The organism is Halorubrum aidingense JCM 13560, assembly GCF_000336995.1.
Lineage (GTDB): Archaea > Halobacteriota > Halobacteria > Halobacteriales > Haloferacaceae > Halorubrum > Halorubrum aidingense.
Genome location: NZ_AOJI01000035.1, coordinates 1 through 54,823, shown reverse-complemented (window position 1 = coordinate 54,823; position 54,823 = coordinate 1). Strand labels below are relative to the sequence as shown.

Sequence of the window (54,823 nt, the reverse complement as noted above, 5' to 3'; positions counted from 1 at the left end):
GTACGCGTCGTGAAACGGAGTGCGGTCGACCGCCGAGACGAGCGCGCTCGCGGTCTCGACGTCGTGACAGGGGACGAGATCGACGTCGAACCCCTCGTAGGTCCCCTTCACGTACGGGTGTTCGGCGTACTCCTCGTGGCCGTCCGGGAGGACCGCGTGGCCGACCGCGAGCCCGTACTCCTCCAACTGCTCTCTGTCGAGGTCGGCGTCGAAGCGGACGAACAGATCGATGTCGCGATCGCCGGCGACCCACGTGCCGCGGGCGGTCGACCCCACCTGCACCACGTCGGCCTCGACGGGTAGGTCGGCGATCGCCTCGCGGGTTCGCTCCGTGAGCGCCGCCGCGACCGTCCGCAGGCGCTCGCGCTCCGCGGGGTCGGGGATGACCCGGTCGCGGACGCGCGACAGCACCGCCTCGAGATCGTTCATGGCCGAGATTCACCCGGTCCGGCCGAAAACGTGTCGGTGCCGGCGCGGATCCGACGCGCCGAAGATCACCGAGAGACGATATCGAGGGGGCCCGGAGACTGTCCGGGAGCGATCCGGGGACGCCGCGGGGGCGATCGCGACATGCGTGAACTGATCGCACTCGGGGCGGGCGGAAACGAAAGCCCTATCAAAACGAATCGAGTACGCTGAATCGAGCCGAAGTAGCTCAGTTGGTAGAGCGCCTCGCTGTTAACGAGGCGGTCCCAGGTTCGAGTCCTGGCTTCGGCGCCTCTCTGTTTCCTACCTTCGTAGCTTCGGCCTTGCTGTTGATCGTCTCGATCACCGCCCAGCGATCGGGCGAATTCGGTACGCTAAAGGGTTCGTCGCGAGTACGCCGGAACACGGGCCTTTAGCTTAGTCTGGCTTAAAGCCCTCCGCTCATAACGGAGTGATCGCCGGTTCAAATCCGGCAAGGCCCATGTTGTACCTCTGGTTGGTGACGTGGCGCAGGATCTATTAAAAAGGAAATTAGCGACGTCGACTACGCGAAGTTCGGGTCAGTCTCGTACTGGAATCCGTCAGCAATCTCGATAGTTCGATCGAGGAGGATCGAGTCGCTCGGCTGGTGGATGACGCGGATGCGCACTTCTTCGCCGCTGCCGATTTCGTTCGTATCGCTCGTTGACTGGTTTGCTACTGAGTCACCGACAGAGAGCCGATCTCCGATCGTTGCCTCACCGCGGACCGTACTGCTACTGTCGCTCGTGAAGACCACTCTAAGCGAGTCCGAGTCGATCGAGTCGCCGCCGTTGTGCTCGATCGTCGTGGTGTTCGTCGACTCGTCGATGTCGACGCTCAGCTGTGCCGTCGGCTGATTGTCCCCGAGCGAGTCGCCGAGACCGAGCACGAACGTGCCGATGACGGCCGCGAGGATGACTGTGATCGCGACCATGAGGATGACCCCGATAACGGGGCTCACCGCACGGTCGTCCGTGTTGAAGAGAGAGTCTGTGTTCATGAGTATCGTCCACCACCGTCCGGAACCGATGCGAACCCACCCGCACGCGCGCCGCACAGGCCACCGTTCGCCGCCGCGTTCCGGAGCGTGGTTGGGTGCAGATATCTCGTTATGCCTTATGTACCTGCTGGGACAGTTATCAGTTGTAGGAATTCCTCGTCCCGGTCGACCGGCGGGCGCGTGCGCTCCAAACGCCGCTTACGCCAACAGCTCGACGAGTTCGTTCACGTCGTCGACGACGACGTCGGCGCCGGCGTCGACGAAGGACCGACGACCGTCCTCGCCGGTCAGCCCTCCGGTGAGCACGCCGACCCCGTAGTACACGCGAGCCTCGTCAGCGGCGTCCGCGTTGCGGGCGGTCCGCACGTCGTCGAGGGTGTCACCGACGAAGGCGACGGTCTCGGCGTCGAAGCGCTCCGCGAGCGTCACGAGCGCCCGCGGGTGCGGCTTGCCCTCCTCCCAGTCGTCCATCGTGAAGCGGTGCGCGTCCGGGACGTCGAGACCGACGCGCGCTAAGGCGATCTCCGCCTCCGCCGCGGGCCGCCCCGTCAACACACCGACGTCGAACCGCTCGGTCAGGTCAGCGATCGTCTCGGGGTCAACGAGCGTCGGCTCGTCGTGGATGTACCCCGGGGCATCGAACGGCGGCGTACCGCCCTCAAGCTCGCGGTACAGCTCCGCGCCGAGGTACAGCGCCTGAAAGGTGTCTCGGAGCCGGTCGGTGTCCCACTGGTCGCGGACGCGGGCCTGTGCGACGCGCGGAAGGTCGCTGACCACGGCCTTCGCGGCTTCGAGCCCGCCGCCGCCGTCGGCGACGCGGTCGGTGAACTCCGACACGTTCATCCGGAGGCCCTCGCGGCGCGCTAACACGAAGAGGGCGGCCGCGTCGGTCAGCTCCCAGTCGTTGTTGAATCCGCCGGCGTCTTTGAACGCCTGGATCGCGTCCCGGTCGATCGTCTTGCCACACACTCGGTCGACGGACTCGATGATCGCCCGCCGGTAGGAGTCCGCGACGTCGACCAACACGCCGTCGATGTCGAGAACGACTGCGTCGACCTGCATACCCGTAGGCCGACGGCGGTGGGAAAGAACGTTCGGGTTCGCGGGCGATGCCGCCGGAGCGCAGCGGTCACCGCGAGCCGGGCCCGCGACCCTTCCGGTCGCGGACGACGTACAACGTGGCCCCCGACAGCGACCGTCGGTCGACGGGGACGACCGGCTCCTCGAACCCGAGCGTGGTGAACAGGCAGTCGGCGTCGAGCCGCGCTGCGAGCGCCGCCGTCGGCCGTTGCAGCTCGGCCGGGAGGTTGAGGGCGTACACCGCGTCGACTCTCGCGTCGGCTCCGGCGTTGATTCCCGCGTCGTCCGCTTCGTCGAGCGCGAACACATCGGCCTCGATCGCACGGAGCGATCCCTCGTCAGCGTCCGCGGACACCGAGTGCGCCCGCGCCGCGCGCCGCGTCCGCTCGCCGACATCGACGTCGATCGCGACGACGTCCGCTCCGCGCTCGGCGAGCGCGCTCGCGACGCCCGGGCGGTTCCCGACGCCGACTTCGAGCAGTCGATCGTGGCTGGCAAGTTCCGGGACGAGGACACGACGGGACGATGAAACCACGGCGCGGGCTTTATGACCGCGGCGGTCAAAAGCCGTTCCATGCTCGTGGACATCGTCCCAGTCGGAGAAGTTCCCCCACGCGTGAAACGGGAGGCCTCCGCCGCGCTCCGTTCGGTCTACGACTGCGACGTCACGGTCCACGACGACCAGCCGATCCCCGAAACCGCCTACGACGAGGGGCGCGATCAGTACCGCGCCGAGGACCTCATCGAGACCGTCAGTCGCGTGGGCGGCGGCGAGAAGAACATCGGCATCACGCCGCGGGACCTGTACTACCGCCGCCGGAACTACGTGTTCGGGCTCGCGTACCTGAACGGCAACGGCTCCGTCATCTCGACGCATCGGCTCCGGACCTCGTCGGACGGCGGCGTCTCGACGAAGCCCGCCGTCGACGTGTTCGCGGACCGAGTCCGCAAAGAGGTCGTCCATGAGATCGGTCACACGCTCGGGTTAGAACACTGCGACAACAGCAAGTGCGTCATGTCCTTTTCGCCCACCGTCCGCGAGGTCGACGTGAAAGAGGAGAACCTCTGTGGCTCCTGTTCGCGGCTCGTTCGCTGAGTCCGGTCTGTAGCAGCCTCCTTCGTCGATTCCGATCGCCGGTAGAAGTAAACCCCGTCCTCTCCAAGTGGTGAGTATGGCCGCAAAGCCGGAATACCGCGACCGGCCCGACGTCGAGGTCGCGCTGTTGGACGCACTCGTCGACCGCGGCGACGAGGGCATGACGGTACTGGAGCTGCGGGCGGCCGTCGACGCCGACATCGACGCCATCGAGGAGGCCCTCTCGGCGTTGAAAGCCGACTCGCTCATCACCGTCGAGAGCCAAGAGCGCGTCCGCGTCTACCCGCACGACCGGGTCGTCCCCGACCCCGACGAGCAGACCGACGCGGCCCCCGGGGGGCTCGTCGACGCCGTCCGCGATCGGCTCGGACTGTAGCGCCGCCGAAGCCAGCGACCTTTTGGCGCTCCCGGGATTCCGTACGAGTATGACTCTGGTCTCCGGCACCCACGGCGCCCACGGCGCGGTGTACCGCGACCGCGGCGGCCGTCGGGTGGTCGATCACTACGGGAAGCCCGAGCGCGTCGGGAAGGCGGTCCGTAACGTCGTCGGCACGATCGAGATGGGCTACGGCGTGCTCGCCGTGACGGGCGAGGACCGCGTCGAGTTCGTCGACAACGCCGTCTCGAACCGCGTCCCGAGCGAAGACGGACAGGGCGTGTACGCCCTGCTGCTCGATCCACAGGGTGCCATCGAGACGGATATGTACGTGTACAACGCCGCCGAGAGGCTGCTCGTCTTCCTCCCGCCGGAGCGGACTGAAGCGGTCGCCGAAGACTGGGCGAGCAAGGTGTTCATCCAAGACGTCGAAATCGAGGACGTATCGAGCGATTTCGGCGTGTTCGGCGTTCACGGCCCCAAATCGACCGAGAAGGTCGCGTCGGTGCTCGGCGGTCCGGGCGCCCCGGAGGCGCCCCTCTCGTTCGTCCGCGGGTCGATGGTCGACGCCGGCGTCACCGTCATCGCCAGCGACGCGCCCCTCGGCGAGGAGGGGTACGAGGTCGTCTGCGCGGCCGACGACGCCGAGCAGGTGTTCGACACGCTGATCAACCGCGGGCTCAACGCGGCCCCGTTCGGCTACCGGACGTGGGACGCGCTCTCGCTCGAGGCGGGCACGCCCCTCTTCGAGTACGAGTTGGCGGGAACGGTGCCGAACGTCCTCGGACTGCGCAACGCCCTCGACTTCGAGAAGGGGTGTTACGTCGGTCAAGAGGTCGTCTCCCGCGTCGAGAACCGGGGACGGCCGAGCCGCCGACTGGTCGGGCTCGAACTCACCGGGCTCGCGGACGCCGTCGCGGAAATCGACGGTGACGCCGACCCGGAGGGCTACGACGAGATCCTGCCGACGCCCGGTGCGGCGGTCTTCGCCGGCGACGAGGCGATCGGCGAGGTGACGCGCGCCGCGGTCGGTCCCGCATCAGGCGATCCGATCGCACTGGCGCTCGTCCGATTCGACGCCGCTCTCGACGGGCTCTCCGTGCGCGTTGACGGCGACGAGACCGCAGCGATCCCCGCCGACCTCCCCTTCGTCGACGGGAGCGCGCGCTCCGGTCGACTCCCGACGTATCCCGAGGAGTAACGGCGATCGTCACGGCTGTCGCGACTGTCGCGACCGGTGGGGCCGCCATGGCCGCCACGACTGGTGCGGCCGAGGGTTACAAGACCAGTCGAATCACACGACCAGCTGAACCGCCGAGTAGATGCCGAACCCGAGCACGAAGGATCCGACGAGCGACGCGACCCACGCGAACACGGTGTATCCCATCTTCGCCCGGCTCACGCCGGCGTCGCCCGCAGCGTAGCCGGCGCCGACGATCGCCGAGACGATGATCTCGTTGAACGAGACCGGGATCCCGAAGGCGACGGCGATCTGCGCGATCGCGAACGAGGGGATGAGCGCGGCGATCGAGCGCCGCGGGCCCATCGAGGCGTAGTCCTGCGCGATCGCTTTGATCATCCGAGGGGCGCCGGTCCACGAGCCCGCCAGCAGGCCGGCGCCGCCACCGACGAGCAGCGCCCAGAGCGGGACGCCGACGTCGCTGAAGATCGGGACCAGCGGGCCGATGGCGAGACCGACCTGCGAGCCGCCGGCCGAGAAGGCGACGAGCCCGCCCATCGCGAGGAGGAAACGTCGCTGTGCGCCCGCGCGGTCGCGTCCGAGGTCGGCGTACACCGCGATCGCGACGAGCGCCGCGATCGCGACCGTGACCGCGAGTGCGCCGGCCTCGCCGACGCCGAGCCCGGGGCCGAGCGCCGTCGAGATCGAGGCCTGTTCGCCCTCGGGGCCGAGCAGCGCGAACCCGACGTTCGCGACGATCGCGCCCACGATGCCGGCCAGTCCGGCGGTGAGTGCGCGTTCCGGGAGCCGATCACCGAGCAGGCTCCGAGCGACCGCGTAAGCGACGCCGCCGCCGACGAACGGGGTGAGCACCCACAGCGTCATGATCTCGACGTACTTCGGCCAGGCGGGGTCGCCGCCCATCGCGAGTCCGACGCCGACGACCGCGCCGGTGACCGTGAACGCGGTCGCGATCGGATAGCCGGCGAAGACGCCGATCGCGACGAGGACGGCCGCGGTGATCAGCGCGACGATGGCCGCGCCGGCCGTGAGCGTCACGCCGCCGATCAGCTCCGTGCCGACGGCCTCCGTCACGTTCGCGCCCTGTAAGATCGCACCGAGCAGCCCGAGCACCCCGACGACGAGCCCCGCGCGCATCACGGAGATGGCGTTCGCGCCGACGGCCGGCGCGAACGGAGTCGATCCCGAGGAGCCGGCCCCGATCGACCACGCCATAAAGAGACTCGCGACGCCGGCGACGACGAGGGTGGCGACCGTAGCGACGACCATGTTACTGTTGCCCGTCTTCGTACCCTTCGCGCAGTCCGGTGAGCGTACGCCGGACGAGCAAGAACCCGAAGAAGAAGAGTCCGAGCAAACCGACGAGAAGGACGACGAACAACGGTTGGACCGGGAGCATACACTCGAATCCGTCGGAACGGGGTTATGCGTTTCGGCAGCGCGGTCGTCCCACCGTCTCACCCTCCGGTCTGCCCGCAATTCGACGCGGCAGCGGCGATAACTAAAACGCGCGTTTGTGCGTAAGCCGGGTATAAGCTCCCGCCGACGCAAGCGTTCAATGCTCCCGCTTCGGCCCTCCGCCCGGCGGCCGCCGGCCGCCCCATTTTCGAACGCTCCCCGCGCGTCGGCGACGTACTCAGTGGCACCGCCGTCCCGACCCCCCGCGTCAGGGCCGGATCCGGAACTCCTCGAAGACTTCGCCGGCGGGCGTGACGAGTCGGCCGTCGAGCCCCGCATCGGGGTTCGAGTCCGCTTGCTCGCTCTCGTCGCCGGCGCCCGACGCCGGTTCCAGTTCGGCGTGCGCCGGGCGGTTCCCGCGCGGTTCCGCGTGGCTCCCCGGATTCAGGATGGGGAGGCCGGTCGAGTCGTCGAACCGCGGTCGGTGAGTGTGCCCGCAGATCACGGCGTCGGCGTCGCGACCGCGGCCGAGCATCACCAGCCCGGTGTCGCCGCTGCGGTGACGGTGGGTGACCGCGAAGCGGACGCCGGCGTACTCGACGGTCCGAACCTCGGGCAGCCGCTCGCGGATCATCGCGTCGTCGTTGTTGCCGTACACGCCTCGGAGGGCCCGCGAAGCCGACTCGAAGGCGTCGAGGACTGGTTCCCGGTAGAAGTCGCCCACGTGAACGACCAGTTCGGCCTCACGGACCGCCTCGGCGGTCCGTCCCTGAAGCTTCGACTCTTCGCGCGAATGGGTGTCGGAGACGACGACGAGCATACGTACTCGCCGTCGGCACGCACCGGGCTTAAAAACCGTGCCCCGCGACGGCGGTCGGTCCCGACGTTACAGCGAGCAGCACGGCCGGCGGCGGTGAAGGGAATAGACAGACGATAAGCTATAAATTGATCCGCGGTGGCGCGCTCCTCGCTCGCCGGCGCGAAGCGACGGCGGCGAGAGCGCGAGGGAGCCGCTGGCGCTTATAAGCGCCAGCGGCGAGGCTGGGGAGGCGTGAGGCGCGGTCCCGCGAGCGGCGCGAGCGGGAGCACGGAAGTCGCAGCCCGCGCAGCGAACGAAGTGAGCGAGCAGGACCGTCTTCCGGCGGTGCGGGGCGGTGCGGGATAGTGCGAGGCGGTGCGAGAGGGGACGAGAAAACGGGTACCACGCCGGCGACTGTTTATAAAGGGCTGCCGGCAGACCGAGTGGCGCAAGATTGAGGCCGCACGTCGCGGCCCCAATACCGACCGACGCGCCGGCTACTCGTCGTCCGGCGCGCCGAACCGCTCGTCGAAGAGCGCGATCACGCGCCGTTCGATCTCGTCGCGGATCGGACGGACCTCCTCGATCGGGCGCTCGCCCGGATCGTCGAGGTCCCAGTCGTCGGTGTCGACGCCGTCGAGCTCCAAGGTCGAACAGCCCATCGTGGCGACGAAGTCGGAGTCGGCGAGCGTCTCCTCGGAGACGTGCTGCGGCTCGCGGCCGTTCACGTCGAGGTCGACCTCCGCGAGCGCCTCGACGACCACGTCGTGGACGCTATCTGCGGGCATGGTGCCACCGGTCACGATCGTGACGCGGTCGCCGAGGCCGCGCCGGTCGCGCTCGCGCTCCGCGAACGCCGTCGCCATCTGGCTCCGGCCGGCGTTGCGGACGCACATGAACGTGAGCGTGATCTTCTCATCAGTCGCCGTCTCGTCAGCCGCGTCGGTTGGTGTCGTCATTGGTGAATCGTGGTTTCGGCCGCCGGATCAGTAGATCAGCTCGTCGTCGCTCTCGATCATGTACAGCGTTCGGGCGGCGATGTTGACCCCGTGGTCCCCGACGCGTTCGAGGTCGCGGACCGCCAGCAGGGCGCGCGAGACGTCGTCGAGCGCGTCGGCCAGATGGTCCGGCTCCGGCTCTGCCGTCCCGTTCGTCGCGGCGCGAGCGCGGTCGGCTTCGAGCAGACTCCGGATGACCGCCTCGCTGGCTCGTCGACATCGCTCGTCGAGGTCGTCGTCGCGGACGTCGATCCCTCGACAGGCGTCCGGGTCGGACGCCTCGTAGGCGGCGACTGCGTCCGCAACCATCTCGCCGGCCGCGTCGCCGAGTCCGCGGAAGTCGACGGCCGGATGGATCCCGCCGTCCTCGCCGCCGTACTCGGCGATGTTCGTCGCGAGGTCGGCGACGCGTTCGAGGTCGGTGATGATCTTGAACGAGGCCGTCACCAGCCGGAGATCCCCGGCCACGGGCTGTTGGAGCGCGAGCAGTTCCGTGCACGCCTCTTCTAGTTCGAGGTACCGGTCGTTGACGACGTGGTCGCCGCCGATCACTTCGTCGGCGAGGTCGTCGTCGCCCGTCTCGGCCGCGCGGAGCGCGGTCTCGTAGCGATCGAGGACCAGATCGCCCATCGCGACCACGTCGGCCCGCAGCTCGTCGAGCTGCTCCTGGTAGTTCTCCCGAGGCATCTATCCGAACTTCCCCGTGATGTAGTCCTCGACGCGCTGTTCTTCCGGGTCCTCGAAGATCTTCGTCGTGTCGTCGTACTCGACGAGCTGCCCGCCGGTGAGGAACACCGCCGTGCGGTCGGAGATCCGCGCCGCCTGCTGCATGTTGTGCGTGACGATGATGACGGTGTACTCCTCGGCGAGGTCGTCGATGAGGTCCTCGATCTTCGAGGCCGCGACGGGGTCGAGCGCCGAGGTCGGCTCGTCCATCAGGATGACCTCCGGGTCGGGCGCGATCGCCCGAGCGATACAGAGGCGCTGTTGTTGCCCTCCGGAGAGATCGAGCCCCGAAGAGTCGAGCTGGTCTTTGACTTCGTCCCACAGCGCGGCGCCCTTCAGCGACTCCTCGACGCGGGCGTCGACGTCCCCGTCGAATCCCTGGATCTTCAGCCCGTACGCGACGTTGTCGCGGATCGATTTCGGGAACGGGTTCGGCTTCTGGAACACCATCCCGATCTTCCGTCGCAGCGCGACGGGGTCGACGTCGGCGTCGTACACGTTCTTCCCGCCGAAGGTGACGTCGCCCTCGACGCGACAGACGTCGATCATGTCGTTCATCCGGTTGATACACCGGAGGAACGTCGATTTGCCACAGCCGGACGGGCCGATGAGGGCCGTCACCCGCTTTTCCGGGATCTCGATCGACACGTCGTCGATCGCCTGTTCATCGCCGTAGAAGACGTTGAGGTCGCGAGCGGCGACCGCGGTCCGATTCGATGGTGCGGTTCGGTCGTTCGATCCGGTCTCTACGTCCGTCGTGATGAGCGAGTCGCTCGTGTCTGTGTTACTCATGTTAGTGCCCCCGTTCCGCGCGGTTCCGCAGCAGTATCGCCGTTCCGTTCATGCCGACCAGGATAATCAGCAGGGTGATCACGCCGGCCGCGACGACCCCGTACCGGAACTCCGCCTGCGGGAAGCCCGCCCACGCGTAGATCTGCATCGGCATCGCGCTGAACTTGCTGAACAGGCTGCTCGGCGGGCTGAACACCGTCGTCGCCGCGCCGACCATGATGAGCGGCGCGGTCTCGCCGATCGCCCGGCCGAGCGCGAGGATCGTCCCGGTAAGGATTCCGGGGAACGCTTCCGGGAGGACGACGTTCTTCGTCGTCTGCCAGCGGGTCGCACCCATCGCGTCCGACCCCCGGCGCAGGTCGTCCGGGACCGACCGGATCGCCTCCTGTGCGGAGATGATCGTGATCGGGAGAATGAGCAGCGACAGCGTCAGCGACACGGTCACCGCCGTCCCGAAGCCGAGTCCGAGGAGGTTCGCGAACAGCCCCAGTCCGAGCAGCCCGTAGACGACGGACGGGATCGCCGCGAGGTTCGCGATGTTGATCTGGAGCAGCCGCGTCAGGCTCCCGACGGTGCCGCTCCCCGCGGTGTACTCCTCTAAGAAGACCGACGTACCGACGCCGAGCGCGAACGACAGCAGCGCCACCATCGCGATGATGATCACCGAACCGACGATCGCCGGGTACAGGCCGGCGTCTTCGGGGGTGCGCGACGGCGCCTCCGTGACGAACATGCCGTTGAGCCACGGGTCGGGCGCGGGGACGCCCCACGCCTCGACCAGGAGCGCACCGGCGAGCGCGCCGACGGCCAGCAGGACCGGCAGCGCTAGCCCGACCGCTCCCTCTCCGACATCAGCCACGCGGTGGAGGAAGACGGCAGTCGGCACGCCGGCGAGGGTGAGGACCAACAGCGCGTTCGGGCCGCCGATCCCCAGCCCGGCCGCCTCTCCGAAGAGCCCGACAGCCGCCGCCAGTGCGAGCGGAGCACCGCCGACGGCTGCCGCAGCGATCCGACCGCCGCGGTCCGCGGCGACGAGCGCGCCGGCGAGCGCGATCGGGATCGCCAGCGTCCAGAGGTAGATGAGCACCGTCGTGGGGTACGTGTCGACGACGGAGCGCAGGGCCACCGCCGCGACGGTGCCGAGGAGCCCGATCGGGATCGCGGCCGTGATCGCCCGCGGCGCCGACCGCAGTCGGCCGTAGCCGTACGCCGCCGCCGCCGGGACGAATCCGAGCGTGTACGCGAGGAACCACAGCCGCGGGTCGAACACGAGGAACAGTATCCCGAGCGCGAGACCGATCGCGGTGCCGCCGATGAGCCGGCCGAGCAGCCCGAATCCGACCTGCCCGACGCGCCCTCGACTCCCGACGTACGTCACGTATCCCGTCAGGGGGAGCGCGACCACGAAGAGGTACGCGAGCTGCCAGGTGAGCCGCGGGATCGGCCTGACGACCGTTTCGATCGCGGTGAAGACCACGGCGGTGGCGACGAGTCCGCCGCCGAGCACACCGAGCGTTCGGCGGGTCAGCGTCCGGTCGTTCGCGCTGTACAGACAGAACGCGAGGTACGGAACGACGAGCGTAACGAAGTACGTCAGCAGCCACTCCGGGCTGGCGTTGGCCAGATCGAAGGCGTCGATCGTGACGTATACCAAGAGCACCGCGAGCGCGAAGATGCCGAGCACGGAAGCGCCGAGCGAGAGGTATTCGAAGACGATCCCTCGAACCCGACTCACCTCACCGAAGCCGCCGGCGTGTGCGTTGTCGGTCCCCATCAGTACTCCTCCCGGTAGCGTTGCGCGATAATATCACTGAACACGTTCATTACGAGCGTCACCACGAACAGCGTGAGTCCGAGCGCGAACATCGCGTCGTACGGTATCGTTCCGCCGACGAGGTCGCCGCCAGCGATCTGCACCATCGCGACGGTTATCGTCATCCCGGAGTCGAGCAGCACGTCCGCGGGGTTGACGAAGGGGATCCCGAACGCGAGCTCTTGGACCGCCGGCATCCGCGCCTGCGCGCCCATCGCGACGACGACGATCATCGTCTCACCGATCGCGCGCGAGACGGCGAGGATGTACGAGGAGGCGATCCCGGAGACCGACGCCGGGACGACGATCCCCGTCGACACCTCGAATTTCGTCGCGCCGAGCCCGTACCCGGCCTGCCGGAGATCGTCGGGCACCGCGCTCATCGCGTCCTCGGAGATCGACGACACCATCGGGATCGTCATGATCCCGACCATCAACGACGCGGACAGCGCGTTGAACGTACTTATCTCCGGGAACAAGGTCGCTTTCAGCACCGGCGTGATGTACACCAGCGCGAAGTACCCGTACACGACCGTCGGGATGCCCGCGAGGATCTCCAAGAGCGGTTTCAGTATCGAGCGCGCGTTCGACGTCGCGTACTCGCTGAGGTAGATCGCGGTCAGCGTCCCGACCGGCAGCGCGATGAACGCTGCGGTGATGGTGACGGTGAGCGTCCCGATGACGAGCGGAACGATCCCGAACACCTGTCCACCGCCCGCCGGGTTCGGGCTCCAGTTGGTGCTAGTCAGGAACTCCGTGACCGGTATCTGTGAAAAGAACGCCACCGTATCCGACAGCAGCGTCACGAAGATCGCGACCGTCGTGAGTAGGGTGACCATCGCACACGCTGCGAAGAGGCCACCGTAAGTTCCCTCTTTCAGTCGTCTGAGTCCGCTCCGCCGCTGGAGATCGGGACTCTCGGTACTATCTGTCACAACCGGTCGGACATCGCACGCTGTCGTAAATCAATACACCGGTTCATCGCGGGGGTTAGCCCTGGGCCTGCTCGATCCCGTCTTCGAGGATCTGCATCTGCTCCTCTTGGATCTCGTCGGTCGCGGGCACGTACCCGACGTCGCCGGCGACGAGGTCCTCGTTGGTGGTCTGTTCGACGAAGTAACGCGCGAACTCCGCGATGTGCTCCTCACCGAGCGATTCGATCGACGGGTAAGTGAACAGCGGGCGGGAGAGGGGCGTGTACTCACCGTTAGCGGCCGTTTCGAGGCTCGGCTCGACGGGGCCGTCGCCGTCGTCGATCCCCAGTGCCTTCAGCTCGTCGGGGTTCTGGAAGTAGTACGAGAACCCGAAGTAGCCGATCGCGTACTCGCTGCCGGCGACGCCTTGCGCGATCGTGTTGTCCTGCTCGGTCGCCTGGTAATCGCTGGTGTGACCGCTCTCGCCCAGAATGGCCTCGATGAAGTAGTCGTACGTCCCCGAGGTGTCGGCGGCGCCGAAGCGGTCGATCTCCTCGTTGGGGAACTCGTCGCGGACCTCGTCCCACGTCTCGACGGCGTCGGACTCCCAGATCATCGCGAGCTCGTCGGTGGTGAGCGAGTCGATCCAGTCGGCCTCGTTGTTGACGACGACCGTGAGCGCGTCCGTCGCCGCGACCAGTTCGATGTACTCGACGCCGTTCTCGGCGCACAGCTCCTCTTCTTCCTCCTTGATCGGGCGGCTCGCGTTGTTGAAGTCGGTCTCGCCGACACAGAAGAAGTTCGCGAACCCACCACCGGAGCCGGTCGAGCTGATGTCGATGGAGACGTCGGGGTTGTCCGCCGCGAAGTCTTCCGCGACCGCGCTCATCAGCGGGAAGACCGTCGAGGACCCGGCGATGTTGATCGATCCCGACAGGGACCCGTCGGAGCTGCCGTCGTCTCCGGAGCTACCGTCGTCTCCGGAGCTACCGTCGTCTCCGGAGCTGCCGTCGTCTCCAGAGCCGCCGTCGCCACCCTCAGTCTCCGTACACCCAGCGATCGCCAGTGCCCCCGCGCCGGCGATTGCCGCGAGTGATTTCCGCCGAGTGATGCCCTGTGTCTCCGCGTCGTGGCTTGGTGCCATCACCTGTTCATGACCGTGTTTCGGTTAAGTAGTATGCTATGAGCGGTACGAACGAGCCCATACCGTTCGTTTGTGAGACATACCCACCAGTAGGCAATATAGTACTATATAGTTAAGTCACGGTGACGAAGCCGAGGCGTCGGTATCGGAGCGCATTTTTAAGACCCCTCGTACGGAGACCCAGACGATGACCCCCTCGACGAACGCCGATCACCCGCCTCCGACGGCCTCGCGCGAGGAGGCCTGGATCGCCCACGCCGCCCTGCTAGAGGCGGGCGCAGCGGCGGCCGCCGCCGGAGACGAAACGCCGCCGCAGTGTCGGCCCCGCCGTCGCATCGAACGCGGCCGGGCGCTCGACGCCGCCGGCGTCGAACTCCTCCGCGACGCGCTGATCGAGTACCTCGGAGACGCCCCCGTTCGCGATCGCGCGCCCGGCCGTTCGCTGCTGCGGCGCGTCGACGCCGCCGTCGAGTCGCAGTCGCCGTCGCCTCCCTGAAACGCGCGGCGCGACTACGACCCCGCCGCCACCGCCTCGATCAGCAGCTCCGCGACGTCGACGATTTCCACGTCGTCCTCGAAGTCGCCCGTCTTCCGGCCGTCCTCGAACATCGTCGTGCACATCGGGCAGGCGACGACGAACTTCTCGATCGCGTCGCCCGCATCGGTGTCCTCGACGGCCTCCCGGAGCCGCTCCTCGCTCGGCTTGACGTCCTCGTCGTGTTCGGTCCAAAGCCCGCCGCCGCCACCCCCACAACAGAACGAATCCTCGCGGGAGCGGGGCATCTCGTGGAGGTCGGCGCCGGTCGCGCGGATCAGTTCGCGGGGCGCCTCGTACTCGTCGTTGTACCGCCCGAGGTGACACGGGTCGTGGTAGGTGACGGTGTAGTCGAGTTCGTCGCCCGAGAGGCCGAGCCGGCCGTCGGCGACCAACCCCTCGACCACCTGCGTCCAGTGGAACACGTCGATTTCTCCCTCCGAGTTCCACGGCTCCTCGCGGTCGAACGGCATCATCGGGTCGTCGGCGAACTCCGCGAAGTCGACCGCGGGGTACTCGTTTTTGATGGTGTTGTACGAGTGGGGGTCCGTACAGACGATCGAGTCGAACTCGCAGTCGGCGAACGTCTCGACGTGGTGGCCGGCCAGCTCCAAGTAGAGGAACTCCTCGCCGATCCGGCGGATGTCGTTGCCGTCGGTCTTCTCGTCGTCGAACAGGATCCCGAACGACACGTCGGCCTCGTCGAACAGTCGGGCGAGCGCGCGGGCGACCTTCTTGTTCCGGTCGTCGAAGCTCGGGTAGTCGCCGACGTACCAGAGGTACTCCACCTCCGTCTCGCGGGCGTCCGGGACGTCGACGTCGTCGAGGTCGTCGGCCCAGTCGCCGCGGGCCGACGGCGACTCGCCGAAGGTGTTCCCCTTCGACATCACGTCTTGGAACACGCCCTGGAGGTTCGAGTCGACCGCGCCCTCGTCGACGAGCTGGCGGTTCAGCTTCGTGAAGGAGGTGAGGTGCTCGATGTCGACGGGACAGGCGTCCATGCAGGCCATACACGACATGCAGGACTCCATCGACTCGCTGGCGATGACGCCGCCCTCGTCGGCGACGATGGGGACCGTTCCACCATCGGTCGCCACCGCGTCACGGTGTCCCACCACCGGATCGTCGCTCACGGACTCTCGGTACGCCTTTAAATCGAGGATGACGTCCCGCGGGTCGAGGTTCCGACCGACCGTGTCGGCCGGGCAGGCGTCGGTACACCGGCCGCACTTCGTGCAGGCGTCGCCGTCCATGAGCTCCTTCCAGGTGAAGTCCGACAGCGACTCGGCGTTGGTGTGATCGAGGTCGGCGGGGACGTTCGGGAGCCGCGCCCCGGCGTTCTCGTCGCGCGCGACGACGTTCGCGAACGACGAGATCATGTGGAACGGCTTCGCGTAGGGGATCCACGCGATGAACGCGAACGCGAGCAGCGAGTGGCTCCACCAGACGACGCCGTAGACGGCCTCGGCGCCCGCGGGCGTCAGCCCGGCCCACTGGAACCCCGCGGCCATCGCCATCCCGATGAAGCTCACCGTCTCGTCGGCGCGCGCGGGCTGGCCGACGATGCCGAGCGCCTGCACGACGAAGCCGCCGACGCCGAGCAGGAAGAGCGTCCAGACGAACGCGTCGTCCTCCAGCGAGGTGTGTTTGCCCCACAGCCGCCCGTCGCGCTCGCGGTAGCGGCGGGCCATCGCCATGCCGACGCCGACGACGAACAGCAGCCCGAAGGCGTCGACGGTGAACTGGTAGGCCAAGTAGAAGTCGCCCACCCAGAACGACTCGCCCGCGAGCGGGCGGTACACGTCGATGTCGAACCCGAGGATGGTCGTCGCGACGAGCAGGGTGAGGAACCCCCACAGCACGAAGGTGTGCATCACGCCGGCGTAGAGGTCCCGGTCGAACTGGTTCTCGTTCGAGAGAACGGTCTTCGTCGCGGCGAGCGTCCGCGCCGGGAGGTTCGAGAGCCGGTCGCGGGGGTCCGCGCTGCCGCGCGTGTACGCCGCGAACCGGGCGTACACGCCGTACAGGAAGACGAGGATCGCGACCGCGGCGAGCCAGTAGAACGCGGCCTTCCCGACGGGACCGATGGTCCAGAACGTCTCCCGGGTGGCCGCCTGCAGGGGAGTCATGATCGATCAGGCGGATACGGTCCGGTTAAAGGTTGCCACAACCCGGAGCCCGTCGCCGATCGTTTCCGCGGCGGCGACGCCTGGTTTCACGGGGCCACCGCGACCGCCGCCGCCAGCAACAGCCCCCCGCCGACCGCCAGCGCCGGGTAATCGCCCCGCCCGAACGCGAGTCGGGGAAGCGTCGGGTTCCACGCGAAACACCGCGCGTTCAGGGCGGTCCCCAGTCGGTCGGCCCGGGCGAACGCGCGGTTGATCCCGGCGACGGCGACGAGACGCATCCGGTCTCGGACCGGGAGAGCCTCGCCGCCGCGCGCTCGCACCGCCTCCCGCGCCGTCAGCAGGTCGCGTTTGAGGAGGGGGAGAAACCGGAAGACGAGCCCGACGCCGACACCGAGGAATCGTCCGGGCTTGCCCGGTACCGTACGCTGGATCGCCGCGCGCGAATCCCGCACCGGCGTCGATCGGACGTAGCCCGCGGCGACGACAAGGATCAGCAGGATGCGGTAGCTCGCGAGGGCGGTGTCGGCGGCGCGATCGAGTCGGAACCACGGCTCCCCGAGCGTCGCCCCGGCGACGAGCGGCGCGAGGACGAGCACCGGCGCCGCGAACCGATACCCCCACAGGTCCCGCGCCCCGCCGCCGGCGAGTCGGAGGCACCCGACGGCGAGGAGAGTGAGGACGGCGAGCCCGCGCGGCGTCGTGTAGGCGTACGCGGCGGCCGCGAAACCGGCCTGCACGAGGAGCTTCGAGCGCGGGTCGATCCGGTGGGCGAACGAGTCGCCCGGGACGTACGCGAGGGTCACGAGTCGGCGTCGGCGCCGTCCGCGAGGGGACTCGCCGGTACCCGCACGTCCAACCCGGGCAGTTCGGCGAGCGCGTCAGCCGGTGGGGCGTCCACGGCAACGCGTCCGTTCGAGAGCCCGACGACGCGGTCGGCGAGTCCCAACACGTCCCGCAGGTCGTGGGTGACGACGATCACGCTCGTCCCCTCACGGTGGAGCGCGCGGAGCCGATCGACGACGGATCGCCGGGCCGGCTCGTCGAGACCGGTGAAGGGCTCGTCCAAGACGAGGTGGTCGGGGTGCATCGCGAGGGCGCCGGCGATGGCGACGCGCTCGCGCTCGCCGCCGGAGAGCGTCTCGACCCGGTCGTCCTCGCGGCCGGTCATGTTCACGGCCGCGAGCGCGTCCGCGACGCGACGGTCGATCTCGGCGTGCGCGAGCCCGAGATTCTCCGGCCCGAAGGCGACGTCGGCGCCGACGGTCGACGCGACCAGCTGGTCGCGCGGGTCCTGAAACACCATGCCGACCGCGGTCCGCGCGGCGACGAGGTCCGCGGCGACGGGGGTGCCGTTGACGGTCACCGTCCCCGCGTCGGGCGTCGCGAGCCCGTTGAACGTCCGGACGAGCGTCGTCTTTCCGGAGCCGTTCGCGCCCGCGACGACGAGGAACTCGCCGTCCGGAATGGCGAGGGAGACGTCGTCGACGGCGGTGACGCCTCCGGAGCCGTCGCTGCCACCGCTCTCGTACCGACACGTGACGCCGTCAACGTCGATCACGCGGACGCCCTCCGGTCCGCGGTCGGGGAACTCACGCGACCACCTCAGTTCGCCGCGATGGCGTCCGACCGGACGATCCCGACCGCGGCGGCGATCTTCAGCGCCTCGGCGGGGAGGAACGCGGCGGCGCCCACGGTCACGGCCTCGACGGGCCCGAGCGACAGCACGAGCGCGAGGCCGGCGACGCCGAACGCGTAGATGACGACGGTGCCGAGGACCATCGCGCCCACGAGCGTCGGGACCCCGACCGCGTCGAGGTCGCGGGGCGTCGCGCTCCGGTGGACGACCGCGCCGACGACGGCCGCGGCGAGCGGGTACGACCAGAGGTAGCCCGCCGACTGGCCGACGAGCTGGCCGACACCGGCGGAGCCGCCCTGGAACACCGGTGCGCCGAGCGCGCCCGCCGCGAGGTAGAGAACGATCGACGCCGCGCCCCACACCGGACCGAGGAAGATTCCGGCGAGGAACACGCCGAGCACCTGCAGCGTCACCGACACCGGAGAGACCGGGTTCGGGAACGTCACGTACGCGAACGCGCCGACGAGTGCGGCGAACAGCGCCGCGCGGGCGAGGTTCCTCGCGGCCTCGTCGCCGACGAGATCGACCGACTCCGTGCTGGTTGCCATACCCACGACAGGCCCGTAAACCGACTTGAAGATACTGGTTGACGAAGGGAGCGGACGGAGCGAGACCGGGGCGCGGCGCGACAGTTTTGTACCGCGAGCGCGTATTGAGTCGTCCATGGACGAGAAAACCTCGGAACTCCGCGACATCTTCGTCGAGACCACGGGGTCCGACACCGTCACCGAGCGGCAGGCGGAGTCCCGCGGGACGCTCACCGACCGCGACGAGGCGGCGGTCGACGAGCGGCTTCGGGAGCTGGTCGCGGCGATGCGCGAGCGCGGCGCGTTCTCGACCGACCTCGACGACGCGACGTACGTCCGAATCGCTCGCGGGCGGTTCGAACTGGACGACGACGCGGCGATCGCCGAATCGATCGTCGCAGATGAAGACAGGGCGTCAGGCGGAGACGGAACGCCGGACGATATCGACGCCGCGACCGTCCGCGACGCCCGCTTCGACCTCCACCTCGTGCGCGAGGCCGACCGCGAGGTCCCCGCCGACGCCGGCTTCGCGTACGCGGCCCTCAAGCGGTTGACCGCGGAGGGGCGTTCGATCGTGGAGTGCGCGGAGGCGCTCGACGCCGACATCGACACGGTCGCGAAGTACGCCCGCGTCGCGCGCGTCGATCTCACGTCGACGCGGGCGAACGACCGGTTCCGCGACGAGTTCCGCGACCTCCTCACCGACGCGGACATCGAGGGCTCGCACGCGGCGGACGCCAGAGAGGACGGACTCAAAGACGCGACTGAGGACCTCGAAACGGACGTCTTCCTATAAACACGACCGGCGGCGACGCGCTCGGACAGGATCTATTTATAAGCACGTCTAGAGCGCAGAGCGGCCCTTATAAACACGATCCGCGCCGGTAGCGGTCGGTGCCAGTTAGCGGTCGATGCCGGCCGCGCCGTCGACGACGCCATCAACGTCCGCGGGGGTAATGACGGCCACGTCGCCGGCGATGGTGCGTTTCAGGGCGGCGGCCGCGGCGGCCCACTCCAGCGCGGCGGCCACGTCGCCGCCGTCGATCCGCTTCGCGAGGTAGCCCGCGACGAACGCGTCGCCGGTGCCGATCGCGTCGAACGTGTCGGCGTCGAAGACCTCCTGCTCGGTGAGCGTGCCGTTCCGCAGCGCCACCGCGCCCTCCGACCCGCGCGTGACGACCACGGTCTCGAAGCCGAACTCGGCGGCCAGCCCGTTGGCGATCGCCACGGCGTCGCCCTCCCGGCCGAGCACCTCGCGGGCGTCCCGCCGCGGGACGAACAGGGTGTCGACGTGCTCGAACAGCGCCTCGTAGGCGTCGCGGGCCGTCTCCGGGTCCCAGAGCTTCGCCCGGTAGTTCAGATCGAACGACCGGGTGACGCCCGCCTCGCCGGCGGCCCGGAGGAGCGCGGTCGTCGTCTCGGCCGCCCGCTCGGAGAGCGCCGGGGTGATCCCCGTCGTGTGGAAGCGCGAGGCGGACTCCAGCGCCGACGTGGGCAGTTCGTCCGGCTCGACGGTCGTGATCGCCGCGTCGGCGCGGTCGTAGACGACGGTCGTCCCGCGCGGCTCGCCGCCGTGTTCGAGGTAGTACGTGCCGACGCGGCTCCCGTCGGGGTCCGCCCAGGCGACCCCGGTCCGGACGCCGTGGCTGCGGAGTTCGCCGACGATCCGGCGCCCGAGCGGCGACTCCGGAAGTTTCGAGAGCCAGACCGCGTCCGCGCCGAGCCGCGCCGCGCCGGCCGCGACGTTGCTCTCCGCGCCGCCGGCCTGCACGTCGAACGCCTCCGCGGTCTCCAGTCGGTCGCCGCGCGGCGGCGAGAGCCGGAGCATCGTCTCGCCGAACGTCACGAGGTCCGTCACGCCGACCACCCTGTCGGCGCGATCGCTGCCGTGTGCATACCCGACCGTCGATGAGGGAGTACAAAAGGGCCGGCGATCGGTCCGAGTGCGATCTCGAGGGCTACGTGAACGCTACGTGAGCGCCGACGCCAACGCCACCGCGCCGAACAGCAGCAGCGCGAGCGCCGCCACCGGCCGGTTCCCGGCGGCGGCGAGGTACACCCCGTAGACGATCCCGGCCGACAGCGCGCCAGCGAACAGGGTCGCGCCCGCGTGAACCGCCGCGTTTCGCCGGGTTCGGCCCGCTCTGCCGACCTGCTCGCCGAGCGACATCCCGTGGTCGGCGAGGTCCCACGCGAGCACGAGCGCGACTCCCGAGACGAGCAGCGGTTCGGTTGCCCCACCGAGCGCGCCCGCGAGCGCGATGCCGACGGCGCCCGTCCCCGCCGCCCGCGAGAGGGTCCGCGGCGAGCGACGGACCGCCCCCGCGACGAAGCCGGCTCCGGCTAGTCCGACGACGGCGCCCCCGATCGGGGCCGCGACGAGTGCGGCCAGCGCGGCGATCCCGGCCGCGAGGAGGCTCGAAACGACGGTCGCCGTCGGCGGCCGGGGGTCTCGCTCGGCGACGGGGCGGGCGCTCATCGGGACCACCTGCCCGTCGCCCTCGCGACGGCGACCGCGAACGACTCGGCGCCGCCCCGTCCCTCCCGTTCGCCGCTCTCTTGACCGCCCCGTTCGCCGCTCTCCTGACCGCCCCGTTCGCCGCCCCACTCGACCGCGCGGATCCCCGCCGAACGCAGTTCTCGGAGCCGCGCCCGGCGCTCGAACCGGACCAGTCGGTTCCCGGTCGTGGCGGTCGCCGTGGCGTCCGGCGAGAGGACGGTGACGAGGTGGCCGTGCGCGTCGATGCGGCGCGCGAGCGACGCCGCCGCGTCGTCGACGAGCGGTGTGAAAAACAGCACCTGCGCGTCGACCGGGAGCCGCCGCCGGAAGCGCCGGAACCACAGCGACCGATAGAACCGCTCGTCGCTCGGCGTCGGCGCCAGCGCGGGGTCGGTCGCCAGCGTCTCGCGACCCCGGGCCGCGTGGACGCTACCAGCGCCTGGCGGCAGCCAGCAGTCGAGCGGGCCGAGCGTCGCGATCCCCACGCGGTCGCCGCCGCCGAGCAGCGCGGTGAACGCCTGGCCGGCCGCCCCGACGCTCGCTTCGACCGCGGTCTCGGCGTCCGGCTCGGGCGCGACGTACGCCGACTCCCGGGCGTCGACGAGGAGGACGACGGTCGCGGCGCGCTCCTCGCGCAGCTCCAGCGTCGACAGCTCCCCGGTGCGCGCCCGGCGGTTCCAGTCGATCCGCGTTGCCGGGTCCCCGCGCCGGTACTCGCGGGTCGCGTGGAACTCGACGCCGGAGCCGCCGACGGCGGTCGGCACCCGCCCGTGATACGTCGTCGTCAGCCCCCGCAGCGGGAGGTCGCCGCCGGCGGCCAGTTCGGGGGTGCAGACGATCCGCGTCGGCGACGCGCTCTCGATATCGGTCGTTCGCTCCCGCGACCCGGCCGCGTCGCGAGCGACCGCCCGCAGCGGCTCCCACCGATGTTCCCCTCGGCTCGCGCGCACCGCGTACTCGAACGTCGCCGTCGCACCGGGCGCGAGCGCGGTCGCGACCCGCGCCGGTCCGTCGACGGCCTCCAACCCGGGGGGCACCCCGTCGACGAGCCTGAGGTCGGGGAGGACGGCGTCGCCGGCGTTGTGCGCCCGGACGGTGACGGTCACCTCGTCGCCCGGATCCGGGCTCGCGTCGCTCACCGTTCGGGTCACGTCCAGGGTCGCCTCGGGCGCCTCGCCGAGCCGAGCGTGGAGCGCGTAGCCGACGCCGACGGCGCCGACGAGCACGAGCGGCGGCTGGCGGGCGACGACCCCCACCCCGATCAGCGCCAGCGCGACGCCGACGACCCCGTCCCACCGACCGGTCTCGACCTCGCGACGGACCTGCCGGAGCGGCGATTCGGCGTCGCTCTCCGAGTCCACTCGCTCGCTCATCGACCCGCCTCCGTGCCCGACCCGTCCGCCTCGACGCGCCCGATCGCGTCGACGGCGGTCCGCAACCCGAATCCGTACCGCGATTCGCCCGACACGGCGACCCGGAGGCGGACGCGGAGGGGATACGGCGCGTCGTCCGCGAGGAACGCGGCGGCGGTCGGGTCGTCGGTCCACGTCCCCGACTCGACGGCGCGGGCCGCCTCGGCGGTCGAGCAGTTCCGCTCGCGGGCGACGTTCGCGATCGCGACCTCGCGGACCCGGTCGCGGAGTGCAGACCGAGACCGGTACCCGCCCCGGGACGACGACGCCACGCGAGCGATCTCCGCGTCGAGGTCGCTCCCCGGCACGGTCGCCCGAACCCGCCGCTCCGGCTCGCCGAGGTCGGTCGTGCGACGGTCGCGCGACCGGCGGGCGCTCGCGTACCGAAGTCCCTGGACGGCCCCGAACAGCCCGACGAGCGTGACGACCGCGGTCGACGGGTCGAGCGCGGCGGCCAGTCCGCGGTCGAACGCGGCGACGAAGCCGACCGCGACCGCCGCGACGCCGACCGCGACGAGGGGCCGCACTACTCCCCACCCCCGTGTCGCTCCTCGATGCGACGCAGCGCCGCGACGGCTCGCCGTTCCCGGTCCGCAGTCGCGTCCTCACCGCCGTACCTGACGCGCTCGAAGACCGCGGTGAGTTCGTCGACCGGTTCCTCGTCGACGCCGGCCGCGACCGCCGCCGACGCGAACTCGGCGGGCGTCGACGAGGCGGGGCGGTCCACGTCGAGGGCCTCGGTCATGTCGCGCCACGCGCGGTACACCTCGTTTTCGGCGTCCGGCGACCCCTCGATCCGACCCGCCGCGTCGCCGGCCGCCCGGCCGACCGCCGCGAGGTCCGGCGACCGCTCGGTCGCGTCGTCCTCGTCGGCCGCCGAACCGCCCGTCGCCGAGTCGTCGTCGCCGGCCGCCGCGAGGAGGGCGACGGCGCTCGCGAGGAGCGCGACGACCACGACGAGCGCGAAGAGGAGTTCCGGCGCCGAGACCGCGCCTTCCCCGGCCCCACCGAGCCCGGAGCCGCCCTCGCCGCTCTCGGGGAACAGCCCCGAGTCAGCGCCGCCGGCACCGAGCGAGAAGTCGACCTCGGCGTCGAGCGGGCGACACGCCGACAGGAGCCACCACACCGATCCGAGCGGGAAGCCGACCGCCGCGGCGACGGCGCCGCACGCGAACGCCGAGCCGGTGTCCCGGTACGCGAGCGCACCGAATCCGACGACGATACCGACGAAAAGCGCGAGCGCGGGTGGCTCGCGGAGGAACTCGTAGCAGACGACCGGCAGCGAGAAGGCCGCCTCGCCGCTCGGCGAGGGGGAGATTCCGGTGCCGCCCTCGCCGCCCGTGCCGGGGGCCGATCCGGCCCCGCCGAACCCGCCGCCGCCGAGGCTGACGGCCGAGTCGAGCGTCGCGGCGGCGGCACCGAGCGCGACGACGGCGAGGAGGGCGAGGAGGACCGCAGCGAGTGAGTCCCGCTTCACGTCCGTGGATACGCCGGTTCGCGGGAATAGCTTTCGGCGGTCGGTAGCCGTCGGACTCGTCGATTAATCGGACCCGTCGACCGCGTCGTCGAGCCGAGTCGTCGGGAACAGCGCGTCGACGTCCGGGTCCGGATCGACGACCCGGTAAGCGGTCCCGTCGCGCTCGACGACGCCCGCGTCGTCGAGGTGATCGAGGTGCGCGAACGCCTCGCCCGGCCCGTGGAGGATGTGGATCTCGGCGAGGTCGCCGAACAGTTCGGCGGACACCTCCCACGGCGTCGAGGGACCGTCGGCGTCGAGGACCGCGAGCACGCGGCGAGTTCGGTGTCGGTGGTGGTCGAGGATCTCCGCGGCCCGACGGCTCGGGTCGTCGATCCGCCAGCGGTGACCCGGGTGCGCGGCGTCGGCGTCGCGCTCGACGATCCGCGCGAGGCTCCGGGCGTACGCCGCCAGCGGGGCGTCGACCCGGACGTCCGCGCCGCCGACGTTCGGGGTGTACTTCGGGAGGAGCGCGTCGCCGGTGAACAGCTCCTCGGTCGGGGTCGAGCCGTCGCTCTCGGCCACCGGCTCGTGGCCGGCCACCTCGCGCGGGTCGAACGCGAACCCCGTCAGCCCGGCGGTGTGCCCCGGGAGGTGGAGGGCTTCGAGCCGCACGCCGCCGACCGTGAGTTCGTCGCCGTCGACGAGCGTCGTCACGTCGGCCGGACGGCCGCTGAGGCCCGCGCTCACCGACTCGAAGAAGGCGGTCAGACGGTCCTGATCCGCCTGCGGGATACCCCACCGGTCGAAGGTCTCCCGCTGGAGGTCGCGGTCCTCGGTCAGCGGGATCTCGTCGCCGTTCACGAGCGGCGCGTCGGCCTCGTGGACGTAGACGTCGGCACCGCTCTCGGCTTGGATCTCGCCGGCCAGTCCCGCGTGATCGGGGTGCCAGTGCGTCAGAACGATCGCGTCGACGTCGGCGAACGCGACGTCGTAGGCCGCCAGCCCGGCCTCCAGATCCGCGCGGACGTCCGGGAGCGCGACGCCGGTGTCGACCAGCGCCGTCGTCTCCCCGTCGAGCAGGTAGACGTCGTTTTCGCCCTCGAACACGGTGTTACCGAGCTGGATCCGTTTCACACGGCCCCGTCGTCGGGAACCCTTTTTACGGTTGCTACCGCGGAACTCACGGCCGGCTCGTGCGGCCGGTCCGTGCGGTCAACCCGTGCGGCCGGTCCGTGCGGTCAACCCGTACGGCCGGTCCGTGCGGTCAACCCGTGCGGCCGGTCCGTGCGGTCAACTCGTGCGGCCGGCTCAGTTCGGGATCGCTCGGTTGGACGGCCGGTCACTCGATCACGTCGACGCCGGTGAACTCGAACCGGGCGCCGCCCCCGGACGCGTCGGTGACGCGAGCCTCCCAGCCGTGCGCCTCGGCGACGCTCTCGACGATGCTCAGCCCGAATCCGGTCCCGCCGGCGGCCGTCGAGTACCCCGCCTCGAAGACGCGCTCCCGATCGGCCGCGGGGATCCCGGGCCCGTCGTCGGCGACGAAGAAACCGCGGACGAGTCCGTCCGCGTCGATGTCGCCGATCGTGACCGTCGCGCCGTCGCCGGCGTGGTCGACCGCGTTCCGCACGAGGTTCTCGACGAGCTGTTTGAGCCGGCTCCGATCGGCGCGGATCGTCCGGTCCGTCTCGACGTGCACCGTCGCGCCGTCCGTCTCGACGCCGGCCCAGCACTCTCGTACGAACTCGGCGAGATCGACCGGCTCGGCCGCTTCGAGGTCCTTGCCCGTGCGAGCCAGCGTCAGCAGGTCGGCGATGAGCGCCTCCATCCGGTCGTGAGCGCGGGCGACCTCGTCGAGGTGCGCCGAGTCGCACTCCTCGCGGGCGAGTTCGAGCCGACCCACCGCGACGTTCAGCGGGTTCCGCAGGTCGTGTGAGACGATGCTGGCGAACTCGTCGAGACGCTCGTTCTTCCGGCGGAGCGCCTCCTCGCGGTGCCGCTGGTCGCGCACGTCGCGGATGACGCCGACGCGGTCGAGCTCCTCGCCCGCCCCGTCGGTGACGCGGGCGAACCGCATCTCCACGGGGAACCGATCGCCGTCGGCCGTCAGGAACTCGTACTCGACCGCCCCCGCGTCGCGCGTCCCCTCAGCGACCTCTTTGCGGACCCGTCGGGCCTTCTCCGCCGTCTCTTCGGTCACCCAGTCGTAGATGTTCGTCCCGATCAGCTCCTCGCGGGCGACGCCTTTCATCTCGGCGTACCGTTCGTTGACGTACGCGATCGTCCCGTCGGGACGGACGGCGTAGACGGCGTCATCGAGCGACTCGACGATCGTCTCGTACCGCCGCAAGGTCCTGTCGCGGCGCGGGCCGTCCGTCATTGTCTTCTCTCAGTTCTCTCGTCCATCGAACATAAATGGGTCGTCGGAATCCGGGTGGGCTTTTGCTCGTCGACGCTCATCGGATCGATATGGAACCGGAGTACCAACCGGGCGTGTGCAACATCGGACCGACCCAACAGCGGCGGCGACTCCTTCTCGGCGTCGGCTCGCTGCTTTTGGCCGCCCTCCACGTCGCCGCCGTGATCGTCGTCGGTTGGCCGCGCTGGACGCTTCTCGCCGCGACGTTCCCGCTGTACGGGGCCGCGATGGGGTACATCCAGTACCGAGAGCGGTTCTGCGTCGGTTTCGCCGGAATGGGGATCTTCGACGTCGGTGACGGCACCAATCAGGTGCTCGACGAGGCGGCGCTGGCGGCCGACCGGAAGCGCGCGGTACGACTGAACGCCACGTCGCTCGCCGCGGGTGTCGCCGGCGCGCTGCTGATTTATGCTGTCGCACCGATCGCGTTCTGAGCCGCTCCGCGCTCACTCTTCGGCGCGATCGATAACGACGGTCCGTCCGGTGAGCCGATCGGGGGTGAACCGGTAGAGCTCGATGTCGAGGTCGGACTTTCCTTCCGCCCAGATCTCGAAGAGGGGGCGTCGGGTCTCCCCGTACTGTGCGATCGTCTCGGGCGTCAGTTCGTCGAGGTCGACGCGGTGGAGCGTCCCGACCCCGACGACGCTCGCGTACTCGTCGCCGTCCTCCTCGTACACCACGATCCGGGCCTGCGGGTCGGACGCGAGGAACTCGCGCTTCTCGCTGTCCGGCGTCGACACCAAACGGAGGTACGCCTCCCGCGACGCCGGATCGTACCCGTACGAGACGGGAATCGCGTAGGGGGTCTCGTCGCGCGCGAGCGACAACACGCCCGTCTCGTGTCGAGACAGGAGCGCGTCGACCTCCGCGTCGGTCATCTCGACCTCGCTTCTCGTCGCCATACGCAACAGTGCAGCACACGCCGGGATAAAGGATACGAGACCGACCGGTGGAGCGACCGCTGGTCGAGGAAGCGTGAGGGCAGCCGCTTCGGGGACGCGCAGACCGACGTCACGGAGGGGCCGCGACCGCTACGCCGTCTGCGGGTCCGCGATGTCGCCCTCGGTGACCGGCGCCCCGCAGACGACACAGCCCGCGTCGAGCAGCGTCGCCCGCATGGCGCCGTCCACCTCGATCGTGCGACGACACTCCGGGCAGACGAAGGTGTGTGTCCGTGGACTCGTCATGGTTACGGGTACGTGACGGACACTCATGAAGGATGGATCGGATTCCAGTAGTTTCGGAATCCGGTCAATCGAGCAGCGTCGACAGCAGCTTCCGCTGGGCGGCCGCCATGTGCTCGGAGAACGTCGACCGGTCGATGCCGAGCGACTCGGCGACCTCGCCGGCGTTGGCCCCCTTCGGATGGTCGAAGTAGCCGGCCTCGTACGCGGTCGTGAGCACCTCGCGCTGGCGCTCGGTCAGTTCGCTGCGGTCGACCGTGACGAGGTCGGACTCCTCCGGCGTCGACGAGGACTGCAACAGCCGCAACACCTGCATGTCCGGACACGACTCGCGGAAGGCGTCGAGCACGGAGCGCAGCGTCGGGAGGTCCGTCGCGTGGAACGTGACGAGCAGCCGCCCGTCTCGGATCGTCGTCTCGGAGACCGGCACGCCGTGCCGGTCGAGCACGGCGAACGGCGAGTCCTCACAACACGGCACCTCGAACCGGTAGGCGGCCTTCCCGCCGTAGTCGAAGACGACCTCGACGCCGTCGGGAACCGGCAGATCCGCGTCGCCGATGAACTCGAGGACGACCGCGTCCGCATCGCCGTCGGGGGTGCTCCGAGCGACGCTGTAGATCGAGGTCGACCCGTCGACGACGCCGTCGAACGGCGACGGCGCCGACGTCGGCAGCGAAACCTCCGCTCTGATGCCGGATCCCATCCTCATCCAACGGTACCCGCCACCGCCCAAAACGTTGACGGGAGCGACCGCGGCCGCGGCGGGACGGTTCGGACGGGTCGACCGATCGCGGCTCCGCCGATCCGGTCTCCCCGGCGGCACTTATAAAACACCCCACATATGTAGGGACGGTGTTGGGGTAGGCGGAGCCGGTACGATCATCCATGAAGCGAAACGCGGTACGCACGAACGGACCGACGACGGTGACGGAGGGCGACGAGACGCTCGACGCAACGTTCGAAGCGCTCGCGGACCCGGACTGCCGGGCGATACTCAGCGCCGCGGAGACGGCGATGACGACGGGCGAGCTGGCCGACGCGTGCGATCTGGCGCTGTCGACGGCCTACCGCAAGGTCGAACGGCTGAGCGAGACCCCGCTGTTGAACGAGGGCGTTCGGTTCGATCCGAACGGGGACCACGCCGCGGAGTACACGCGCGGCGCCACCGACGCCACCGTCGAGCTCGCGGACGGCGGCGTCACGCTGACCGTTGCGGACGAGACGCCGACGGAATCGCCGGGGATCGCCCTCGAGGCGACCGGCGTGTCGGCCGACTGATCGCCGGAGCGGATCGTCGGCGCCTCTGTGAATACGGCCGTCGAGAGCGCGTGAGAGCGAGGTGCGAGAGACGAGACCGGCGTACCGGAGGAACGAGAGCAGGGCCAACGCTGCCGGGGACAGAACTGCGTGGACCAGACGTGAACAACCCGTTGAGATGTGTGTATGTCTATCTCACATGCCGAGATCAGATCGGTCGTTCATTATTGACTCAGCTACTGAAAACGCTCCCACCGATCTTAAACCGGTGGTTTGCGTAGATACTCGTTGATGGGTACGCTCAATGAGCTGTTCGACCCGGATCGGGTCGCCGTCGTCGGCGCCACGGCCCGCGAGGGGGCCGTCGGTCGCGCCGTCACGTCGAACTTACTCGACGACTTCGACGGTGACACCGTTCCCGTCAACCCGAACTACGACGAGGTGCTCGGGACGCCCTGCGTCGACGAGGTGGCCGACGCGAACGCCGACGTCGCCGTCGTCGTCGTGCCGCCCTCGATCGTCTTAGACGCGATCGAAGCGTGCGGGGCGGCCGGCGTCCGCAACGTCGTCGTGATCACCGCCGGATTCGGCGAGACGGGAGAGGACGGGGCGGCGAGGGAGCGGCGCCTCGCAGAGATAGCCGACGAGTACGATCTCAACCTCGTCGGCCCCAACAGCCTGGGGATCATGTCGACGCCCTCGGGCATGAACGCGACGTTCGGCCCCGAGAACGCGCTCCCGGGCGGGCTCTCGTTTATGAGCCAGTCCGGCGCGTTCGTCACCGCGGTCCTCGACTGGGCCAACGACAACGGGATCGGCTTCAAAGACGTCGTCTCGCTCGGCAACAAGGCGGTCTTAGACGAGACCGACTTCGTCGACCACTGGGGAGACGACGACGAGACGGACGTGATCATCGGCTACCTCGAAGGGATCGAGGACGGCCGGGAGTTCATCGACACCGCCCGCGAGACCTCTCAGGACACCCCGATCGTCGCCGTGAAGTCGGGGCGGACGAGCGCGGGCGCGCAGGCCGCTTCCTCGCACACCGGCACGCTCGCCGGCTCGGATAAGGCGTACGAGGCCGGCCTCGACCAGGCCGGCGTCATCCGCGCGGAGTCGGTCGACGAGCTGTTCGACGCCGCCGGCATCCTCGGCAGCCAGCCGCTGCCCGACACCGACAGCGTCGCGATCGTCACCAACGCCGGCGGCCCCGGCGTGATGGCGACCGACGCGGTGGGCGACGCCGACCTCGACATGGCGTCGTTCACGAGCGAGACGAGCGACGCGCTGCGGGACTCGATGCCGGAGGAGGCGAACATCCACAACCCGGTCGACGTCATCGGCGACGCCGACGTCGAGCGGTTCCGAGAGGCCCTGGAGATCACCGTCGCCGACGACAACGTCGGGGCCGCACTCGTATTGGCCGCGCCGACGGCGACGATCGACTTCGACGACCTCGCGGACGCGATCGAGGCGGTGAGCGAGGAGATGGACGCGCCCGTCGCCGCCTGTCTGATGGGCGGCGACCGGACGCGCGAGCCGAAACAGCAGTTGCAGGCGAGGGGGATCCCCTGTTACTTCGATCCCGCCCGCGGGATCGAGAGCCTCGCGACGCTCGCGCAGTACCGAGACATCAAACAGCGCGAGTACGACGCGCCGATGTCGTTCGACGTCGACCGCGAGCGCGCCCGCGAGATCCTCGGAACGGTCCGCGACCGCGACGACAACCGGCTCGGCGTCGAGGCGATGGAACTGCTCGACGCGTACGGCATTCCGACGCCCGCGGGAGAGATCGTCGACTCCCCCGAGCGCGCCGCCGCGGTCGCCGCCGACATCGACGGCGACGTGGTGATGAAGATCGTCTCTCCGGACATCCTCCACAAGTCCGACATCGGCGGCGTCGCCGTCGGCGTCACGGACGACGACGTGGCGGACACCTACGAGGACCTGATCACCCGAGCGCGGAACTACCAGCCCGACGCGACGGTGCTCGGCGTGCAGGTCCAGGAGATGGTCGATCTCGATAACGGCGTCGAGACGATCGTCGGTATGAACCGGGACCCCCAGTTCGGTCCGCTGCTGATGTTCGGCCTCGGCGGGATCTTCGTGGAGGTGATGGAGGACACCACCTTCCGCGTCGCGCCCGTCTCGGAGTCGGAAGCGCGGACGATGACCGAGGAGATCCAGTCGGCGCCCCTGCTGCGCGGCGCCCGCGGTCGCGACCCGGTCGACGTCGACGCCGTCGTCGAGACGATCGGTCGGCTCTCCCAACTCGTGACGGACTTCCCGGCCATCCTGGAGCTCGACATCAATCCGCTCGTCGCACTGCCCGACGACGACGGGGGCACGAACGCCGCCGCCGTCGACGTGAGACTTACGGTTGACCCCGAGGAACTCGAAGCATGACAGAACCCACCACGACACTCGTCACCGCGACCGGAGAACACACCGGCAAAACAGCGATCACCGTCGCGCTCGCGCGACTGGCCGCCGACCGCGGCCGCAGCGTCGGCTACATGAAACCGAAGGGGACGCGCCTGCAGTCGAACGTCGGCAAGACGCTCGATCAGGACCCCATGCTGGCCCGCGAGGTGCTCGGGCTCGACGCCGAGATGCACCAGATGGAGCCCGTCGTCTACTCGCCGACGTTCGTCGAGGGCGCGATCCGCGGCACCGAGGACGCCGGCGCCCTGCGCGACCGGATCCGCGAGGAGTTCGCCGAACTGGCCGCCGACCGCGACCAGATGTTCGTCGAGGGCGGGGGCCGCTGGACCACCGGCGGCGTCGTCGACCTCACCGACGTCGACGTCGCGGAGGCGCTCGACGCGCGGGTCGTGCTCGTCGCCGAGTACGGCTCCCCGAACGACCTCGACGAGGTGCTCGCGGCGGCCGACGCCTTCGGGGACCGACTCGCGGGCGTCGTGTTCAACAAGGTGTCTGACGACGCCTTCGAGTCGCTCGATCAGGACGGGATCCCGTTCCTCGAGTCGAAGGGCATCACCGTGCTCGGCGCCATCCCGCACGAGAAGGAGCTGGCGGGCGTCACCGTCGGCGAACTCGCCGACGAGCTCGGCGCGGAGCTGCTCACCGACGCGCCGACGGACGCCTTCGTCGAGCGCTTCCTCGTCGGCGCGATGGGCGGCGACGAGGCGCTGCGCTACTTCCGGCGCGCCCGCGACGCCGCTGTCATCACCGGCGGCGACCGCGCGGACGTGCAGACGGCCGCGCTCGACGCCTCCGGCGTCGCGTGTCTCGTCTTGACCGGCGGGCACCGACCCTCCGGCGCCGTGCTCGGGAAGGCCGCCGACGCCGGCAAGCCCGTGCTCGCCGTGAACACCGACACCGTCACCGCCATCGACCGCGCCGAGGGAGTCGTCCGCGGCGGACGGACCCGCGACGCGCGGACCGTCGACCGGATGGCGGAGCTGCTGGAGGCGAACGTCGACATCGACGCGCTCATCTGACCCCGCGGGGACAGATCGGGCCGGTCGAGGCGACCGCCCCGCGACCGTCGTGTCAGCAATCGACGGCGAACGTCTGACATACTGTTTTCAGGGAGGACGACGTAGGCCGCGTATGACCAGTCTCTCGGAGGCGTACGGCGGTCGGGGACGCTCCGAGGTCGATCCGCGTCGCCTCTATCTCGGCGTGGGCTCGTTCGTCGCCGGCACGCTGCTGCTCGTCGGCGGGATTCTCGTGGCCGCGGAGGTGCTGCTCCCGAGCGGGTACGACTCCGGCGCGGCCCGCCGGCTCGGCGGGATCCTCGGCGGCGCAGGCGTCCCCCTGCTGTTGCTCGGCGTGATGACCGTGCTCCCGGCCGATCGCAACACCCGGGCCGCCGCGATCGTCGGGGCGGCCGTCATGGGCCTCGGCGTCGCGCTGTTCGCGCACGCGTACCCGTATCAGTGGGTGGGCGGCCCGCGCCCGGAGCTCACCGACCTCACGCTGCCGACCGCGGGGCTGTACTTCCTCGGGGCCGCGACGATGCTGTGGAGCGTGTTCGTCGGCGTCGCCAACTTCAAAACGCGAAACGACCCCGGCGGGACCGTCACCATGGAGGTGACGCACAAAGGAGAGACGAAGATCATCGAGGTCGAACGCGACCAGATCGACGGGATGGGCGGCGTCGGCCTCTTGGGCGGTACGCCCGACGGCGAGGTCGAGACGCAGACCAATCAGCCGGGAGCATCGGGGTCATCCGCCACGTCCGGCGGAAACGGGTCCGGCAGTCAGTCGTCTCCCGCGGGGACCGACGCCGCGGGCGTGAGCGACGGCGGCGAGACCGCGACGGCGATCCGATCGCCGCTCGATGGCAACGGAGCGAGCGGAGCAGGCGGAGCGGACGTGACGGGGGCCCCGAACGAGTCCGCGACACCGACCGGACCGTCGCCGGGAGCCGGAGCCGCGGCAGCGCGCGACGGCCCGGGAGACACCTACTGCGGGAACTGCGCGCAGTTCGATTACGTCCGTACCGAACAGGGGATGCAGCCGTACTGCGCTCACCACGACGAGCTGATGGAGAACATGGACGCCTGCGACGAGTGGACGCCGCGGTAGCGGGTCGGTGACCGCGAGCCGGGAGACCGTCCACCGACCGTGCCGCAGAGGAGCGTGCGGCCGCCTTCACTTCACGCCGGCTCCGCGGACGGCAACTGCGACTCCGCGACTGCGAACGCGAGCGTACTCAATACGCCGATGAGCGTCCCCGCCGCGAGCGCCAGCGCGAGGTCCGGGAGCCCGAGCGGCGTCACACCAGGGGCGGCCGGCAGGAAGAACCCGGAGACGGCGTACAGCACGACGGCGATAGAGAGCACGTAAAACGGCGCGTTGAGGTACCGCCAGCGGAATCGGCCGGCGAGGTACTCGTCGGTGATCTGCCCGAGACTCGAGGTGACGCCGGCGACCGCGAGCCACTGGACGAGCCCGTGAACGAACGCGGCGACGAGGATTCCGGTGGTCGCACCGGCGCCGGTGTCGCGGACCGCCTCGACCGTGTCGAGCCCTTGGACGCCGCCGACGACGAGCAACGCGAGCGCGACGACGTAGGTGACGAGGGTGACGCGGCCGGTGTACAGCACGTTGCGAACCGTCGCCGCCGCGCCGTCGACGGTGTCCTCTAACCCGAGTCCGCGGAACAGCGAGTAGAGCCCGACGATCCCCGAGAGGATACCGAGGACGGCCGCGCCGGCGACGTCGAAGAGGTTCGCGACGACGACGAGGGGGTAGATGAGGAGGAGGACGCCGAGCGGGACGAGGATCGTTCCGCGCGTCTCCGGGTCCGCGAGCACCTGCTTGATCGTGTAGTAGAGCGATTCGAGGTCCTGCGCCTGCCGGACGACGACGCGGCGCATCCCGTCGATCGGCATCCGAGACCGTATCACCGGGAGCACCGACTCGTCTTGGGCGCCGTCGGTGATGACGACGGCCGACACCTCCTCGCCGGTCGATAGCTCGGCGAGGACGCGGTCGACCTCCTTCCCGACGGCGCGGTTCGCCTTCACGTCGGAGCCGTCGATCCCCGTGACCGCGGCGACCTCGACGGCCTCGCCGGCCGCCGCCAACTCGTCGTGGACGTTGACGCCCTGAAACAGGACGTTCACGTCGGAGTCCTCCGGATCGGCGGTCGCGAGCGCGACCGCGGCCTCGGTGACGTCGTCCGCGCCGATGACGGGCGTGGGGATCCCCGTCTTGCGGCCGAGGTCGTCGTCGAGGTCGACACAGAGGACGAGCAGCATTACGGAGAGCTACGCGACAGGTCGGGATATGTTTTCGGCTCGCGGCGGGCCGACGTCGGGGCGGGCGCCGGCGTCACCTACTCCTCCGCGCTGTACTCGATCCCGTTGATCATCCGGCGGACGACCTCCCCGTCGCCGAAGTCCTCCGGGTACGCCGCCAGCGGGAGCACGTAGTCCTCGCCCGCCTCCACGGGGGCGCCGACGTGCAGTTCGACGTCGACGGTGAGGCCCGCGCCGGAGATTTCGGCGCTCGCGGTGTAGACGACGACGTCGACGTCGGTATCGAGCATCGAGGTGGTGTACTCGGAGCCGCGTTCGAGGTCCTCGACGTTGTCGTAGCGGTTCAAGATGAGCTCGGCGCGCTCCGCGTCGTCGAGGTCAGCGATCGGGTTGAACGCCTGCCCGAGCACCTCGACGCGCGGGGTGGCGAGCGCGGCGAACACGGCGGCCTGATACCGTTCGCCGAACAGTTCGACGGCCCGGTCGTACTCGGCGACCCGGTTCGTCACGCGAACCTCCCGTGTCGAGCCGGCGACCTCGAACTGTTGGGTGACGGTCTCGGTGAAGATCTCGTTGAGCTCGTAGCCGGTCTCGTCGAGTACCGCGTCGGCGACGGTCGCCGTCCCGGCGGTGAACTCCGCGGGCTCGTCGCCGGTGAACACGTCGATGGCGGTACAGCCGGCGAGCCCGGCGATGCCGACCGCACCGCCGACCGCGAGCGCGCGGCGACGGGTGGTCGTGTCGGCGTTGGCGTCGAGATCGGCGGCGTCGGCGGCGGACGGAGGGTCAGCGCTCGATCGTCGAGTCATACCCGCCGGTCACCGCCCGAGGGGTACATACTTTGTGCCTCTGAGACCCGCGACCGGAGCGCTGTGGCAACGTATCACCCGGGAGCGCGGAGTTCGGACGCTTTTTGAGGCCGGAGCGGGTACAGGGGTGTAGATGATCTCCAAGGGCTGTGAGCAGTGCGCCAAGGGCGGCAAGATGGTGCTGTTCGTCTACGGCTACTGCGACCAGCGGGACTGTTTCTACTGCCCCCTCGGAGAGAACCGGAAGAACGTCACCGACGTGTACGCCAACGAGCGGAAGGTCGAGTCCGACGAGGACGTGATCGCGGAGGCCAAGCGGATGAGCGCGCTCGGCACCTCGATCACCGGCGGCGAACCGCAGGAGGCGATGGCGAAGACGTGCCGGTACCTCGAACTGCTCAAAGACGAGTTCGGCGAGGACCACCACACGCACCTCTACACCGGGATCACGGGCGGGCGCGAGAATATGCGTCGGCTCTCGGAGGCCGGGCTCGACGAGATCCGCTTCCACCCGCCGGTGGAGCTGTGGGGCGACATGCACGGCACCGAGTGGGAGGAGATCCTGTACATCGCCCGCGAGGAGGGACTCACGCCCGCCTTCGAGATCCCCGGCATCCGCGCGGAGCCGGAGTTCCTGGAGTTCTTAGACGAGGGCGCCGCGGAGTTCTGTAACGTCAACGAGTTCGAGATGTCCGACGGCAACTACCGCCGGATGCAGGAGGAGGGCTTCGAACTGCAGGAGGGGCACATGTCCGCCGTCGAGGGGTCGAAAGACGAGTCGATCGTCTCGGAGATGGCGAGCCACGAGAAGGTGTACTTCTGTACGTCCGTGTTCAAAGACGCCGCCCAGCACCGGAACCGGCTCAAGCGGATGGCCCGGAACATCCGCCGCGAGTTCGACGAGGTGACCGACGACGGCACCCTCGTCTACGGGAAGGCCTTCGCCGAGCCCGAGCGCTTCGAGGCGCTCGGCGTCCCCGAGGAGTTCTACACCGTCAAATCGAACCACGTCGAGGTCGCGTGGTGGCTCTTAGAGGAGATGGTCGAAGACGGCGACCTCGACGAGGGCGAGATCGTCGAGCAGTACCCGACCGTCAACGGCACCGTCGTCGAGCGCACGCCGGTCGCCTGAGCCGATCCCCCGCGCCGCAGCCTCTTTCCCTCTCCCCGTTTCGCCGCGTTTTCGTTTCGGTACCCGCCTCGCACGCAATAGTCGTACTCCTCCTCCACGTAGTGCTACGCCCCCACATACCACACTTATGAGGGATCAGCGCGTATACTCGNCCCGCCTCGCACGCAATAGTCGTACTCCTCCTCCACGTAGTGCTACGCCCCCACATACCACACTTATGAGGGATCAGCGCGTATACTCGCCCATGGCCTCTGAAGAACCCGTATTCGCCGACGTGAGTATCGGCCAACCCGTGTACGACGAGGGTGGCGACCGGTTGGGGACGGTCCGCGGCGTCGACGACGACGGCTTCTACGTCACGGCGTCGGGGTCGGGCGCACTGTCGCTCACCGACGCACGCGACGTGTTCGGGACCGCCTACGTGATGTGGCGCTGTTGGGAGTGCGGCGAGATGGGTGAAATCGGGTCGGAACTCCCTGCGAACTGTCCGAACTGCAACGCGCCGCGCGAGGATCTGTACTACTGGGCGGAAGACTGAGAGGGAGCGTCGTGGCCGTTCGCCGACGCCAGCAGGCGTCACGCGGCCCTCTCGCGGCCTCCGCGCGTCCCCCTCGCAGCCTCGAGTGTTGTCACCGACGGGCTCGCGGCGTGATCGAGCGCGAGAGTGAGTGTTGCAGATCGGTGCCGGCGACGTGATCTACACACAGCCGAGAGCGGAGACAACGACCAGTTATAAATGAACGCGACGGTGGCATCGCCGGCTGCAAGCGAGAGCTTCGCTCTCGCCCGGGCGCGCCTCCGAGCGGCCGATAGGCCGCGAGGAGCCCGCGAGGGAGGCGGCGGGTCGGCGCGGCTCCGCCCGCGCCGGACCGTCCGCCGAGGCTGGGGAGGCGTGAGGCGCGGTGCTGTGCGGTTAGCGCGTTGGCACAGTTACGCCACCACCAACAGCTTATAAACAGACGACAGCGACACCACTCGATCGCTTATAAACGACGACTCCACAGTATCGAGTTATCCACTCCCGCTATCGGTCGCGCGTGCGATCTGCTTCTCCGGAGAGCCGGCGTGAACGCTATCCTCCGGTACCATCGTGGACGGAGCGAGGGCCGGTCACCGAACGACTGGCCCCGCCGACGGGCGACAGCACTTCCGACGGGCTCAGTCGAACGTTTCGTCGTCTCCGGCGGCGTCCGCCTCGGCGTCCACTTTCCGCCGGAGCCGTTCGACCTCGGCCTCCAGTTCGGCGATCCGTTCGGCGTTGGCAGCGGCGTCGTGCGCGTCAGTCTCGCCACCCGCGTCAACGTTGTCGTGCGCGTCAGCGCCGGCGGCGGCGCTCGCGTCGTCGCCGTCCGAGCGGAGTCTGAGGAACACCACCACCGCCACGACGGCCGCCACGGGGGCCGCAAAGAGGAGGAGGATCAGCAAGATGATCAGGAGCTCCGGACCGGCCGGAACGCCGCCGAACGCGGGGGCTGTGAGGACCATGGACTCACCACTCGACCGGACGGGAAAAGCGATCGGGCGGGCCTCAGGCAGTCGAGACGGCGGACAGTCGAGCGCTCAGACGGCCGAGCGAGCGAACGAGCGCCCCCCGCCTCACTCCGCGCCGACGAAATCACCGAGGTTCGCCTGCAGCCCGGCCGCCATCGTGGACTTCCGGCGGAGGCGGCCGAGCGAGATCGGGAGGTGCTCGGCGACGCCGCGAACCGCCTCGCCGAACGTCTCGGCCGTGCCGTGCTCGCCGGCGAAGGCGTTCCGGACCGCCTCGCGAACCTGCCAGACGCCGACCGGTCCCCAGTAGTCGTCGGAGACGTGCCGGCAGACGAGCGCCTTTGCCTGTCTTCCGCGCTCGTCGAGATGCTCTAAGACCCCGAGTCGGGCGGCGTAGTAGGCCCCGGCGGTCTCCTCGACGTAGCCGGTGCGGCCCTCACGGCCCTCGCTCGCGGCCGCGAGGTAGACCCCGGCCTCGGGGTCCGGGTTCCAGATCGAACCGGGCGACTTCATCTCGACGAGTTCGTACTCCCAGCGACCGGGGACGAGGATGACCCAGAAGGCGTTGCCGAGGTACTCGTTCCGGTGGACCTCGATCCGGTCTACCGTCGGGTTGTCGCGGATCGAACCGCGGAGGAACCGCCCGACCGTGTCGTCGACGGCGGTGATCGACCAGCGCGTCGGGACGAGCCGACGGTTCGCCCCCCGCCCGAGCGCCCCCGCGGAGAGGATCGTGTTGATCTCGTAGACGTCGAAGCCGCGCCGGTAGAGGTACGTCATCGCCCCCTCCGCGCGCCAGTCGTCGTCCTCCAGCGTCTTTTTCACCGGACGAGGAACGTGCGGGTTCTCGCCGAGAGCGGCGGTGCGGGCGGCCGCCCGCGGTCCGGTCGGCGTCTTGATGTCCTGCGTGCCGATATCGAAGTCGAGGTCGGGAGTGCCGTCGAGACCGATCTCGACGTCGACCGGGCGGTCCGCGATCGCGACCTCGCGCTGGACGCCGAGCCAGCCGTCCCACGCGTCGTGGACGCCGCCGGTCTCGTCGACGCCGGCGTCCTCGACGGCGACTCCGCGCGTCGAGTTGAGCAGGCTCGTCCGCCGGTCGAACACGTCCGCGATGGAGACGCCCTCGTCGTACCACGCCGCGGAGGTCCGGAACCGCTCCGCCGCGCTCTCGCGGCCGACCGGCGAGAGCAGCCCGGTCGAGACGGTCGGGTAGTTGGAGCGACCGACGAAGATGGAGGGCGAGACGCTCCCGACCACGGCGTCGTCGGAGACGTGCTCCTCGAAGCGCCGCTCGAAGGAGTCGAGGTGGTCGAGGATACCGTAGTCCTTCTCGGCGGCGAGTCGCCGGCGCTCGGCGCGCTCGTTCGCCTCGAACTCGATGAACTCGTCGAGTCGCATTCGGTCGATCGTTGACGGCGCGGCGGCTTGAACGTTGCTGGCGGCGGAAACCGAACCGGCCGGCGGTTAACTGTGGATCCCCATCGCTTCGATCTGCTCTTGGTACCGGTTGCGGATGGTGACCTCGGTGACCTGCGCGACGTCGGCGACCTCGCGCTGCGTCTTCTTCTCGTTACACAGAAGCGAGGCGGCGTAAATGGCAGCCGCGGCGAACCCGGTCGGAGACTTTCCGGAGAGCAGCCCCTGCTCGGCGGTCGTCTCGATGATCTCGTTGGCCTTCGACTGGACCTCCTCGCTCAAGTCGAGTTCGGAAGAGAACCGGGGGACGTACTTTTTCGGGTCGACCGGGCGCATCTCCAGGCCGAGCTCCTGAGAGATGTAGCGATACGTCCGACCGATCTCCTTGCGCTCGACCCGCGAGACGTCGGAGATTTCCTCGAGGGATCGCGGGATCCCCTCCTTGCGACAGGCGGCGTAGAGGGCGGCGGTGGAGACGCCCTCGATGGAGCGCCCGCGGATGAGGTCCTCGTTGAGCGCGCGTCGATAGATGACNAGCGCGCTGGCCATGCGGTCGATCTCGGAGAGCGCGAACTGGAGGTTGCGCTCGCCCGCGTCCTTCGTGCGGATGCGCTCTTGCCACTTGCGCAGCCGATGCATCTGCGACCGCTTCTTCGCGGAGATAGAGCGGCCGTACGCGTCCTTGTCCTTCCAATCGATCGTCGTCGTCAACCCCTTGTCGTGCATCGTCTTCGTCGTCGGCGCGCCGACGCGCGACTTCGACTGCCGCTCGGAGTGGTTGAACGCCCGCCACTCCGGGCCGGGGTCGATCTGCTCTTCTTCGACGATGAGCCCGGTTTCCTCGTGTATCAGTTCTCCGTCGGCCGTCCGGGTGAGCTCTTCCGGGTCGAAATCTTCGGGGTCCAACTCGTCGGCGTCGACGTCGACTCCCTCGGCGTCGGTGTCGGTTTTCTCGGCGTCCTCGTCGCGCATGCGCTGCCGGTCGTGATCCCGTTGCCGGGTTGGCCGTGTCATCGCATTTATATAATATCTCGACAGACTGACTTAAAAGTTCGTGAGGATCGACCGACCGACGCCAGTCCGAAGCGAACTGGTAACTATCCGGTGTAATTACCGAAAATAGGTTCATTACCCGCTCTCCGGTAGGTGCGACCTACCGTGGGGAACTCATGAAATCAGCGCTACTCTCGATTTTCGACGCGGACTCGCTCGATCAACTCGGCGGCGTCACCGGACTCGGGTGGACCGTCTCCCTCCTCGGATATCTCACGAGCGTCATCGGGTACGGAAACGCCCTCGTCTCGCGACTCATCGCCGACCCACAGTCGTTCCTGTACGTGGGGAGCGTCCTGTTCGTCGCGACGCTCGGTCTGAACCGGCTCCAGCAGTCCGCGACAGAAGGGGAACAGTCCGCGGCCGAGGCGGAGCGGTCGGCCGCCGAAGGAGGCCGACCCGCGACCGGCCGGGACCGGTGAGCAGTCGGACGGATCCGGTGAGCGGCCGCGTCGCAGCGACGCGCACCGAGTCGTAAAACGCGATCGGCGGCCGCCGACGGACAGCGCTTTATCGCGCGGCCGCCGACTGCGAACGAATGCCGACGATCGACTGCGATCCGACGACCGCGCGGGCGCGACTCGCGGACGCCGGCGTCCGGATCGACGACGGAAACACCGCCCATGAGCGGTGGCGCGCCGAACACGGGGGCGCCGTCGCCGTCGCGTACGACGACAAGGTCGTGGTGCAAGGGAGCGACACGACCCGACTGGTGGGACTCTTAAACAACGGCGGGGGCCGCGCCCACGTGTACTTCGACGGGGCCTCGCGCGGCAACCCCGGACCGGGCGCGGTCGGGTGGTGTCTCGTCACCGCGGACGGGATCGTCGCAGAGGGCGGCGAGCGGATCGGGCGGGTCACCAACAATCAGGCCGAGTACGCCGCGCTGATCCGGGCGCTGGAGGCGGCCGACGAGTACGGGTTCGACGAGATCGACGTCCGCGGTGACTCGGAACTCATCGTCAAGCAGGTGCGCGGCGAGTGGAACGCGAACGACCCGGAACTGCGCGAGCGACGGGTCCGCGTTCGGGAGTTGCTGGAGCGGTTCGATCGATGGTCGCTCGGCCACGTTCCGCGGGAGATAAACGCGCGCGCCGACGATCTAGCGAACGAGGCACTCGATGACGCGAACTAACGACGAGCCGCCGGAGTGGGCGAAAGAACGGGCACGAGAAGTGATGGCCGCCGAGGAGGACGCGGCGGCCGCCGAGGAGAGCGATGGCGCCGCCGAGGGCGACGGCGGGGACGACTCGGACCGAATCCCGGACATCCCGGCCGAAGCCGTCGACGAAGCGGAGCGACTCACGCGGCTCGCCCGGGAGACGACCGACGAGGCGGCGGCGGCGTTCTACCGCGAGCGACGCGACGAGCTGGCCGCCGGTCACGACTACGTCCCGCGGCTGCGCGAGGACGACGACACCCTCGTGTTGTACCCCGACGAGTGGATGGCGGACGGGACCGTCCAGCTCGACCGGATCGAGACGACGGACCGCGCGGTCGAGGTGTCGCTGTCGGGGCCGGGTGACGCCGACCGCTACCGCGAGATCGCCGCGTACAACGAGGCGGTCGCCGACGCCGTCGCCGAGCGCGCCGCCGACGTCCACGCCGACACCGCCCGGACGTTCGCGGCGTTCATGAGCAACCACTACGTGCGCGCCGTCGACGACGCATCCCCCGACGTGCGCGCGGAGTTCCGGGAGGAGTTCCTCCCGCGAAACGGATGGCCGACCGACGAGCAGCTCGCCGTCGTCGACGAATCGCTGTCGGTGATCGCGGACATCGCCGCCGACGTCGACGGGCCGGAGTAGCGGACCGAGACGGACGGACCCCCGTCGGCGTCGCTACCAGAGTCGAGCGGACGCGGTTTTCACCGCGTTCGTGTGCCAAAAAGTGTAGTTTCGCGTCGGTACGACCGTCCCGCGGTTATTCTTCGAGGAGCGCGCGGACCTCGTCGGCGCGCGCCTCGTCCGTGACGAAGCGGTCGAGGACCCATTCGAGCTGGCCGAGGACGGCGTCGTGGCCGGCTTCGGTGAGCTCGTACTGGTTCGTCCGCTTGTCGAGTTCGCTCTTCTCGACGAGTCCGACCTCGACGAGGTCGTCGAGGTTCGGGTAGAGCCGACCGTGGTTCACTTCGGAACCGTAGTACGCCTCGAGCTCCCGTTTGATAGCGAGCCCGTACATGGGCTCCTCGGAGAGAATTGCGAGAATGTTCTGTTGAAACGCGGTAAGATCGGCCGCGGATCTGGTTGCGGTCTCATCAGCGACTGATTGTGCCTCTGACATGGATAATGGAAGGGAACCCGAACTTATAACCTTTCTCAAGATTCAGCGGTGTTTAAATATGTAGTTCGACGAAAAAACGTCGAAACGCCACTGTATCGGGTGTAGTGGGGTCGAGATGCCCCGACTGCACCAACTCGCGCCCCGAGTGATCTGCCAACGTATTGAATGAACGGCGACGATCCGTCGGGAAAACCGGGACATGTAGCCGAAATGTGTCAACCGATTCTCCGGCAACCGCTGCCGGGAAGCTGTCGGTGCTGACTGAAACCCAAAAGGATTTTGAGAGCGATCCACGGAATAACACGTACATGGTCAATCTCTGGGAAGATCTCGAGACGGGACCCGACGCGCCGGACGAGATCTACGCGGTCGTGGAGTGTCTCAAAGGCGAGCGGAACAAGTACGAGTACGACAAGGACATCCCCGCCGTCGTCCTCGACCGCGTGCTCCACTCGAACGTTCACTACCCGTACGATTACGGCTTCATCCCGCAGTCCTACTACGACGACGGCGACCCGTTCGACGTGATGGTGCTCGTCGAGGACCAGACGTTCCCCGGCTGCGTGATCGAGGCCCGTCCCGTCGCGCTCATGAAGATGGACGACGACGGCGAGCAGGACGATAAGGTGATCGCGGTGCCGACCGAGGACCCCCGGTTCGATCACATCGAAGACCTCGAAGACATCCCCAAGCAGATCCGCGACGAGATTGACGAGTTCTTCTCGACGTACAAGAACCTCGAAGCCGGGAAGGAAGTCGAGACGCTCGGGTGGGAGGACAAAGAGACCGCGAAAGAAGCGATCGAACACGCACAGGACCTGTACGCCGAGGAGTTCCAGTAGCGCCGACGTCGCCCTCGCCGCCGAGAATAACTACCGAGTATATCACTCCGTATCGGGCATGCGTTATGCCCATGGGTAATTTTTAGAGGCACGCACGCGTAGCGGTAGATAGAACCATGAGCGCCAAAACCCCTCCCGTCGGTATCGATCACCCCACGGTCGTGCCCGTAAACGCCGGCGTCGAAGACGACGATTCCGAGAGAACAGCGTCGGACGAAACGACGGATTCCTAGCGATCAGGCGTCCTTGACGACGGCCGAGAGCGGAGTGGCGTCCGCCACGAACGACTCGAACCGGTCGTCGACCCACTCGAGGAGGAGCGAGTCCGTCGATTCGAGCACGCACCGCGGGTTGTTCCGTCGGTCGTAGGCGGTTACGCACGCGACTCCGTCGTACCGGAACAAGCCGTACGTTATCGGCTCGGAGGAGACGTACACCGTCGCGTTCTCGTCGTCGAGCGCGCGGTCCGTCGCCGGGCCGAACTCCTCGATCGATGTCTCGGCCACGTCGCGATCGATGACCAGTTCGATGTTCGCCCCCCCGTCGAGCGCCTCCGCGGCCGCCTCGTTGAACTGTTGGATAACGACCGGCGAGACGGCTCGCATCTCCGCGCCGCACCCCTCGCGCAGGAGCTCAGTCAGTCGATCGACGGCGGCCAGCGGATTGCGGTCGGCGGCGACGGTCAGTTCGCCGGAGGTGATCGCCTCGGGCGGCAGGTCCGCGCCGACGCGTTCGAGGTCCGCGGCGAACTTCCCGTACCGATCGGCTCGCTCGACCTCATCGAGGAGGCTCTCGTAGGCGTCGTGGACGCGCTGTCCGGTCGACGTCACGCAGTAGGCCGCACCGCGCTTGACGACCCAGTCGCGCTCGCGGAACCCGGCGAGGATCCGCTGAACGGTCGTGCGCGTGGCGTCGACGGCGGCCGTCACGTCCGCCGGTCGGCGGGGTTCCTGTCGGAGCGCTCGGAGAATCGCGACTCGAACCGGTGACCCGGCGAGGTACTGCGCGCCGTCGTGACCCTGGTCGGACGTCATCGTCTGATCGTCGGGTACGGGCATCGAACTGTTAACCGTATCGCGTTACGAACGAGTCGTTTCGGGAGCGATCGAAACCGCCGCGGGACGAGCCGCCGGCCGAGGCCGGATCGACCGCGGAATCGGAATCGGAATCGGTGGCGAGAGCGAGGATGACAGCGATACGCGGACGTCACGGCCGGTACTGGAACGAGACGACGGTCCCGATCGTGTCCTCGCCGCCGATCGTCTCGGTCGCCACCGTGGCGGCGACGACGGCGTCCGCGCCGAGCGCTTCCTCGATGATCGCTCGGAGCGCGTCGGGGTCGGCGCCCTCTTGGAGCACCGGAACCCTGACTTGCTGGCGGTTGACGGCGACGTCGCCGAGGTCGTACTCGGTGTGCTCGAACGCGTCCCGGAGCGCGGCGTCGATGTCGGTCATGGCCGCACGTCGGTCGCGGGAGGTAAAAAACGGCGGGGCGTCCGTACCTGTCGCGGGGCGATTGTGGACCAGTCCCTGCCGTCAGGCGTACGCGTCGTACTCCTCGCCGAACAGCGCGAAGTAGGCGACGCCGACGAGCCCGAACGCGCTCGCGAGTCCGAACGCGACGGTGGGGCTCCCGGGGAACGCGAGCCCCGTGGTCGGCACCGAGAACCCACCGTAGATCAGCCCCCCGAGCGCTGCGCTCGGGATGACGATCGCGTTGCGCACGAGGTAGTACGACCCGGAGACGCGCCCGCCCGCGTCGCGCTCGGCCGGCCCGACGATCAGCGCCTTGTGCGCGGGCAGCCCCGCGAACCGGAGCCCCGAGAACGCGAACAGCGCGACGACGAGCGGCGCGGTCAGCGGCGTGTCGGCGGGCACGCTGATGAGCAGCACGGGGAAGACCGCGTACACGAGGAAGCCGAGCGCGACGACCGGCTTGAGCCCCACCCGCTCGGCCACGCGCGCCGCGGGCGGCATCGAGACGAGCGCGACGAGCATCTCGATCGCGAGCAGGACGCCGAAGAAGGCCGGCGGCGAGAGCGACAGCGGGCCGACGTCGAGGCCGACCTCCAAGAACTGGGTGATCACGATGACGAAGAAGACGTACACCATCCCGTTGGCGAACCGCACGAGGGTGTCGCCGACGAGCAGCGGGCGGAGCTCCGGCGGGAGGGTCCGGAGGTCGTCGACGACCTCGCGAACGCCCTCGAACTCCTTGCCGAGGGTGTCCTCGCTCGCGTCGTAGAGGACGTGCTGGAGCCCGGTGGCGACGACGGCGAACAGGAGCGCCACCGCGAGCACGTACTGGAAGCCCGCGGTGAAGTCGGCGACGTACTGGATCACGCCGGCCGCGATCAGCGGGCCGATGAGGAAGGCGGACCGGCGGAACACCTCGGTGCTCGCGAACCCGCGGGCGAGTCGGGCGGGCGGCACCGACTGCTTGACGATGGCGAACGTCGCGCCGAGGCCGAACGACTTCCACGCCTGCGCGAGGAAGAGTCCGACGAAGATCCAGATCCACGGCTCCAACACGACGCCCGCGACCGTCACCGTCCCGAGGGTCGGCGCGACGAGCCACACCGCGAACCCCAGACTCGACAGCAGCCCGAACAGCGTCAGCGCGACTCGCGACCCGATCCGGTCCGACAGCCGCCCGCCCGGGTACGGGTACACCGCGCCGATGACGTTGCCCACGGTCCCGAACAGCCCGATGACGAACGCGCTCGCCCCGAGCGCCGACAGGTACTCCGGGACGTACCGGTTCGTCATCTGGAAGCCGAGGCTGAACGCGAACATCGCCAGCGACAACACGAGCACGTCCCGCCGCAGCGAGAAGAACTGCCGGAACGGGTCGAGCAAATCGACGTCGTCGCCGCCAGCGCCCTCGCCACCGTCGACGCCGGTGTCGCCGTCAGTCATACGTGCATCCTCCGCCGAAATCGGCATTAACGCACCGGTCACGGACGACGCCGGCGGGGCCCGGACCGACGACGGCGGCCCCGCGTCACTTAATTGTGGGTATATAAGTATTCAAATATTACAGAGAGATTGACGCATAACCATCTTCAATTTAATTGCACGCGATTTCTTGTGTAATATGCACGAAAGTGTTGCAGACTACGTGGCAGAGCACCCGAAGATGGCCGGCGTCCTGTTCACCGCGCTCCTCCTGTTGACGCAGGCGGCGCCCGCGGCGGCGAACGCTGTTGTGTCCAACCCTGGCCCTTAATCGAGAGATATACTATCGCTCCAGTCTAGTTCGTCATTAACGAATATCGGAAGTACTTCGAGACTGAAAAATTCAGTTAGCTCTTCAACTGGAACGTTATCAGCCTCAATATCCGTCGGGGTATAATAATTTGTGCGTGCGGACGCCAAATTAGGAGTGGCAAGGGTTCCGGCACCGTATGGGCCATTTGGGTATATGTTTGCAGAGAAATTCCAGGTAGTAGATTCACTTTTGATCAGATTTATTACTACTGCAGAGCCACTCCGACTCTGACAGATCGTCGTCCCCCCGTCCCCCACGACGATGTACTGGTGGCCGGTGATCAGTTCGCGTTTCGCGACGTGGAGCGCGGTGCGGAGGTTGAAGCCGCTGTTCATCAGTCGGGCGATGATGCGGCCGAGTTGGGTCGCCGGGGAGTTGGCGACGTCGGAGAGGGTGACGATGCCGCCGCGGGAGCCGCGGTGGACGAGCGCCTCGCCTTGGCGGTACGACTGGCAGGCGTTGAGCAGGAAGGCGCTGACGCCGACGTCGAGGTCGTCGTCGGTGAGGTCGAGGTAGTCGTCGGCGCACTGCATCCCGCGGTCGTCGACGTGGCCGACGTAGTGGAGGAAGTCGACGTCGGACCGCAGGACCTCGCGCATCTCGTCGCGGGTGAGGTCGTGGCGCACCTCGATGTCGAACTGCACCATGTCGCGGAGCCCGTACAGGTCCGCGACCGCCCCCTCCTCGCGCATCTGTTCGTCGTTACACACCACGAGCACCGAGATCCGCGACTGTTCGACGGCGCCGGCCTCCAGTCGACGGTGGTAGGCGTCGAGGGTCGCCTTGTTCGCGTCGAGCGGGACGCCGTCGCCGACCCAGGCGTGCTCCACCGTGTCGACCGGCTCGGGCCGCACGAAGTCGGTGTCGGCCTGCACCGCGCCGCGGTCGCCGGTGACGCCCGCGCCGCGGACGGCCCCCGGGTCCGCCTCCGAACTCGCTCCCGCGGCGCCGCGGACGAACTCGCCCGGCCCGAGGGCGTCCGCACCGGCGGCGGGCGCGATGGCGTCGGCGCCCCGGAAGAACCCCATGCCGCCGCCCTCGCTCGCGGCGGCGGGCGTCACCGTCTCCGGGGACCGGACGATCGATAGCTCGCCGGCGACGAACGGGAGCATCTCGACGTTCTCGGGATCGGGCCGCACGTCGGTCGTGAGCGTCCACTGCGGGAGCTCCGGCTCGACGCGGTCGAACGGAACGGCGAGGTACTCGCCGAGCCGCTCTGCGAGCGGGAGGTCGTACAGCCGGCCCCAGTCGAGGTCGAGGGCGGTCGTCTCGCGCTCGTGGAGATCGACCGGGTAGAACCCCTCCGTGCGGGCGAGACAGTCGAAGTGGAACGACTGCCGGAGCGCCTCGGCCGCCCGGCGCTCGATGTCTGGTTCGAGCGGGTACGTCCAGCCGTCGCCCTCGATCCGCGGCGCGTCGCCGGGGACGACCTCGGCCGCGAAGTAGTACGCCAGCGAGACGACCGGGTAGAGGGATTCGTACGTCGGCGGCACGACGATCCGGACTCCGGAGCGGAGCGGCTCGACGCGCTCGGGGACGCGGAACTCGTCGCCGGGCTCGATCAGCGGCGGGTGACCGCGGAGGGTCGGGAAGGACCGCTCGGGGCTCGTCGTCTGGAGCGCGGAGCCGAGCAGCGACACCGCCCGCATCAGGGACTCGGGGTCGGTCGGCGTCGTGATCGTCCCCGCCGGCACCTGGTGGAGCGAGCGGAATCCGAGCGTGACCTCGGCGGCCGCGTCGAGGTCGATCCGGGTCGTCCGCTCCGTCGTCGAGACGGAAAAGCCGGACTCAAACGTGAGATACAGTTTCGTCGGCGCGGGGTCGATCCCGACGTGGTACGTCGCGGTCGGCATCGAGTAGGCGTCGCCGCGGGTGAGCAGCGACCCGTCACCCGACCGGGTCTCGACGACCGCGACCCGGGGGATCTCGATCGCGGCGGTCTCGACCGCGACGCTCGCGTCGACCGGGAAGTAGTGTGCGGACTCGGGGCGCGAGCGGGGGTCGACCGACCGGTCGGTGTACACCTCGAACTGCGTGTTCTCGATGTGGTCGGTGACGGTGAGGCCGGCCGCCTCCGAGAGGGGGTCGATGTCGATGCTCATGGGCAGGGTGTGCGTGCGTCGGCGTCCGGCCCCGCCACACGGAGCGCCGGCACGCGGTCTTCGATACCGGTTCGTCGGCCGAGACGGCGATAAACCTTGTGTCGATCCCGCGACGCACACCGGGCGGGCCGGTGGAACGGCCGGTGTGAACCGGTCGACGATCCGCGGACCGAACCGATAAAGGGGGCGCCCGACCACGTTCGCGTAATGATCACGCTTGGAACGGCCAGCGCTCCGCCGGGAGAGACGGACACGGGCCGTCTCGAAGTGGGCGAAACGCGGGACGGGAGCCCCGTGCGACTGCCGGTCGCCGTCATCAACGGCGCGTCGGACGGGCGGACGCTGTACGTGCAGGCGGTCAGCGACGGCGACGAGCTGAACGGGTTGGGCGTCGTCAACCGGTTCGTTCCCCGAGTCGATCCGACCGAGCTGTCCGGCACCATCCTCGTCGTCGGCGTCGTCAACTACTTCGGGTTCCAGGTGGCCGAACACCGGAACCCGATCGACGACCGGAAGATGAACCGCGGCTACCCCGGCGACGAGAGCGGCACCACCAGCGAGCGGATCGCCCACGCGACGTTCCAGGCGGCGAAGCGCGCCGACCTCATCTTGGACCTCCATCAGGGATCGACCAGTCGGATGATAAACGAGACGCGGGTCCGCTGCGGCGTTCGCCACCGCCTCCACGGCGACTGCTTGGAGCTCGCGAAGGTGTTCGGGTGCGGGCACGTCCTCGACATCAAGGGGCCGGACGGCCAGCTCGCCCGGGTCGGCCCGAACCACGGAATCCCGACCATCGACCCGGAGCTCGGAGGGTGCGTCGGTTGGGACGAGGAGTCGATCCGGTACGGCGTCGAGGGCGTGTTCAACGTGCTCCGGTACTACGGGTTCCTCGACGGAGAGGTCGCGACCGACCAGCAGATCCGGGCGCGCGGCTTCGACCAGTACGGGGCCCCCGCGGGCGGACTCGTCCGGTTCGAGCGCGAACTCGGCGAGCGCGTCTCCGCCGGAGACGCCCTCTTCGAGGTCACCGACGTCTTCGGCGAGCTGAAAGGGCGGGTGACGGCCGACACCGACGGCGTGTTCTGGCGGACGCGACGGCTCCCGCAGGTCGCGGCCGGCGAGTACGTCTGTTCGGTCGGCACCAACGTCGACCGGTACTGATGGGCGACGATCGCGGCGAAGATGCGGACACGACCGAGACGCCACCGCGGTCGCTCCGCTGTCCGGATTGCGGAACGGTGTTCGCGGACCGGTGGCGCTGCACCTGCGGTGCCCCGCTTCGCTTCGCCGAGCCCCCGGTGCCGACGACGAGCGAGCCGGTCGACGCGCTTTCGGGCGAAGCCGCCGCCGGACTCTGGGCGTTCGCGGACTTCCTCCCCGTCGGCGACGACCCCGCCGAGCGGGTGACGCTCGGCGAGGGGATGACTCCGCTCGTCGACGCTCCCGACTGGAACGCCGCGTTCAAACTGGAGTACGTTTTCCCGACCGGCTCATTTAAAGATCGGGGCGCGACGACGACGCTCACCCGCGCCCGCGAGTTGGGCGTCGAGCGCGTCGTGGAGGACTCCTCGGGCAACGCCGGGGCGGCGATCGCCACGTACGCCGCCCGGGCCGGGATCGACGCCGCGGTGTACGTCCCCGCGGACGCCAAAGCATCCAAGCTGCGAGCCATCCGCCGGGCCGGCGCAGAGCCGATCCGGATCGAGGGGAGCCGCGCGGACGTGACCGCGGCGTGCGTCGCGGCACTCGGGCGTGAAGAACCGGGCGCGACCGGAGAGCGAGACGACACCGAAGCCGCCTGGTACGCCAGCCACGCGTGGAACCCGGCCTTCTTCGAGGGGACCGCGACGGTCGCCTACGAGATGGCCTTCCAGCGCGGGTGGACGGCCCCCGACGCAGTCGTAATGCCGCTCGGCCACGGGACGCTGTTTCTCGGGGCGTACTGGGGGTTCCGCCGGCTCGAACGCGCCGGCTGGATAGACGCGATTCCCCGGCTGTTCGGCGCGCAGGCCGCCGGTGTGGCGCCGGTCGTTCGCGCGCTGCACGGCCCCTCCGCCGCCGACCCCGAGGGGCGCGTCAACGCGGCGGCCGACGGGATCCAGATCGCCGAGCCGGTCCGCGAGACGGAGATACGCGAGGCGATCGCGGCCACCGACGGCGACGCGCTCGCCGTCACGGAGCCGGCGGTCGACCGCGAGCTCGACCGCCTGCACCGGGCGGGCTTTTACACCGAACCGACCTGCGCGGTCGCGCCGGCCGCGCTTCGCGAACTCCGCGAGCGAGGGACGCTCGCGCCCGACGACGACGTGGTCGTTCCGCTGACCGGAAGCGGGCTGAAGGGGTGATCTGGAGGCTCGGCGGTCTCGGTCTCGCCGTCATCTCCGCCTCACCGTCGCCCGATGCCACCGTCATCTCTTTTCGGCCCGGACCCGTGTGACCGCCCATGGAGATACTCGTCTACGGCGCGGGCGCGCTCGGCAGCCTCGTGGGCGGGTTGCTGGCGCGGGCGCACGACGTCACCCTCGTCGGACGCGATCCGCACATGCGAGCGATCCGGGAGGACGGCCTCCGGATCGACGGTGAGGTCGACGCCCACGTCCGCCCGCGAGCGCTCACCGACGGCGCCCACCGTTCGGCGGCCCTCGCGCTGGTGACGACGAAGGCGTACGACACCGACGCGGCGGCGACCGCCCTCGCGACCGGCGAGTACGAGGCCGTCTGCTCGCTGCAGAACGGGCTCACCGAGGAGCGGCTCGTCGCGGCGCTCGATCCGGTGGTGCTCGCGGGCACCGCGAGCTACGGCGCCCGGTTCGCGGAGCCCGGTCGGGTGACCTGCACCGGGGTCGGCGAGGTCGTCGTCGGGGCGCTCGCCGGCGGTCCGGACCCGCTCGCCGGGCGGGTCGGCGCCGCGTTCGACGCGGCGGGGATCGAGACGACCGTCGCCGAGGACATGCCGCGGCGCCGGTACGAGAAGCTCGCGGTCAACGCCGGGATCAACGGCCCCTCGGCGCTGGCGAGGGTGTCGAACGGGGCGACGGTCACCGGTCCGGCGGGCGCGGTCGCGCGGGAGGCGGCCCGAGAGGTCGCGAGGGTCGCGCGGGCGGAGGGCGTCGACATCGACGGGGACACCGCGGTCGCCGCCCTCGAACGAGTCGCCGCCGACACCGCCCCGAACCGCTCGTCGATGTGCGAAGACGTCGCGGCCGGTCGGCGGACCGAGGTCGAGGCCATCTATGGAGCCGCGCTCGACCGCGCCGATCGGGCCGACGTGGCCGCTCCAACCTGTCGAACGATCGCGTCGCTGATCAGAGCGTGGGAAGCCGATCACGGGATCCGCGGATCGGACTGAGAAACGGGAAGCGGGAAGCGGGAAACGGAAACGGGGGAACGGGGAAACGGGAAACGAAAACTTGGGGCCGTGGCGAGGGCGAGCTAGCGCCCGACGAGCGCGGGCGACTACGGGTGCGCGGGTGTGGATGCGGGCGGTCGCGCGGTCAGCACCACTCTTCGAGAATGGTGGCGTCGGTCTCGTCGACCGAGACCCACGCGTTCTCTCGGGACACGTCCGCGATCACGAGGGCCGGTCGCGACGTCGAGGAGTCGATCGACGCCATGATGTCCGGCGAATCGTCGGCGCCGAGCGTCGGATCCGTCGGCAGCGCCGTGGGGCGGTGATCGGGGTCCGGGTCGTCCCAAGGAGTGGAACTCCGTGACATGATTGTGAATTGTTCACAGTACGTATAAACGTTCCGAACGAGAGACGATCGCCGTCGGTGGATCGGCGATTCGGCGGATAGATCGACGGATACTCCCCGAAATCGCCATCGATCGGACGACGATCGGCGCTCGAAATCGACGATCCGATGAATCAGTTGTCGCGCTGTCTGGTTGTCCCTGCGGTAGGCAGGCGGGGGAGACGGGGGGAGCAGGCGGGGAGACGGGGAAGCAGACGGGGAGACGAGTGCGGCAGGCGAGCGGAGAGGGCGACGCAGCGGCGAAACCCCGGCGGCGCGCCGCCGACCACCTTCGCAGTATACAAGAGGTGCCACGGAGAAAGACGGTGCATGAACGTATCAGACGCCATGACGCCGCGAGAGGATCTCGTCGTCGTCGAGATTCCCGGGAGCCGGAACGACGTGTTGGAGTACATCCAGGAGTACGGCTTCTCCTCGGTGCCGGTCGTGAAGGACGTCGAGGGCGAGGAGGTGTACCGCGGGCTCGTCTCGCGTGACGACCTCATCGATCAGCCGGACGAGGACCAGCTCGCGCTGTTGATGCGCGAGGTCCCGACGGTCGACGCCGACGACGATATCGTCGACGCGGCCGCTCGGATGGTCACCGAAGAGTCTCGGCGACTCCCGGTCGTCGACGGCGACGCGCTCGTCGGGATCCTCACCGTCACCGACGTGGTGCGAGCCATCGCCCGCGGCGAGATCGACGGCGACACGGCGGTCGGCGGGCTCGCGACCCCCGAGGTCAACGCGACCCACACCGAGACGCCGCTTCCGGTCGCCGAGCGCGAGATCGGTCTCGCGAACGTCCCGTACGCGGTCGTGTTGGACGACGACGCCGGGATCGCCGGCATCCTCACCGAGGTCGACATCCTCGCGGTCGCCCGCGTCGTCGAGGGCGAAGCGAGCACCGGCGACTCGATCGCCGAGCAGGACTCGGAGTGGTCCTGGGAGGGGATCAAAGCGACCGGCGCGCGCTACCTCCCCACCCGGAACGTGGAGCTGCCCGCGGAGGCGACGCGCCACTTCATGACCGAGGACCTGGTGACCGTCAGCGCCGCGCGGACCGCCAAGGAGGTCGCACAGGAGCTCATCAGCAACGACATCGAGCAGGTGCCGCTCGTCAACGGCACCGACCTCGACGGGATCGTGCGCGACGTCGACCTCCTGGAGGGCCTCTAGATGGCCGCGGGCGACCTCGTCGAGCTGGCGAAGCGACGCGGGTTCTTCTTCGGCTCGAACGGCGCGTACGGCGGCACCGCGGGATTCTACACCTTCGGTCCGCAGGGGGCGGCGCTCAAGAAGAACGTCGAGGACGCGTGGCGCGACCGGTTCACCATCCGCGAGGGGAACCGCGAGATCGAGGCGCCGACGATCATGCCCGAGGCGGTCTTCGAGGCGTCCGGCCACCTCGAGGGGTTCGACGACATGCTCGTCGAGTGTCCCGAGTGCGGCGAGTCCCACAGAGCCGACCACCTCGTCGAGGACGCGACCGACGTCGAGGACGCCGAGGCACTCCCGGGCGAGGAAGTCGAAGCGCTCATCGCCGACCACGGGATCGCCTGCCCCTCCTGTGGCACCGCGCTCGCCGGCGAGCCGGTCGAGGCGTTCAACCTCATGTTCGCGACCGACATCGGTCCCGGCGACGGCCAGCCCGGCTACCTCCGTCCGGAGACCGCACAGGGCATCTTCGTCGAGTTCCCGCGGCTGAAAGAGTACGCGCGCGGCACCCTCCCGTTCGGGATCACCCAGATCGGCCCGGCCTACCGCAACGAGATCTCGCCGCGCGGCGGCCTCCTCCGGCTGCGCGAGTTCACGCAGGCGGAGTTAGAGCAGTTCATCGACCCCGAGGACGACGAGCCGCCGCTCGACCGCGTGCGCGACGTGTCGGTCCGGCTGTACCCGGCGACGGAACAGGAGGCGGACGACGGCGACTACCTCGACACCACGATCGGCGAGGCGGTCGACGAGGGCGTCATCGGCTCCCCGTGGGTCGGCTACTACCTCGGCGTCGCACAGGAGTGGTACGAGCGCGTCGGCGTCGACATGGACCGGTTCCGGTTCCGCCAGCACCTCGCCGGCGAGCGCGCCCACTACGCGGCCGACTGCT

General features: G+C 69.2%; 60 protein-coding genes and 2 tRNA genes (1 of these 62 cut by a window edge). 24 read left to right on the top strand and 38 right to left on the bottom strand.

Translation table 11 applies throughout. The features are described from left to right. Positions 1-429, bottom strand: the 5' end (the start) of a protein-coding gene (gene cca, locus C461_RS14830; protein WP_008002643.1) for a CCA tRNA nucleotidyltransferase. Its footprint begins 945 nt before the window's first position; 429 of the gene's 1,374 nt are visible here — the first part of the coding sequence; its start codon is at positions 427-429; its stop codon lies off the left edge, out of view. A 215-nt stretch (positions 430-644) separates the two neighbouring features. Here cca and C461_RS14825 point away from each other — a divergent pair. Together C461_RS14825 and C461_RS14820 are read left to right on the top strand one after the other, a co-directional pair. Further along, positions 645-717: transfer RNA gene (locus C461_RS14825), tRNA-Asn, on the top strand. 115 nt (positions 718-832) lie between these two features. After that, a tRNA-Ile gene (locus tag C461_RS14820) sits at positions 833-908 on the top strand. A 62-nt stretch (positions 909-970) separates the two neighbouring features. On the opposite strand, the gene C461_RS14815 is transcribed toward C461_RS14820, so the two are convergent. From C461_RS14815 to C461_RS14805, 3 genes are all read right to left on the bottom strand, one after another. Further along, a complete protein-coding gene (locus tag C461_RS14815; protein WP_008002642.1) occupies positions 971-1,447 on the bottom strand; it encodes a type IV pilin in 477 nt (158 codons plus the stop codon). Positions 1,448-1,645: 198 nt separating this feature from the next. After that, positions 1,646-2,509, bottom strand: a complete 864-nt coding sequence (locus C461_RS14810) for a TIGR01548 family HAD-type hydrolase (protein WP_008002641.1) — start codon at positions 2,507-2,509, stop codon at positions 1,646-1,648. Between the two features lie 67 nt (positions 2,510-2,576). Continuing rightward, positions 2,577-3,062: a UPF0146 family protein gene (locus C461_RS14805; protein ID WP_008002640.1), complete on the bottom strand. Its 486-nt coding sequence runs from the start codon at positions 3,060-3,062 to the stop codon at positions 2,577-2,579. A gap of 39 nt (positions 3,063-3,101) precedes the next feature. Between C461_RS14805 and C461_RS14800 the strand changes: the two genes are divergently transcribed. From C461_RS14800 to ygfZ, 3 genes are all read left to right on the top strand, one after another. After that, positions 3,102-3,623, top strand: coding sequence for an archaemetzincin family Zn-dependent metalloprotease (locus tag C461_RS14800; RefSeq protein WP_008002638.1), 522 nt, complete (start codon positions 3,102-3,104; stop codon positions 3,621-3,623). Positions 3,624-3,699: 76 nt separating this feature from the next. Then, positions 3,700-3,999: a DUF6432 family protein gene (locus tag C461_RS14795; RefSeq protein ID WP_008002636.1), complete on the top strand. Its 300-nt coding sequence runs from the start codon at positions 3,700-3,702 to the stop codon at positions 3,997-3,999. 49 nt (positions 4,000-4,048) lie between these two features. Next, on the top strand, positions 4,049-5,200 hold the full coding sequence (ygfZ, locus tag C461_RS14790; RefSeq protein WP_008002634.1) for a CAF17-like 4Fe-4S cluster assembly/insertion protein YgfZ: 1,152 nt from the start codon (positions 4,049-4,051) through the stop codon (positions 5,198-5,200). Between the two features lie 93 nt (positions 5,201-5,293). Here ygfZ and C461_RS14785 read toward each other — a convergent pair whose 3' ends face one another. The 9 genes from C461_RS14785 to C461_RS14750 all read right to left on the bottom strand — a co-directional run bounded on the left by C461_RS14785 (position 5,294) and on the right by C461_RS14750 (position 13,784). Continuing rightward, positions 5,294-6,469: an inorganic phosphate transporter gene (locus tag C461_RS14785; RefSeq protein WP_008002632.1), complete on the bottom strand. Its 1,176-nt coding sequence runs from the start codon at positions 6,467-6,469 to the stop codon at positions 5,294-5,296. A gap of 1 nt (position 6,470) precedes the next feature. Beyond that, entirely contained in the window at positions 6,471-6,599 is a 129-nt protein-coding gene (locus C461_RS16230; protein WP_008002631.1) for a DUF7859 family protein, read from the bottom strand. Between the two features lie 267 nt (positions 6,600-6,866). After that, complete coding sequence (locus C461_RS14780; protein WP_008002629.1) at positions 6,867-7,418, bottom strand: metallophosphoesterase; 552 nt, start codon at positions 7,416-7,418, stop codon at positions 6,867-6,869. Between the two features lie 476 nt (positions 7,419-7,894). Beyond that, positions 7,895-8,356 carry an arsenate-mycothiol transferase ArsC gene (locus C461_RS14775; protein ID WP_008002627.1) on the bottom strand — a complete coding sequence of 154 codons (462 nt, stop codon included), beginning with the start codon at positions 8,354-8,356 and terminating at the stop codon, positions 7,895-7,897. Between the two features lie 27 nt (positions 8,357-8,383). Next, a complete protein-coding gene (locus C461_RS14770; RefSeq protein ID WP_008002625.1) occupies positions 8,384-9,082 on the bottom strand; it encodes a phosphate signaling complex PhoU family protein in 699 nt (232 codons plus the stop codon). Then, positions 9,083-9,913, bottom strand: a complete 831-nt coding sequence (gene pstB / locus C461_RS14765) for a phosphate ABC transporter ATP-binding protein PstB (protein ID WP_008002623.1) — start codon at positions 9,911-9,913, stop codon at positions 9,083-9,085. A 1-nt stretch (position 9,914) separates the two neighbouring features. Further along, entirely contained in the window at positions 9,915-11,687 is a 1,773-nt protein-coding gene (gene pstA, locus C461_RS14760) for a phosphate ABC transporter permease PstA (protein WP_008002621.1), read from the bottom strand. Next, positions 11,687-12,661: a phosphate ABC transporter permease subunit PstC gene (gene pstC, locus C461_RS14755; RefSeq protein ID WP_049906740.1), complete on the bottom strand. Its 975-nt coding sequence runs from the start codon at positions 12,659-12,661 to the stop codon at positions 11,687-11,689. The genes pstA and pstC overlap by 1 nt, the downstream gene beginning before the upstream one ends. Before the next feature lie 55 nt (positions 12,662-12,716). Then, positions 12,717-13,784 (bottom strand): PstS family phosphate ABC transporter substrate-binding protein, encoded by a 1,068-nt coding sequence (locus C461_RS14750; RefSeq protein WP_008002617.1) that lies wholly within the window; start codon positions 13,782-13,784, stop codon positions 12,717-12,719. Positions 13,785-13,971: 187 nt separating this feature from the next. On the opposite strand from C461_RS14750, the gene C461_RS14745 reads away from it, so the two are divergent. Beyond that, positions 13,972-14,280 (top strand): DUF7853 family protein, encoded by a 309-nt coding sequence (locus tag C461_RS14745; RefSeq protein WP_008002616.1) that lies wholly within the window; start codon positions 13,972-13,974, stop codon positions 14,278-14,280. A 14-nt stretch (positions 14,281-14,294) separates the two neighbouring features. Here the strand turns inward: C461_RS14745 and C461_RS14740 are convergent, their stop codons facing one another. The 4 genes from C461_RS14740 to C461_RS14725 all read right to left on the bottom strand — a co-directional run bounded on the left by C461_RS14740 (position 14,295) and on the right by C461_RS14725 (position 18,632). Beyond that, positions 14,295-16,448: a heterodisulfide reductase-related iron-sulfur binding cluster gene (locus C461_RS14740; RefSeq protein WP_008002614.1), complete on the bottom strand. Its 2,154-nt coding sequence runs from the start codon at positions 16,446-16,448 to the stop codon at positions 14,295-14,297. Between the two features lie 86 nt (positions 16,449-16,534). After that, the gene (locus C461_RS14735) at positions 16,535-17,251 is read right to left on the bottom strand and encodes an energy-coupling factor transporter transmembrane component T family protein (protein ID WP_008002613.1); all 717 of its coding nucleotides are present in this window, start codon (positions 17,249-17,251) and stop codon (positions 16,535-16,537) included. Continuing rightward, entirely contained in the window at positions 17,248-18,006 is a 759-nt protein-coding gene (locus C461_RS14730; protein ID WP_008002611.1) for an energy-coupling factor ABC transporter ATP-binding protein, read from the bottom strand. The genes C461_RS14735 and C461_RS14730 overlap by 4 nt, the downstream gene beginning before the upstream one ends. A 44-nt stretch (positions 18,007-18,050) precedes the next feature. After that, entirely contained in the window at positions 18,051-18,632 is a 582-nt protein-coding gene (locus C461_RS14725; protein WP_008002610.1) for a biotin transporter BioY, read from the bottom strand. Positions 18,633-18,747: 115 nt separating this feature from the next. Here C461_RS14725 and C461_RS14720 point away from each other — a divergent pair, with 115 nt between their 5' ends. Further along, entirely contained in the window at positions 18,748-19,407 is a 660-nt protein-coding gene (locus C461_RS14720; RefSeq protein ID WP_008002607.1) for a hypothetical protein, read from the top strand. Between the two features lie 105 nt (positions 19,408-19,512). Here the strand turns inward: C461_RS14720 and kdgK1 are convergent, their stop codons facing one another. The 7 genes from kdgK1 to C461_RS14685 all read right to left on the bottom strand — a co-directional run bounded on the left by kdgK1 (position 19,513) and on the right by C461_RS14685 (position 26,362). Next, positions 19,513-20,478: a bifunctional 2-dehydro-3-deoxygluconokinase/2-dehydro-3-deoxygalactonokinase gene (gene kdgK1 / locus C461_RS14715; RefSeq protein ID WP_008002605.1), complete on the bottom strand. Its 966-nt coding sequence runs from the start codon at positions 20,476-20,478 to the stop codon at positions 19,513-19,515. 102 nt (positions 20,479-20,580) lie between these two features. After that, a complete protein-coding gene (locus C461_RS14710) occupies positions 20,581-21,090 on the bottom strand; it encodes a DUF7519 family protein (protein WP_049906745.1) in 510 nt (169 codons plus the stop codon). Then, entirely contained in the window at positions 21,087-22,484 is a 1,398-nt protein-coding gene (locus tag C461_RS14705; RefSeq protein ID WP_008002601.1) for a DUF58 domain-containing protein, read from the bottom strand. Before C461_RS14705 ends, C461_RS14710 begins: the two co-directional genes overlap by 4 nt. Continuing rightward, positions 22,481-23,050, bottom strand: a complete 570-nt coding sequence (locus tag C461_RS15615; protein ID WP_008002600.1) for a DUF7269 family protein — start codon at positions 23,048-23,050, stop codon at positions 22,481-22,483. Before C461_RS15615 ends, C461_RS14705 begins: the two co-directional genes overlap by 4 nt. Next, the gene (locus C461_RS14695; RefSeq protein WP_008002598.1) at positions 23,050-24,000 is read right to left on the bottom strand and encodes a DUF4129 domain-containing protein; all 951 of its coding nucleotides are present in this window, start codon (positions 23,998-24,000) and stop codon (positions 23,050-23,052) included. The genes C461_RS15615 and C461_RS14695 overlap by 1 nt, the downstream gene beginning before the upstream one ends. Positions 24,001-24,063: 63 nt before the next feature. Further along, positions 24,064-25,116, bottom strand: a complete 1,053-nt coding sequence (locus tag C461_RS14690; RefSeq protein ID WP_008002596.1) for an MBL fold metallo-hydrolase — start codon at positions 25,114-25,116, stop codon at positions 24,064-24,066. 205 nt (positions 25,117-25,321) lie between these two features. Beyond that, positions 25,322-26,362, bottom strand: a complete 1,041-nt coding sequence (locus C461_RS14685; RefSeq protein ID WP_008002594.1) for a PAS domain-containing sensor histidine kinase — start codon at positions 26,360-26,362, stop codon at positions 25,322-25,324. A gap of 89 nt (positions 26,363-26,451) precedes the next feature. On the opposite strand from C461_RS14685, the gene C461_RS14680 reads away from it, so the two are divergent. Continuing rightward, positions 26,452-26,835, top strand: a complete 384-nt coding sequence (locus tag C461_RS14680) for a hypothetical protein (protein ID WP_008002591.1) — start codon at positions 26,452-26,454, stop codon at positions 26,833-26,835. 12 nt (positions 26,836-26,847) lie between these two features. Here C461_RS14680 and C461_RS14675 read toward each other — a convergent pair whose 3' ends face one another. The 3 genes from C461_RS14675 to C461_RS14670 form a co-directional block, all read right to left on the bottom strand. Further along, positions 26,848-27,303: a pyridoxamine 5'-phosphate oxidase family protein gene (locus C461_RS14675; protein WP_008002589.1), complete on the bottom strand. Its 456-nt coding sequence runs from the start codon at positions 27,301-27,303 to the stop codon at positions 26,848-26,850. Positions 27,304-27,432: 129 nt separating this feature from the next. Then, on the bottom strand, positions 27,433-27,588 hold the full coding sequence (locus C461_RS15920) for a DUF7560 family zinc ribbon protein (protein ID WP_169316539.1): 156 nt from the start codon (positions 27,586-27,588) through the stop codon (positions 27,433-27,435). 64 nt (positions 27,589-27,652) lie between these two features. After that, positions 27,653-28,288, bottom strand: coding sequence for a helix-turn-helix domain-containing protein (locus C461_RS14670; RefSeq protein WP_008002585.1), 636 nt, complete (start codon positions 28,286-28,288; stop codon positions 27,653-27,655). A 182-nt stretch (positions 28,289-28,470) separates the two neighbouring features. On the opposite strand from C461_RS14670, the gene C461_RS14665 reads away from it, so the two are divergent. From C461_RS14665 to C461_RS14650, 4 genes are all read left to right on the top strand, one after another. Continuing rightward, positions 28,471-28,863 (top strand): winged helix-turn-helix domain-containing protein, encoded by a 393-nt coding sequence (locus tag C461_RS14665; RefSeq protein ID WP_008002583.1) that lies wholly within the window; start codon positions 28,471-28,473, stop codon positions 28,861-28,863. Positions 28,864-29,133: 270 nt separating this feature from the next. Next, positions 29,134-31,248: an acetate--CoA ligase family protein gene (locus tag C461_RS14660; protein ID WP_008002581.1), complete on the top strand. Its 2,115-nt coding sequence runs from the start codon at positions 29,134-29,136 to the stop codon at positions 31,246-31,248. Continuing rightward, complete coding sequence (locus C461_RS14655) at positions 31,245-32,306, top strand: phosphotransacetylase family protein (RefSeq protein ID WP_008002580.1); 1,062 nt, start codon at positions 31,245-31,247, stop codon at positions 32,304-32,306. The genes C461_RS14660 and C461_RS14655 overlap by 4 nt, the downstream gene beginning before the upstream one ends. A gap of 112 nt (positions 32,307-32,418) precedes the next feature. Continuing rightward, positions 32,419-33,399: a DUF7139 domain-containing protein gene (locus C461_RS14650; protein ID WP_008002578.1), complete on the top strand. Its 981-nt coding sequence runs from the start codon at positions 32,419-32,421 to the stop codon at positions 33,397-33,399. 71 nt (positions 33,400-33,470) lie between these two features. On the opposite strand, the gene C461_RS14645 is transcribed toward C461_RS14650, so the two are convergent. Then, positions 33,471-34,577 carry a DUF373 family protein gene (locus tag C461_RS14645; RefSeq protein ID WP_008002576.1) on the bottom strand — a complete coding sequence of 369 codons (1,107 nt, stop codon included), beginning with the start codon at positions 34,575-34,577 and terminating at the stop codon, positions 33,471-33,473. Positions 34,578-34,654: 77 nt separating this feature from the next. Next, positions 34,655-35,386 (bottom strand): DUF6517 family protein, encoded by a 732-nt coding sequence (locus C461_RS14640; RefSeq protein WP_008002574.1) that lies wholly within the window; start codon positions 35,384-35,386, stop codon positions 34,655-34,657. A gap of 133 nt (positions 35,387-35,519) precedes the next feature. On the opposite strand from C461_RS14640, the gene C461_RS14635 reads away from it, so the two are divergent. Together C461_RS14635 and C461_RS14630 are read left to right on the top strand one after the other, a co-directional pair. Continuing rightward, a complete protein-coding gene (locus C461_RS14635; RefSeq protein ID WP_008002572.1) occupies positions 35,520-36,518 on the top strand; it encodes a radical SAM protein in 999 nt (332 codons plus the stop codon). Positions 36,519-36,762: 244 nt separating this feature from the next. Beyond that, positions 36,763-37,056 carry a DUF7130 family rubredoxin-like protein gene (locus C461_RS14630; protein WP_008002570.1) on the top strand — a complete coding sequence of 98 codons (294 nt, stop codon included), beginning with the start codon at positions 36,763-36,765 and terminating at the stop codon, positions 37,054-37,056. 620 nt (positions 37,057-37,676) lie between these two features. Here C461_RS14630 and C461_RS14625 read toward each other — a convergent pair. The 3 genes from C461_RS14625 to C461_RS14615 all read right to left on the bottom strand — a co-directional run bounded on the left by C461_RS14625 (position 37,677) and on the right by C461_RS14615 (position 40,400). Next, positions 37,677-38,003 carry a hypothetical protein gene (locus C461_RS14625; RefSeq protein WP_008002568.1) on the bottom strand — a complete coding sequence of 109 codons (327 nt, stop codon included), beginning with the start codon at positions 38,001-38,003 and terminating at the stop codon, positions 37,677-37,679. A gap of 111 nt (positions 38,004-38,114) precedes the next feature. Continuing rightward, complete coding sequence (gene nreA / locus C461_RS14620; protein WP_008002566.1) at positions 38,115-39,410, bottom strand: DNA repair protein NreA; 1,296 nt, start codon at positions 39,408-39,410, stop codon at positions 38,115-38,117. A 66-nt stretch (positions 39,411-39,476) separates the two neighbouring features. Continuing rightward, positions 39,477-40,400 carry a transcription initiation factor IIB gene (locus C461_RS14615; RefSeq protein ID WP_008002564.1) on the bottom strand — a complete coding sequence of 308 codons (924 nt, stop codon included), beginning with the start codon at positions 40,398-40,400 and terminating at the stop codon, positions 39,477-39,479. 197 nt (positions 40,401-40,597) lie between these two features. Between C461_RS14615 and C461_RS14610 the strand changes: the two genes are divergently transcribed. The 3 genes from C461_RS14610 (at position 40,598) to C461_RS14600 (ending at position 42,289) form a co-directional block, all read left to right on the top strand. Continuing rightward, positions 40,598-40,903 carry a hypothetical protein gene (locus C461_RS14610; RefSeq protein WP_008002562.1) on the top strand — a complete coding sequence of 102 codons (306 nt, stop codon included), beginning with the start codon at positions 40,598-40,600 and terminating at the stop codon, positions 40,901-40,903. A gap of 116 nt (positions 40,904-41,019) precedes the next feature. Then, positions 41,020-41,616 (top strand): ribonuclease HI, encoded by a 597-nt coding sequence (rnhA, locus tag C461_RS14605; protein WP_008002560.1) that lies wholly within the window; start codon positions 41,020-41,022, stop codon positions 41,614-41,616. After that, complete coding sequence (locus C461_RS14600; protein WP_008002558.1) at positions 41,603-42,289, top strand: DUF7108 domain-containing protein; 687 nt, start codon at positions 41,603-41,605, stop codon at positions 42,287-42,289. The genes rnhA and C461_RS14600 overlap by 14 nt, the downstream gene beginning before the upstream one ends. A gap of 115 nt (positions 42,290-42,404) precedes the next feature. Here C461_RS14600 and C461_RS14595 read toward each other — a convergent pair whose 3' ends face one another. Next, positions 42,405-42,764, bottom strand: a complete 360-nt coding sequence (locus C461_RS14595) for a PadR family transcriptional regulator (RefSeq protein WP_049906735.1) — start codon at positions 42,762-42,764, stop codon at positions 42,405-42,407. 308 nt (positions 42,765-43,072) lie between these two features. Here C461_RS14595 and C461_RS14590 point away from each other — a divergent pair, with 308 nt between their 5' ends. Further along, positions 43,073-43,606, top strand: coding sequence for an inorganic diphosphatase (locus tag C461_RS14590; protein ID WP_008002556.1), 534 nt, complete (start codon positions 43,073-43,075; stop codon positions 43,604-43,606). Between the two features lie 236 nt (positions 43,607-43,842). Here C461_RS14590 and C461_RS14585 read toward each other — a convergent pair whose 3' ends face one another. The 3 genes from C461_RS14585 to C461_RS14575 form a co-directional block, all read right to left on the bottom strand. Beyond that, positions 43,843-44,640, bottom strand: a complete 798-nt coding sequence (locus C461_RS14585) for a helix-turn-helix transcriptional regulator (protein WP_049906742.1) — start codon at positions 44,638-44,640, stop codon at positions 43,843-43,845. Between the two features lie 172 nt (positions 44,641-44,812). Next, the gene (locus tag C461_RS14580) at positions 44,813-45,061 is read right to left on the bottom strand and encodes a hypothetical protein (RefSeq protein ID WP_008002554.1); all 249 of its coding nucleotides are present in this window, start codon (positions 45,059-45,061) and stop codon (positions 44,813-44,815) included. Between the two features lie 81 nt (positions 45,062-45,142). Then, a complete protein-coding gene (locus tag C461_RS14575; protein ID WP_008002553.1) occupies positions 45,143-46,525 on the bottom strand; it encodes an MFS transporter in 1,383 nt (460 codons plus the stop codon). Between the two features lie 178 nt (positions 46,526-46,703). Between C461_RS14575 and C461_RS16225 the strand changes: the two genes are divergently transcribed. After that, positions 46,704-46,835, top strand: coding sequence for a DUF7503 family protein (locus C461_RS16225; protein WP_008002552.1), 132 nt, complete (start codon positions 46,704-46,706; stop codon positions 46,833-46,835). On the opposite strand, the gene C461_RS14570 is transcribed toward C461_RS16225, so the two are convergent. Next, entirely contained in the window at positions 46,832-48,979 is a 2,148-nt protein-coding gene (locus C461_RS14570) for a caspase family protein (protein WP_008002551.1), read from the bottom strand. The genes C461_RS16225 and C461_RS14570 overlap by 4 nt on opposite strands. Positions 48,980-49,186: 207 nt before the next feature. Here C461_RS14570 and C461_RS14565 point away from each other — a divergent pair, with 207 nt between their 5' ends. The 3 genes from C461_RS14565 (at position 49,187) to C461_RS14555 (ending at position 52,331) form a co-directional block, all read left to right on the top strand. Next, on the top strand, positions 49,187-50,143 hold the full coding sequence (locus C461_RS14565; protein ID WP_008002550.1) for a succinylglutamate desuccinylase/aspartoacylase family protein: 957 nt from the start codon (positions 49,187-49,189) through the stop codon (positions 50,141-50,143). Continuing rightward, on the top strand, positions 50,143-51,327 hold the full coding sequence (locus C461_RS14560; protein ID WP_008002548.1) for a pyridoxal-phosphate dependent enzyme: 1,185 nt from the start codon (positions 50,143-50,145) through the stop codon (positions 51,325-51,327). Before C461_RS14565 ends, C461_RS14560 begins: the two co-directional genes overlap by 1 nt. A 98-nt stretch (positions 51,328-51,425) precedes the next feature. Beyond that, positions 51,426-52,331: a ketopantoate reductase family protein gene (locus C461_RS14555; protein ID WP_008002546.1), complete on the top strand. Its 906-nt coding sequence runs from the start codon at positions 51,426-51,428 to the stop codon at positions 52,329-52,331. Between the two features lie 145 nt (positions 52,332-52,476). On the opposite strand, the gene C461_RS14550 is transcribed toward C461_RS14555, so the two are convergent. After that, the gene (locus C461_RS14550) at positions 52,477-52,698 is read right to left on the bottom strand and encodes a DUF7556 family protein (RefSeq protein WP_008002544.1); all 222 of its coding nucleotides are present in this window, start codon (positions 52,696-52,698) and stop codon (positions 52,477-52,479) included. A gap of 348 nt (positions 52,699-53,046) precedes the next feature. Here C461_RS14550 and C461_RS14545 point away from each other — a divergent pair, with 348 nt between their 5' ends. Together C461_RS14545 and glyS are read left to right on the top strand one after the other, a co-directional pair. Then, the gene (locus C461_RS14545; RefSeq protein ID WP_008002542.1) at positions 53,047-53,895 is read left to right on the top strand and encodes a CBS domain-containing protein; all 849 of its coding nucleotides are present in this window, start codon (positions 53,047-53,049) and stop codon (positions 53,893-53,895) included. Continuing rightward, positions 53,896-54,823 (top strand): glycine--tRNA ligase (glyS, locus tag C461_RS14540; protein ID WP_008002540.1); only part of this gene is annotated, 928 nt, incomplete at its 3' end. It abuts the gene before it with no gap.

Bases quoted from the DNA above. Each gene is read 5' to 3' on its own strand.
- C461_RS14815 (WP_008002642.1), bottom strand. From the start codon at position 1,447: ATGAACACAGACTCTCTCTTCAACACGGACGACCGTGCGGTGAGCCCC.
- C461_RS14810 (WP_008002641.1), bottom strand. From the start codon at position 2,509: ATGCAGGTCGACGCAGTCGTTCTCGACATCGACGGCGTGTTGGTCGAC.
- C461_RS14800 (WP_008002638.1), top strand. From the start codon at position 3,102: ATGCTCGTGGACATCGTCCCAGTCGGAGAAGTTCCCCCACGCGTGAAA.
- C461_RS14795 (WP_008002636.1), top strand. From the start codon at position 3,700: ATGGCCGCAAAGCCGGAATACCGCGACCGGCCCGACGTCGAGGTCGCG.
- ygfZ (WP_008002634.1), top strand. From the start codon at position 4,049: ATGACTCTGGTCTCCGGCACCCACGGCGCCCACGGCGCGGTGTACCGC.
- C461_RS14785 (WP_008002632.1), bottom strand. From the start codon at position 6,469: ATGGTCGTCGCTACGGTCGCCACCCTCGTCGTCGCCGGCGTCGCGAGT.
- C461_RS16230 (WP_008002631.1), bottom strand. From the start codon at position 6,599: ATGCTCCCGGTCCAACCGTTGTTCGTCGTCCTTCTCGTCGGTTTGCTC.
- C461_RS14780 (WP_008002629.1), bottom strand. From the start codon at position 7,418: ATGCTCGTCGTCGTCTCCGACACCCATTCGCGCGAAGAGTCGAAGCTT.
- C461_RS14775 (WP_008002627.1), bottom strand. From the start codon at position 8,356: ATGACGACACCAACCGACGCGGCTGACGAGACGGCGACTGATGAGAAG.
- C461_RS14770 (WP_008002625.1), bottom strand. From the start codon at position 9,082: ATGCCTCGGGAGAACTACCAGGAGCAGCTCGACGAGCTGCGGGCCGAC.
- pstB (WP_008002623.1), bottom strand. From the start codon at position 9,913: ATGAGTAACACAGACACGAGCGACTCGCTCATCACGACGGACGTAGAG.
- pstA (WP_008002621.1), bottom strand. From the start codon at position 11,687: ATGGGGACCGACAACGCACACGCCGGCGGCTTCGGTGAGGTGAGTCGG.
- C461_RS14750 (WP_008002617.1), bottom strand. From the start codon at position 13,784: ATGGCACCAAGCCACGACGCGGAGACACAGGGCATCACTCGGCGGAAA.
- C461_RS14745 (WP_008002616.1), top strand. From the start codon at position 13,972: ATGACCCCCTCGACGAACGCCGATCACCCGCCTCCGACGGCCTCGCGC.
- C461_RS14740 (WP_008002614.1), bottom strand. From the start codon at position 16,448: ATGACTCCCCTGCAGGCGGCCACCCGGGAGACGTTCTGGACCATCGGT.
- C461_RS14725 (WP_008002610.1), bottom strand. From the start codon at position 18,632: ATGGCAACCAGCACGGAGTCGGTCGATCTCGTCGGCGACGAGGCCGCG.
- C461_RS14720 (WP_008002607.1), top strand. From the start codon at position 18,748: ATGGACGAGAAAACCTCGGAACTCCGCGACATCTTCGTCGAGACCACG.
- C461_RS14710 (WP_049906745.1), bottom strand. From the start codon at position 21,090: ATGAGCGCCCGCCCCGTCGCCGAGCGAGACCCCCGGCCGCCGACGGCG.
- C461_RS14705 (WP_008002601.1), bottom strand. From the start codon at position 22,484: ATGAGCGAGCGAGTGGACTCGGAGAGCGACGCCGAATCGCCGCTCCGG.
- C461_RS14685 (WP_008002594.1), bottom strand. From the start codon at position 26,362: ATGACGGACGGCCCGCGCCGCGACAGGACCTTGCGGCGGTACGAGACG.
- C461_RS14680 (WP_008002591.1), top strand. From the start codon at position 26,452: ATGGAACCGGAGTACCAACCGGGCGTGTGCAACATCGGACCGACCCAA.
- C461_RS14675 (WP_008002589.1), bottom strand. From the start codon at position 27,303: ATGGCGACGAGAAGCGAGGTCGAGATGACCGACGCGGAGGTCGACGCG.
- C461_RS15920 (WP_169316539.1), bottom strand. From the start codon at position 27,588: ATGACGAGTCCACGGACACACACCTTCGTCTGCCCGGAGTGTCGTCGC.
- C461_RS14670 (WP_008002585.1), bottom strand. From the start codon at position 28,288: ATGGGATCCGGCATCAGAGCGGAGGTTTCGCTGCCGACGTCGGCGCCG.
- C461_RS14665 (WP_008002583.1), top strand. From the start codon at position 28,471: ATGAAGCGAAACGCGGTACGCACGAACGGACCGACGACGGTGACGGAG.
- C461_RS14660 (WP_008002581.1), top strand. From the start codon at position 29,134: ATGGGTACGCTCAATGAGCTGTTCGACCCGGATCGGGTCGCCGTCGTC.
- C461_RS14655 (WP_008002580.1), top strand. From the start codon at position 31,245: ATGACAGAACCCACCACGACACTCGTCACCGCGACCGGAGAACACACC.
- C461_RS14650 (WP_008002578.1), top strand. From the start codon at position 32,419: ATGACCAGTCTCTCGGAGGCGTACGGCGGTCGGGGACGCTCCGAGGTC.
- C461_RS14645 (WP_008002576.1), bottom strand. From the start codon at position 34,577: ATGCTGCTCGTCCTCTGTGTCGACCTCGACGACGACCTCGGCCGCAAG.
- C461_RS14640 (WP_008002574.1), bottom strand. From the start codon at position 35,386: ATGACTCGACGATCGAGCGCTGACCCTCCGTCCGCCGCCGACGCCGCC.
- C461_RS14635 (WP_008002572.1), top strand. From the start codon at position 35,520: ATGATCTCCAAGGGCTGTGAGCAGTGCGCCAAGGGCGGCAAGATGGTG.
- C461_RS14630 (WP_008002570.1), top strand. From the start codon at position 36,763: ATGGCCTCTGAAGAACCCGTATTCGCCGACGTGAGTATCGGCCAACCC.
- C461_RS14625 (WP_008002568.1), bottom strand. From the start codon at position 38,003: ATGGTCCTCACAGCCCCCGCGTTCGGCGGCGTTCCGGCCGGTCCGGAG.
- nreA (WP_008002566.1), bottom strand. From the start codon at position 39,410: ATGCGACTCGACGAGTTCATCGAGTTCGAGGCGAACGAGCGCGCCGAG.
- C461_RS14610 (WP_008002562.1), top strand. From the start codon at position 40,598: ATGAAATCAGCGCTACTCTCGATTTTCGACGCGGACTCGCTCGATCAA.
- rnhA (WP_008002560.1), top strand. From the start codon at position 41,020: ATGCCGACGATCGACTGCGATCCGACGACCGCGCGGGCGCGACTCGCG.
- C461_RS14600 (WP_008002558.1), top strand. From the start codon at position 41,603: ATGACGCGAACTAACGACGAGCCGCCGGAGTGGGCGAAAGAACGGGCA.
- C461_RS14595 (WP_049906735.1), bottom strand. From the start codon at position 42,764: ATGTCAGAGGCACAATCAGTCGCTGATGAGACCGCAACCAGATCCGCG.
- C461_RS14590 (WP_008002556.1), top strand. From the start codon at position 43,073: ATGGTCAATCTCTGGGAAGATCTCGAGACGGGACCCGACGCGCCGGAC.
- C461_RS14585 (WP_049906742.1), bottom strand. From the start codon at position 44,640: ATGACGTCCGACCAGGGTCACGACGGCGCGCAGTACCTCGCCGGGTCA.
- C461_RS14580 (WP_008002554.1), bottom strand. From the start codon at position 45,061: ATGACCGACATCGACGCCGCGCTCCGGGACGCGTTCGAGCACACCGAG.
- C461_RS14575 (WP_008002553.1), bottom strand. From the start codon at position 46,525: ATGACTGACGGCGACACCGGCGTCGACGGTGGCGAGGGCGCTGGCGGC.
- C461_RS16225 (WP_008002552.1), top strand. From the start codon at position 46,704: ATGCACGAAAGTGTTGCAGACTACGTGGCAGAGCACCCGAAGATGGCC.
- C461_RS14570 (WP_008002551.1), bottom strand. From the start codon at position 48,979: ATGAGCATCGACATCGACCCCCTCTCGGAGGCGGCCGGCCTCACCGTC.
- C461_RS14565 (WP_008002550.1), top strand. From the start codon at position 49,187: ATGATCACGCTTGGAACGGCCAGCGCTCCGCCGGGAGAGACGGACACG.
- C461_RS14560 (WP_008002548.1), top strand. From the start codon at position 50,143: ATGGGCGACGATCGCGGCGAAGATGCGGACACGACCGAGACGCCACCG.
- C461_RS14555 (WP_008002546.1), top strand. From the start codon at position 51,426: ATGGAGATACTCGTCTACGGCGCGGGCGCGCTCGGCAGCCTCGTGGGC.
- C461_RS14550 (WP_008002544.1), bottom strand. From the start codon at position 52,698: ATGTCACGGAGTTCCACTCCTTGGGACGACCCGGACCCCGATCACCGC.
- C461_RS14545 (WP_008002542.1), top strand. From the start codon at position 53,047: ATGAACGTATCAGACGCCATGACGCCGCGAGAGGATCTCGTCGTCGTC.